Below are 48,090 nucleotides of genomic sequence, written 5' to 3'. Positions count from 1 at the left end.
GATAAATGGAGTTTTTGCATAAATATGAGAAGAATATCATCAACAAAAGTGAGACAATTGTCAATCTGTTTATTCTCTCTACTCTTAATAGTTTCCCATTACCTTTATCAACCAATATTTGCTCTGGCACAAATCCCGGCTGATACAACTGAAATGCCAACCAGACTTTTAGAAATACCAGGGATAGACAGGCAAGGAAATTCTACTTCAGTTAACGCCCTCTTGCCAGATTGGACACAAATTTCTTTTTCTCAAATGCCACCCATCAGTCAATCGGGAAGCCTTGAAGCAGGAGAGTACAAGCAGGCTATTGGTTATGATTTGAGTCGAAGTTGGACAGCAGGACAAACTCCAGATCAGTACATTATGTTGGGCGATATTAGCCAAGCTCTACAACCAGAACTACTATCCTTTGGTTTTGTCACGGAACAAGCTGGTTTGAATTTAGATAGCATAGCTTTAAGCGCATTTACTTTAGTTGCCAAGCAGTCGTTAAATCAGTTAATTCAGGCTATCCCTCTTCTCGGTCAATTTAAAGTCGCAGAAATTGCACCAGTGGCGGGACTGCTAACAACAAAAGCTGCTGGCATTGATGTAGGCGATCGCACTTTAGATCGGGTTCTCAGTTCCCATCCACAATTAGGTAATTTGAAACTGGCAGAAATTGACCTGTCTCAGTATTCACTATCTTCAATTCCCAACTTAAGCAGTGCTCAACTTGGCGCATTTTCAGATTGGCAAACAACCTTAATTAAAGACGTACCAGGGCTGAATGTTTTACCTCTATCGAGTTTTCCCAATCCAATTGCAGAAATTGGCAATTTAGTAATGAGAATTGATGCAATTTATGGTCCAGCCGAACGGCGGCGAACTAAGACGATATCAGGCTCCGACGTTCAGGGATTCTCAGTTAACTGCCAAGAAAATGATTGTGCTTACATCGAACTAGACGATCTGGAAAATTCAGGTCGGAACGCTCGCGGTGTTCTGGAAGGCAAGCAATGGATTAGCGGTAAGTACCAGGAAGTCGAGGGCGGCTCGGGCTGTCTTAAAGGTGTCAATGGTGGCAAAGAACCGACAGGAAGATTGCCTTTTGGCAGTGCTTTTAAGGTAGTGGTCATGGAACCTGACGAGCAAACCGATACCGTTGATACGGCTCTATTCTTCCGATTTTGTTCCCCTTGCGGTTGCTCTCCTTATTTTATTGGGCCACTACCCTTTTTCACCTATCGGGTTAATTCTCCCATTTTTGTTGGAGCCTTGGAACCATCCTCTAGCAGCTCTTCCTCTGTAGCAACTGGGGCGGTTCGTGGCTCAGTATCTTCTCCTGTTACAAAAGGTGTAGGTACAGCAGCTAATATTAACGTTCCTTGCCCTCCTAGTGCCACTGCACCAGTGTCAATTGGCAATGTTCAAGGAGTAAATGTTGCCGCTTTGTCGGAGGCGATCGCCAATATCGAAAGCAGCAGTTCTTATGAAACTGTCGGCGTTCATGTTTGCGCTGATGGTGGCAAGAATTGCGGGGTTCCGTTGGGCAAGTACCAGTTTATGAGCTACAACGAGTACGCTGCTAGTTCAATTTCATCTAAACCAGAAGGCGAGCAATTTTTAGCCAAGTTGCAAGGGGGTTATCAACCCACTCAAGCAGAACTTTTTCAATTTTTTCCACCTGCCGATCAAGAAGCTGTTTTTGCTCAAACTATCGCTTCTAAGCTGAATGCTACCTCTCAAGAAAAAGACCCTACTACCGGGAGTTTTTTTAGTGGCGATCGCCTGATTGAGCGAGTAGCTCAAAAACATTTTGGAGGCGATTATTCCAAAGTTGATGGCGGAGCAACGGATACATTTAGTCGTTTAACTCTCTTAAGTTACGGACAGGATGTTTTGAAGCGTTATCGAGGGGGAAGTACAACAGTCGCGGGGTCGAATACTGCTGCTTGCGTTCCTACTTCTAGTGTGGCGCAATCTTCTAATTCTGCGAGTGTTACCCCCGGCGGTCAATCAACAGGTATCAAGCCTGCAAATGGGCTAGTAACCAGGCGCTTTGGGATGCGAACTCGTCCCGTTTCCGGCGTGCGGAAAACCTACAGCGGTATTGCCATTGCGGGCTCAATGGGAAGTCCAATAAAAGCAGTTGATGGTGGGGTTGTCAAGACAGTGGTTTCTAACTGCAAAGAAGGGGTACAAAACTGCGGCGGTGGCTACGGTAACTGGATTGAAATCGATCGCGGCAACGGTCGTACAACTCGGTACGCTTACTTGCGCGAGGGTTCAGTGAAACTCAAAGTTGGCGATCGCATTTCTCAAGGCCAAGTCATAGGCGAACTAGGCAGCACTGGGACAACGGCAGACCCTCGCTTGCACTTTGAAACCCGCATTAATGGAACGGCTGTTAACCCATATCAAGAAGGAATTTGAATTAAACGGAGATGTTCAGCACTATGATTTACTTGAAAAAACGGACAATTCTGTTGAAGTTTACCTGGGGCTTATTAACAGCTTTTTTGGTTTATTTGTTAAGCAGCTTATTCAGCTATTCTCCTGCTTTTAGCCAGCAGCCTCGTAACGCTGATTTCTCTTCAGCTTGCCTTCCAGTTGGTCTAGGCACTCTCAGGACAGAGTTTGTAACTGAAGTAACAGATGGCAACACTCAATATCGCTTGTTCGATGCGTATTTGCAGGGAGATGCCGTGCCATTTTCTGTATTAGTTTCTCTCCAAGAGAATCAGTGTAAATTACTTTATTCCAACCCAACCAACGATTTTTATCCTTACAGCCGTACGGTCAAGCTATCAGTAGCCAAGCAAATCGCTCTGGGAGAATTGCGTTACTCTATCAACAAGGCAGGGAGTATTGATAAGTTTCGCTCTACTTTGCAGCCCAATTTTGGAGATCCGGCTTGGCAATTTTCGGAAGAGGAACTTTGGGCATTTAATCAGATTGGTATTACTGTTCCTTCACTTAGTAAAACCAGTCCAAAGAAGTGATGCCAATACTAAATCAAATGAAGGTAATAGTCCTACAAGCAACAATCAAACTTTTGCTAAAAGCGGATTTAGTAAATCTGCATGGTGTCTTTCATAACCGGATTGGGTATGACATCTACATAGAAATAATTCACGGAGGTTAAAGCAATGTTTAGCAAAAACCAACAGCTAACTTTAGGTGCAGAACAAATAGATAAACCACACATTATAGCTGCAAAGAGAAATTTATTACTATTCTCTCCACCTGCTCATAATCAACTACCAAACCCCGCTTGTAATTCCCTAAATAGTTCCCCGCCTAGAGCCTCATCATTTTTATTTATTGGGCGGTGGTTCCGCTTTGGAGTCATCTTGTTCTTACTGTTATCAGTGCTGTTAGGAACTGCTGGTTGTACCGCCAGTGCTACAACGATTTCTTGGGCACCTGCTGCTAGATTCATCCCTGTTGAAACTGTTCAAGCCATAGTTGCTGAAAATTCTGAGCTTAACCGCCAGGATTCAGCATCAAATGTGTTAGCCTGGGCTGTAAATGGACAAGCAGGCAGGTTAGTTATTTTTAATTTTAACAGCCCTGGAGTTTGCGGTGCAGAAGGTTGCTTATACGCGGCGTATTTATTCAAGAACAATGCTCCTCCTCATCGTGTATTTGCTAGTTACTTAAATCCAAATTTGCCACCGAAAAGACCGCTAATTCAAGTAGTAAATGACCCATCAAAAGCCTCGGATTTGCCTTGTTTGCAAGTACAGCAGCAGTCAAAGAATGGTATGCGGCAGTTATTTTTTTGCTTCAACGGCCACCAGTACCAGTTAGCTAACAGTTCTTTGAGTGAGATTCCAAATCAAAAAAAATAGGCGATGTTAAAGTATTTGAGCTTGACTGTCCGTTAGATATCGCCTATTCTGCACAATAAAAAAATGCCTCGCTCCTTAACTGGATATGAGGCACTTCTTGAAAATAAACTAGCCGAGACGGTTAATCATCTTCTTCCGAATCCAATTCATCCTCCAACTCATCTTCTTCATCTAAGTCGTCCAAATCATCCTCTTCCTCTATTACTTCAGTAGCAATTTTCCGAAGAGTTTTATGATTCCCAGTCTGCTTTTTCCCATTTTCTATTTTCTTAACAATGGGTGGTAGCACTTGAATTTGTGGTTCTGCTGTACCCGGTAATGCAGGAGTTTCAGTGAATCCAGCAATGGTATCGTGCAATCCCCAAATCACATTTTTATGCTGCGGCCGTCCCAGATAGAGTAAGGGAAAATTATCAGCAGTCGGCTTGGTATAGTTAATAGTTTTGCAGCAGTAGCTCTTATTAGAGCCTTCGCCTTCTTTAACTCCTTTGAAGTGAACTTCTAAGATACCCAGGCTTCGCCATTTATCGCTTTTTCCGCTGAAAGGAATTTGGAAATAATCGGCGAATGCTTTTTCCAACAAACGGTAAAATTCGTCTCTAGCTGCTTTAAAGCTCCAAAGTGCGACATTCTTAAATCTGACGACAATAGGCGTGCTGTGTCTGGGACGATTGTTTTTATCTAAAAAGACAACGGCGTGTTCGCTGACAACATCCATTATCTTTTTATCGAGTTGAGCTTTATACTCTTCATACAGCCCGACAATCGCCCCGCCTAAATTAGCAACGTCATTCTTGTAACGAATGTATTCAGGGACGAATCCCAGGACGCATAAGTGGCATTTAGAAAGTAGCAGACCTGTAACATCTTCTGTTAGTCCAATTGTAGTCATTTCTTCTTCTGTTGGCATGACAAACCAATTGGCTTTTTCTAGCTGATCCTCTGGAATTAATATTCCTGCCACTTGTTCGTTAACAACAATGCCATAGGGCAAAATAGGTCGTCTTACTTGATTATGACCAGGTTCTAGGAGCTCGGGGTCAATTTCAAAATCAAAGTCTTCTGAGTCAAATTGAGTTGTGTCTTCTGTGATTTCTGGTTTGACTGGGGTTTTTGTTTTAGCTTTGGTATTAGTTTTAACCATTATAAAAGTTGCTGAAAAGAGCAACTCAGAAAGGCGGTAGCCTTAACTCCTGGAGGGGGAACCTGGCAATATTTGTATTTTTGAAGAGGTTTTATTTCGCCGATGCCAATCTCTGCTTCAACAGCCAGATTTGATTCAAGGGTTAACTGGTTTTTATTGGTGGACTAAAATTGGATCTTAATCGTAAGTTATTTACCGAACATGATATGACATCTGACAGGGGAGTAAGAAGTCATTGCTGACGCTTCTCTAACTGTGTTGTAGCCTCACCAACTAGGGTAAAAGCAGACCACTGATAAGGCTCAGAGTAAATCTTCTTTTTTGTATCTTTGTCTACATAGTTCTTTGTGTTCAACATTGCCTGACGTAAGGCTTCTGCTTTGTCCAATTTTCCAGATTTTGATTGCTCCTTCAATTGTCTATAAAACTCGGTCATTAAGAAGGCTGTTGAGTAGTCATCTACATTCCATAAGGAAACAATCGCGCTGGAAGCTCCAGCACTGATTGCAGACCGAGATAGACCAATTACTCCATCCGCAGTCAGTCGTCCTAGCGCAGTATCGCAAGCGCTTAGAACAATTAACTCAGCTTGTAGCTTCATTTGTGAAATTTCACTGGCAGTGAGCCAACCATCATCGTTTCCAGAAGCATTCAAAGCGATCGCTCCTGGAACTTCTGCCTCTTCCTCACAATTATCTAGTAAGCCGTGTGTTGCCAGATGAATTATGCGAGCCTGAAGCATCTTCTGTCTAACCGCAGTTTCTGTTTTATCCTCCATTGCTTTTCCTTGGAATAACACAGAAGCAATATCTTTTGCTTCTTGCTCTGCTCCTGGTAGTTTATTTAACGTTACATCTTGCGAACAGAATTTGTTTGGTTTTGCATCTTCTATACCCAAAATTAACCAATCTTCGTCTCGTAAAAACTTGGTACTAAATTCACGCTGTTGTTGCCGTTCGCGTAGCATATCCAATGCCTGAATTGAAGGGGCAGTTAAAATGCTGTATTTTTCAATTAGGTATTGTTTTTCCGTCGTATCATAGAGGGCAGCAAAAGGAATTTCAAATAAAGTTCCTTGAGGAATAAAGATAACTTTCTTATCTTCTTTTGATAAAAGCTTATGACCTTTCTTCGGTTCAATTAAAACTTTATAATATTCGGATAAAATTTTTTCTATATCTTCTTGAGAAATTTGTTTGTTTGAGTCTATTTCATTTATATCTTTTTTAGTGCCACGAACTATATAACGTATAAGTGAATTTCCTATAATACCAACTGGTCTATCACCTATTGGTAAATTTTTCCTAACTGTATTAAGTGTTTTTTCCCAACTATTCAGAGGCACTTTTTCAAAGCTTACTTTTTCTTGGTTAGGTCTAACTATCCAAATATAAATTTGACTGTCGTGACCACTTATGTTATTTTCTTTTGCTATATATGAGTAAACTACTAAGGTAGCTTGCTGCTCTTGAGCAATTCTTTTAATGTCTTTAAAGTTCAAAGTAGTAGATACTTCTCTATTAATCTTTAACTGCTTTGCCAAAACATCTACGAAAGCTCTTGCCCTTCCTCTTTCTGCAACTTCTAACGCTAGCTCATACTCACCTTCACCTTCACTTTTACCCTTACTTTCACCTTTACTAATGTAAACTTGTTGGAGATTGAGGTAGGCAGTCTGTTGAGTATCAAATATGAAAACTTTCTCTGTTTCAGTTAACCCCTCTCGGAGTGATTCCCTTACACTTATCGCAGTTTTCAAATTTTGTATGGCTTTATCCAGATTTTCTTGAGCTTCAGCAAATTTTTGTTCTTTTTTAAGAAGATTGCTAATCTGAAAATAAGACACTCCTAATAAATTTAGAGCATTTCCTTCACCAGGTTTATCTTGAATAGATTTTGAAGTATTTAAATGTTCACCAGTAGACGTAATAGTTTTATCATAAAATTCTAGGGAAGAGTTACGACTAGCTATGGAATAGTAAATATAGCCTAAACCGCCATGGCTCGATGCTATTAAACGGCTGTCAGCGATTCCTTTAGCAATTCTCAAACGGTCTTCATAAAGTTTTATTGCTTTTTCCAAATCACCATTATTTTTAAAATTACTACGCTTCCAATAACCGTGGTAAGCACTTCCTAATTCCCCTAGAGCGATCGCCTCTTCTCGTTTATCTTGACCATCTACAGCAGTTTTAAAATGCTCTTCATAGTACACCATGGCTCTTTCGTATTTTTTTTGCATGTGGTGAGCATTACCCAAACTACCTAAAGCAGCTCCTTTTAATTTAAGAAACTCTTTTCGATCTTCTTCAGTTAATTGTCGCTGGTTCTTTAGAACTTCTTTAATAATATTCAAACGTTTCTCATGATGTTTAATTGCTTGTCCATAGTTACCTACGCTATGGTAAACACTTCCCAGTCCCCCTAAAGCTATCGCCTCCGAGTGCTTATCAATGATACCCAGAGAAATTTTTAAGCTTCTTTTGTAGTAAATACGAGCTTTTGAATAGTTCCCCATTGCATAGTAAGCATTTCCCAAGCTACTTAAAGCATCGGTCTCTTCTTTTTTGTTGATTTTTTTAGAAGCAGCAATTATGCGACGTTTATTATGACAATTAATCGCTTGTTTGTAATTTGCTGTTTCATAGTAAACGCTCCCTATATTACCGAGAGTAATTGCTTGTTTCTCAAAATTTTTCTCTGTTTGGTAAACTTTCAGTGCTATATCAAAGCTTTTTAAAGCATCATCATATTGATACTTTTTAGTATATTGTATTCCCTTTAGCAAATAATTTTCTGCTTCTTTAAGAGTATATTTTTGACTGGTAATTGGACTAGAAGTTTTCTTTTGTTCAGTATTTTCGATACAACCCTCTGAGATTTGAGTAGGAATTAGCACAGGAATTTTACTAGGATGTGGGCTAGGAGTTTGCTCGGATTTTTTTTGATGAGGAATTTGCTGATTGTGAAAATCATAAAACAGCAATCCAGTCAAGCCAGCTATGAATAACAAAACCAAAAGAACAGTTCGTGAACGCATAAAATATTACCTTATTATTGTCAAATTATCTTAGCTGCATCCTCAATTCAGATAAATTCTGATTAACTCTTACTGTAAGTGGATGCTCTTTACCGAGTTTTTTTTCAAGGCTTGCTAAGGCTTGCAAATAGAGCGGTTCAGCTTGGGCATATTTTTTCAAAGAAGTGTAGAATTTAGCTAAATCGTTCATACTAACTGACACATCAGGATGCTCATTTCCCAGGAACTTTTGACGCATATTTAATGCTTGAATGTACGTTATTTCTGCCTTTACTAGATCACCCTGCTGGGCATAGATAAATGCTAGGTTGTTAAGGCAGTTTGCTACATCGGGGTGTTCTTCTCCTAATAGGTGTTTAAAAAGTTCCAGTGCTTGTACGCACAAAAGTTCAGCTTCGGCGTAGCGTCCTTGGTCATCGTAAAGCCGTGCCAAGTTATTCAAACTCGTAGCGAGATAAATTTCCTTTTTTGTTCGTTTATAAATGATAATTGCTTGTTCAAACAGAGGTTCAGCTTCGGCGTAGCGTCTCTGAGAGAGATAAAGGTATGCTAGGTTATTAAAACAGTCTGCTACATCCGGATGTTCAGAGCCTAAAAAGCGTTGCTTCATCTCCAATGCTTGGTTGTATAAAGCCTCTGCATCATCGTATTTTCCTTGAAGATTATAAAGAATTGCTAGTTGATTGAGACTGTCAGCTACTTCAGGAACTTCTGCACCTAGCAAACGTTGTCTCATTTCCAACACTTGTTTACACAGCAGTTCGGCTTCTGAATAACGACCTTGTAGCCTGTAAATATATGCTAAATGGTTGATGCTAGTTGCAACATTAAGATGTTCGCTACCGAAGCGTTGCTTGCTCAGGCTAAGACATCTGTCGTACCAGTCAGAGGCTTGTTGGTAAAAAGTCTGTCCTTCGTAAAATCGACCTAGACCCTCAAAAGGTTTGAGTAAATCTGTATCAGTTAAGTAGCAATTTAAGGTTGTGGCAGCTTCCGCCATATGAGGAATAGTAAGTGCCAGTTCTAGAAGCAGGTCGCGAGTTGGAGTTTCTGGAATTTTCTGAGCAACAGCTACCATTGCTTTACAGAACTGCCATTTGAGTTCGTCAGAGTTGGTTATGCTGACTTGTTTTGCTTGGAAGAATTCCCGAATCAGCTGATGCAATTGATAAATGCCTGCTCCCTTGCGCTGTAGCAGGTTCAGGTTGAGCAGGTTATCATCCCGCAGCTCTTCCAGGTCGTCCAAATCTAGCTCTGACAGACACTGCTCTACTAACGACCAAGGGATGGGAGTTAGGGCAAACAAGCTCAGTAAACAACCTAACTGTTTTGTTGGCTCATCTAGTATATCCCAACTTAGTTCAAAGGCAGCGGCAACTCCCAAAGATGCAGTCATGTCTGCGTCAGGTTTAGAGAGCGATCGCTCATCCAATCTCTTTTTCTCCAACCGTTGCTGCATTTCAGCCAGAGAAAGGTCAGGTTTACGGTCAAAATAGCGCCCCACTAGCTCCAATCCCAAGGGTAAGTATCCCAACCAAGCACAAAGTTTTTGGGCATTATCCCGTTGTTGCTGAATGCGCTCTGCTCCTACTAACGATTCTAGTAGTGCTAATGCTGCTGACTCATCTAGCACGTCAATTTCCAACTGTTTGACGGATTTACCCAACCGTAGGCGGGTGGTCATTAGTACTTTGAACCGAGATTCAGCAGGGGGCAAGTAAGGTTTGATGACTTCGTAGTCTGTAACATCATCCAATATCACCAGCACCTTACCCGCAGCCCAATGCGTCCAGCAGAATCCTACCTGACCCGTTAAGTCTAGGTCTTCAGGGGGCTGAAGTTGGAGGCGCGATCGCCCAAACTGGACAATTTGAGTGCCTACATTTAATCCTTTCGCCCGTAACCAGCAGATGCCACCTTGATAGGTTTGCTTGCAAATTAGCGCATATTGCAGTGCCAGTTCCGTTTTACCAATGCCTCCCATGCCTGCGATCGCAGATACCGCTACCCGTTCATTCTCTTGAAGTTGCTGGTGCAGAGTTTCCAGCTCTCGCTCCCGACCGACAAACTGCACCACTCCACTGCGAGGTAAGTTCTCAGGAATTCCCGTCAGTGAAGAATCCGGCTGTTGGTTAGACTGACTGGACGCACTCTGGCGCTTAAACAGATAACCATCCCGCACGCGCATGAAGATGACAGGGGTTGCGAAATCGCGTTTACGATATTGGGTTGGCCCAAGAGCGATCGCACGTCTTGCATATTGAACCGCAATATCAACCGGATCTTCTGCTGCCAACTGTTGATAGAAGCGCAGTGCAAAGCGACTAGCAGTGCTGTTCGTCACTTCATATTGCATGGCTACAACTACAGGTACATTCTGTTGCACAACCTTAGATGCAACTCCCACAAATGCTTGTGATGAAGACAGCATTCCGCCTTCACAAGCTTGTAACATGACTACGCCTGGGCGGTGTTGATTAAACAATTCGCTGAAGTAATCTGCATCCACCCACATTGCCTCATTAAAGTCAGGATCGACTAAAGCTATCTCACCGACTTCTTGTTTACCCTCATTCTTCATCCGTCCATGACCAATGAACTGAAAAATATGAGGGTCTTTTGACAGAATAGTATCAATAGTTTCAGGGTTAGCGGAACTGATAATTGGCAATAATTCCACCCGTTTTGCTTGCTCAACTGCTAGTTTTTCTAATGCTGCTTGGACTGGTTCGTAGGCAACGGGCGGTAAATTAGAAGGAGCAGAGATAATTAAAGCAATTCTCAGCTTTTCATCAGATTCTAGTTGAATTGGTTGTGCGGCAATCCACTGCGATCGCCTGCGAGAGAAAACCAGATCCGGTACTGTTCCCATCCAAATTGTACCTAGATTAGCTCTTGCAGGCACGCACATAAATTCCCAAGGCAGGGCAGCTATTTCAGGCATTCCCTGTTCGTCGATATCCAGTTCAACTCGTAGTAGTTGTTTTTCCTGTTGCACTACCTGATAGTAAAAGTTGACGAAATCTTGGCGCAGCACGTCATCAAACAAGACATCAAATAAGGCTTCTCCGAGCGATCGCACTAAACTAGAATCGTTCAACTCATTATTCTTGGCAGCTTGCAGCAGTGGTGCAATCTCTGGTAGCTTCTCTTGATATCGAAGTGCGCCGCTAGGTTGTCCTTTGTCTTGATGTTGAGCATCCCACTTTTCCACCTGGACGCGATCGCGGTTGGCAACACGAAGGCGATAGGTGTAGTATGTTTTCGCCATAAATTTCCGCCTCTGCCTTTGAGCCTACTTTAACACTAAAATTTCTTAGTATCACCCTTTCGGCAGGTTTAGCTCCCATTTTTCAGCATCGCCACGAGAAAAATGGCTAGCTGCTTCATTTTTCTGCTTCAGTAGTTGTTTCAAATTTTCGGACAAATTGGCAAAAACATCTCGAATATCAGCCGTCAGCCAATTAAGATCGGGTTCAGCCCATACTGTACCCTGCAAACTAATTGATTCAGTTCCTTTGGGTACTTTAAAAACAATTCCGAATTTCGCTGTGCCAATTTTCTGTAGTTCTTGATCCTGAATTCGCCAGTAGCAAGTAGAATTTCCTTCACCGTTTGTCAGAATTTCGGAATGACCGAGATTATATTGATAGGCAGGCATAGCTGAAAATGCCTTAAAGTTACTCTTGCTGGTGACATTGGCCTTGATATCTTCTGGTATCAAGTCCAATAGTTCTGCTAACTTGGAGGAATCCACGCCTACATCCCAGTTTAAGTTACCATTTAATCCCACATCCATGCCCACTCCAAAGTTCATTACTGAGCGCCACTTTTGAGCAGGAAACAAGCTGGTAATAATTGGCTCGCTGCTACCTTTGGGACTAAAATTTAATTCACAGGTTAACCGCCAGAATCGAGCGCCACGTTCAGGAATTAGAGCTACTGTTAGGGTCATATAATAGAAGTCAAACTGTTGTTGCATCTGTTGTTTATAAATGCTATCTAGTTCAGTACCGCTATCTGTAAAGATATTCTCGGTCAGCCGAATTAGTCGATCTCTAGGATTGCCAAAGTTGACTTTAGTTTGAAATAAGCTATCAACTTTGTCTGCATTTATCCCTAGTTTTGTCCCGCCAGCTAAAGTTCCCTCCCATTTCTGAACTTCTTTGAGCAAGTCAGATAACAGGGCATCATTTTCATCGAAGTTTGGTTTGGACATTTCATCAGTCATACATATATCGCTTTTATAACACCAAGTTTTATTGTATTCCATTAGATTAAGGATCGCAGATCAGGTTTAGAAGGAGTTCAAAGTGAGATCGCATCCGCGATCTCACTAAAATGTGGTGTGGCTTTTGGGGTTTACTCCCCTCGCTCGCAATAATGGCAGTCCTTCTACCAAGTTGATAGCTGCTTTCAAACCCGCGATCGCGTACAAAGAAGCTGCATCTGCTCGTTCAGATGTGCTAGCATTAGCTTCTTCTAACAACTTTATTACGCAGTGCTTTCTACCAAAAGTTAGAACTGTTGCCTATAATTGTTCGTTCTTAAGACTGAGCTAATAGTAATTAGTTTTGATTTAAGCTAACTTGTTTGCTAACAATAATTTGTAACTACAAGTCAGATGAATTTTGAGATTAAATTTTTGATCGCGCAGGCTAACTCTACTCCAGTTATCGCTCAAACCCAAAGAAAGATAACCGAGCAACCGATCGACTTTAGTAATTGGAGCACCGGGATCTGGTAAAACTTTTTCGACAATTGATCGGGCGCTAGAAAGTGCAATGGTGCAAGGATTTCCGATTATCCTCTACGATAAAAAAGGCGATCAGCTTAAACTCCACGCACCGATGGCAGCGCGGTATGGCTATCAAGTGTGGGTATTTGCACCGGGAGAAGCCTATTCAGGTATTATTAATCCCCTCGACTTTATGAAATCGCCTCAAGATTCGGTCATGGCTGGAGAAATTGGTCAAGTTATTAATAGGAATGCGAGTTCAGGTAATGGAAAAAGTGACGAATTTTTCTCAAAAGCTGGAGATTTATTAGCTAAAGCACTCCTTCAATTAGTCAAGGGTTCTAAATATCCAGATATGGCGATGCTCTATGCAATTTTGAGGTTGCCAAATTTAGTGAAACGAATTGATTATGCTATCCAATCTCGTCAAATCGATGAGTGGGTAGCCACCAGTTTCAACCAGTTTTTGAGTGCTAAAGAAGCAGAAAAAACTATTTCTGGAATTCTAACGACGGCGGCGGGAACCTTTAGCAGTTTTATCCAAGCTGACCTGTTGCGAGCATTTTTGGGAAAGTCGGACATCCCGACGAAAATAGAAGGTCGACAGATAATTGTTTTTAAATTAGATGATGAACGGCGCTCCGTTGTGGGGCCTCTACTAGCAGCAGCAATTCACCTGCTGGTTGTGTCCAACTTAAGCCATCCTCGGAAAGATCCTCTAATTATTTCACTTGATGAATTTCCCTCCATTCGATTGGATCGGATGCCGCAGTGGATTAATGAATATCGCTCGAATGGAGCTTGTTTTATTCTAGGAATTCAGAGTTTAGAGCAACTATACGAAGGGTATGGAGAGAAAATGGGGGCAGCGATCGCCTCTGCTTGTAGCACTCACATTTTGTTCAATCCTGGTAATACTGACACTGCTAAAAAATACTCCGAACGCTACGGAGAAAAAGAAGTTTTGCTCAAAAGTAAGTCTACCAGCCGTTCTATGGGTGGTCAATCTCAAAGCAATCAATCTATTAGTTGGAACGAGTCGCTTCAAAAAATGCCATTGTTTTCAGTGGATGAGATTTTGCGGTTTCCCCAGGGACGGTGTGTAATTACGAATCCCGGCTACAGTTCCGGCGGCGAGGGGTCAATTCCTTACGCGCTAACCATTCCTATTCCTAAAGCTGATTTGCAGCGGCAAAGTGAGAGTGAGGCCCTCTGGGATGCTCTTGTTAGGCTACGGCTGGAGAGTCGCATCAAACAGGCCAGTCTTGACCAACTAACTGCTGCTTTGTACGATCGCATTGAGGAAGCAGAACGGATGTTACCGCTGCCAGATGCCGGGGGTAACGTTCCATCCCCATCACCAGTGCCACCAGGTTCAGGCAAGAAATTGAGCTACAACCCGTTAGACTCAGTTGTTAGTAAAACTGGGCGTTCCAGGCGGGTTTTTGCCACTGGCGGTATTGGCAAGCGTTAATCTGATGTGGTAGTTTTCTCTTGCGAATGACTGATTTGTTAGTAAGTTTGGCTTAAGCCTTTTGAGGAAAAAGCTTTTACCGTAGATTAACAAGCGATCTCTCTAAAGGATGACACTTGTAGGCTATCTAAATTTCTACCTCGCTAGCTGAAAGTGTTGTTGTTCGGTATCAATGGGTACAGCCAATTGGCTGGGATTGATTAGGAAGTTTAAATCGGTAATTGTAATTACTTGCATAGACAGGTAAGACAGTTATTGCTTACCCGCCAGTGCGACGCTAGTCGCTTGTATGTGCTGGGTTGCCGAAACACTTAGAAAGCATTAGATAGCAATGTCAGTAGACCGAAAAGTTTTGCGATCGCTACTCTCGGTGGCGTTTAGGTCTCAAGGAGCGCGCTCAGAGGAAGCGGCCGCGATTAGCTGCTGTAGCATCTCCAAGTGCTCAGGGGTATCATCCTGCGCACCGCCGCTACCACCTACCCGATCGGCTTCAATGGCCACACCATCGCGGAAGCGAATCTCCAGCCCATGCTCGCAATCCCAATCGCACTCGGCATAGATTAGAAAGTAGGCTCAGCCTTTGACGGTTAACTAGCTTTCTGTAGGTCAGGAAATTCTGTATCATCAGCTACATTTTATTAACCTTTAGGCGCGAGCGCAAAACTTTTCGGTCTACTGAATGTCTTTGGATAAAAATTTCCCCCGTTTAACTTCTTGCATTCGTTAAACGAGGGAAATGAGATCGCTCCTACTTTGTTAGCTTTACTTTCTTAGAAGAAAACAGTTGGGCGATCGCCAAAATTACAGGCAACATAAAATCCCCTTTGCGCCCAAGCTTCAGGGAAGCCTCTAAATCAAGCAGCAGCGACATCGCAGCCGCAAGAGATGTTACGGAAGCACCAGCGACTTCTTTTCTCAGAAAATAGACCCGCTTTGGGTTGCTAATTTGACAAATCCGGGCTATTTCAGCATCTTGCTTAACTCCTCCAACTATCGCTGCTTTCACCCATAACCAAGTTCTAAATTGAGTAATCAGCGTTGCACAAATCGCCAGTGGAAAAGTTCCTATTGCCAAAAGTTCTTGCAGTAAGTAAACTGCTTTTTTAGAGCTATTTTCCTTCATCGCTTCGGCAAGCTGGAGACTATTTTGAGTAGTTGAAGGAATCAGCGCTTGCACTTGCTTTAAAGTGAGGTGTGCGCCGTTGCTATAAGTAGCCAGCTTGTGCAATTCTGATTCGGCGCGAGCCGGATTACTGCCGATCGCAACCGCCAAGTAATCAATGAGATTTGAGTTCAGCGACAGCCCTATTGCCAACGCTTGATTTCGGATAGAATGGGCAATGAGATCCGTTCGCCAAGGAGGGATAAGGTCGAACTCGAACAATTTAGCTTGAGAAAGCAGGGATTTTGCTACCTTCAGGCGTTTGTCAATGGAAGGCGCTACAAAAACCAGGTGCGTCTTTTCCGGCACCTGCGGGAGCAAATTGAGAACCTCCAGCGCCTCTTCAGTAAACTGTTTGAAATTACACCCTTCTACCACTACTAACTTTGCTTTTTCCGTTCCCAAGGCGGGAGTCAGGGCACAGTCAACCGCTTCATTCAATGCCGAAGCATCAAAGCGGTGATAATTGAAGCCAATCCAGGCAGGGTCGAGGTTCTTTTTAAAGGCAGAAAGCTTTTTGTGAATCGCGTGGAGGTCATCCCCTATTAGCAAGCTAATCATGAAGTTTTCTCCTCAAACGACACTTGATAGTGGATACCCGTTGCAGCCAGAAATATTTTCTGCACCTTAGCCGCATTCCGGTTAAACTTGTCAAGGTATGGGGTGGGAACTGCCAGCACCGCTTTCTTTTCCGTCAGTGCTACCAGGGAAGCAGCAGACAGTAAAGCGCGGTTGTTCTCAGAAGTGGCTAAGAGTACCTTTTCCCAAATGGTTTGCTCTTTGGAACGAGGCGATCGCAATTTGGAAGTACGTTCAGATTGACAAGGGTTAGCGATCGCACTATCTGTAGCGTAGGATTTTAATTGTGGGATCTTCGCCAATCCCAGCAAGCAGAGTTCCAACCACAGCGTAGGGTGAGCGCTTTTGCTGAGTTGCCATTCAGAAGTCCGCAACTGTTCGAGGCCATTCGCGATCGCGTTATAGTCCCAAGCATCAGCAATTTCCAGCAGCGCCGAGTGCGAAATGCCGCTAACTAGCATCAGCGAACAGTCTGGGACACTCTTCACCAGCAACAAATCTCGGTAGCAGGCGAGTAGCGACCCCAACAGCATTTTAGGATTCTTCCCGCTGTCAATAAGTTCGCGGGACAGTTGTAGCAGCTTCAGCGCGTCGCCAGTGCCGGCCGATTGTAAAATTGCGACTAAATCGGACTCCGGTATCCGCCCCGACAGTTCCAATACGCGATCGCTAGTAATTTCCTCTCCTAATAAGCTTAACTGGTCGAGTAACTGTAAAGCATCCCTCATTCCACCATTCGCGGCGCGGGCGATCGCAATTTTAGCTGCTTCGGTAATTGCAATTGACTCTTTCTGGGCGATCGTTGTTAACTGCTGGACAATAGATAAAATTGGCAGCGATCGAAATAGAAACGTTTGGCATCGACTGTTAATTGTTGGTAGCACTTTGTGTTGCTCTGTCGTACACAAAATGAACACTACATGATGCGGCGGTTCTTCCAAACATTTTAGAAGAGCGTTGAAAGCCTGGGAACTTAGGCAGTGACATTCATCTAAAATAAACACTCTGTAGCGGCTGATAGCTGGTGCAAAGTGCGATCGCTCAATCAGGCCGCGAGCGTCATCAACACCGTTATGGGAAGCCGCGTCAATTTCAGAAACGTCTAAGCTGTTGCCTTTTTCAATTGAGCGACAGGACTGGCAATTACCACATGGTTTTACAGTAGGTTTGTCTGTATTCGTGCAGTTGAGAGATTTAGCTAAAATGCGAGCCGTTGAAGTTTTGCCCGTTCCTCGTTCGCCAGCAAACAAGTAAGCTGGAGCAATTTTATTAGTTTTGACCGCATTAGAAAGCGTTCTTTGAATGTACTCCTGTCCGGCCAGTTCAGACAAGGTATGAGGGCGGTATTTTTGAGGTAATGCTGCGTACATGATTGAATAGTTAGGTGTAATTTAGACTGAAAAGAGGGGGAAGGGGAAGGGGAGGGGGAAGGTAAAGAAAGGAGAAACTTTTACTTTTATTTCTTCAATAAAAGCTAACGATTATTTCTTCAATAAAAGCTAACAATAACTGAATTTTTTATTCTCCTTCCCCTTCCCCTTCCCCTTCCCCTTCATTCTTTGAAAATTGGCATTAGCAAGTATTTCGTATCCATAAGGATGTTGGGCTTGTCGCGGTTGCCAAAAGGAACTAAAATGGCGGGGCCGTCGTGCTGAGTGAGGTGCATTTGAACTTGAGAGCTAGAAATCGCTTTTGCACCTTCTAAGAGATATTTAATGTTGAAGGAAATTGAAAAATTGTCGTCTGAATTGACGTGCGCTGCCATCTGTTCCAAGCCGTTTCCAAATTCTCTGAACAGCGATAGTGACACTTGCTGTGCTTCGCTATTAATACGAATGCTAAGAGTTTTTTCTTTCTTGTCTGCCAGCACAGCAATTCTCTCTAGTGCTTTGATGAAAGGTGCTTTTTCCAGCGTCACCTGATATTTGAAATCCTGCTGCTGTACTTGGTTTCATCGGTAGCGGTGGCAAACAGTGACCCTTTCAGCCCTTCTTTCAATGTTTCAGGGGGAATGCGAATTGTTTGTGCTGTTTTTACTTCAGGAATGGCAGGGAATTCTTCACTCGAAATTCCTCGAACTTGATAGCGACCGCAAGCAGCTATTAGGGTAGCAACTGGACTGTTATTAACAGCCTCTGGTAAGGTGGTGCTATTCTGGCTATCTTCACCTTCCTGCTTCAAGGCTTCACGGCTAACTAAAGTGATATCTCCGGGCGAGAATTTCCCGACAATATCGCTGAGAAGTCCGACTGGAATAGTCATGTCGCCGGGAGATTGAACGTTGGCCTCAAAAGAGGTTTGAATAGCCAATCTCATGTCGAAGACGGTGAGTTGGACTCGCTGTGTTTTTTTGCAAGCGACTAAGAGGACATTTCCTAATACTGGATGGGTGGGTTTTGCTGGGACAGCTTTGCTAACAAGTTCGAGATGGTTGGCTAAGTTGTCTTGGGTGCAGATTAGCTTAATTTCTGGTGATAAAAGCTGGGGAGAATCGCTATTGGGGGATTGGTGTTCGGATTCTTGTTCAAGTTTAGGCTCATCTTTGACTAAAGGTTTGGTTCGTTCTAAGGTAACACTTGCCTTGGGGTTTATTTTGGAGGAACCGTTTTCTTTGTTTCGTCTTTTAGCTGTATCGCTGCGAGATTTGGTCTGCATCTTTGTGCGTTAAAATAGCTGCTAAACGGGGGCAGCGTTAGCTGCGTAGAGAATAGCTTGTATTAGCAGCTTGTCACTCAACTTTAGATATAGAATTACTCAAAAAAAGCTAATTCAGATAAATCAGCATTCATAGTAGGAATTAACAAAGTGCGATCGAGATATTTATTTCCCCGTTCGCAGGATGTTTCAGGACTAAACAAACAAGCATGACAAGCCGCCCAATGCAAAGAAGTTGTATTTTGTAAGGGGCTATGTTCCGCACATAAAGGGTCAGAAGCACATAAACCAATTTGTTCTAAAGCTTGGTCGATATGACGGCCAAAAGTACCTGGTTCCCCTAAACTGACTAATCCCCCTAGTGTACCTTCGCTATCGGGTGCGGCTGTATAAATCAAGATACCAGCCATTGGGCCATTATCTTCCTTCGGATCTTTTGAGTAAATGCGTTCCCGCAAACTAGCAGCATTGTAACCACATTCTATTACTAATTGTCGCATCAAAGCATGAGCGAAGGAATGAAGTAAAATATAACGAATACCGGGGAAATTAGTATCAGGATCTAAGGAACGCGCCCTGCGCCAACGACGATGGGCTTCTAAGCTTTGTTGTTCGTAAGTTTTTAATCCAGGTGTACTGGATAACCAGTTTTGTAGTTTTTCTTCTTGAAACTGCATAAAAATACCTTCGCCGCGCACTTCTGAAGCTGGAACCCATGTAGGTTCAGAACGACTCAAAGGAGCCCAGTATTCTTCGGGTAATTCTCCTGTTTCAGCATAATCACCAGGAGATTCGATGCGTGTAAAACCAACTAAAGCACGAACTTCTCGCAAGCGTTCTACTAAGACAACTTTTTCAAAATAAGCTTCGTAACCATCAGGGGCGGTGACGGGTGTTAACCAAAAGTCAGCGCTATTCAAACTGGTATCGGCATTAGAAAAAACTTGCCATTCTGGGGTTTTGATATCTTTCACGTCAAGGCATTCGGTTTCACCTGTTTCTTGACGTTTTTGTAAAATTTCTTTCCAGATTTCGGCATCTGAATATTTAGCAAATTCTTTGAGTTGACCGATTTGGCGGAAAGCAGCTAAAATGTCAATTGTAATAGCTTTTTCTAACACCGACCAATGTTTATCAATCAGTTGCCCCAGTTGATTAATAGTAGTGGGAATTGAGAGTACGGAAAGGGTGATAGGAAACCAGCTATTGGATGCACCGAGTAAGATACTTTTCATTTGTTTGGTACATCCATCTTCTGCAAAGTTGCGTAAATGGGGATGGCGACCGCGACATTGAGGCATATTCATTTTACCAAGTTCGCCAAAGGCATCGGACAGTCGGCGAGATTTACCGCAACTATCGCATTTTACTTCAATATCAGTAGCAGAACCAGAAATGCCATATTCATAGAGACGCAGAGAACCTTTGCAATTACTACTACCTCTATGAACGAAGTAGTGCCAGGGAAAATCATCTAAGTGTCCGTGTTGACAAGCTACTAAAAATCTGGCAGGGATAACTGTTGGAGAAAATGTGCGACAATTACTATGAATATAGCGATTTTGGTCGGGTCGATGGCGATCGCGTTTTAACTCAAATAGTCCCGATTTTAAAGGGGCGAGTAATCGACATTGGGGACAAACTACCCAGGTGGGGAAAGGTGAGACGGGAATTCCTACTTTGGCGCTTTCATCAAATAAGTTAGGGATGGTATTGTTTGATTCCGATATAGGCGGCGTTAGCAATTTTTTGACTTGATTACCGATTTCTTTTTGCACTGCTGCTAGTAACCGGGCTTCTCCTAATTCTGAGGCGTGAGTGAGTTCCCAATCATCTAATCCCATTACCATAGTTGATAAGTTGGGTAAATCTACAATAGAACCAATGCCTGAAGAGAATAAAATTTGGCTGGGTCGGAGTTCACCAACTTTGTTTTTAGAAGGGAATTGATTGGTGGTCATTGTATTAACTAATATATGGCGAACCTAAATGATTTGTGCAAATATCTAGCGGTGGTGTCGGTGGCGCGTCCGCCCATCTGACAAGTCAATCGTGGGGGATTGCCCCTACAAGTCTAAATCTATTGGGGTAGTTTCACTCATTGATTGGGTGGGGCGATCGTCATCATCGGGGATGCGATCGTCTAAAATTAATCCAATATTCGGTTCAACATTTCGCAAGGAATTTAAACAAGTAAATGATTGCCAATTGCTTTGTCCTGGTTGTTCTAATAATCCCATTGTCACCCCATCTTTTTTGGTCTGATATCCTAATACTTTTCCTCCCGTCGTATTCGCTGCTTCTGCTAACCAATAGTCTAATTTAGTTTCTAATTCCTGTTTTACTAAATCGCGGGTTTTAGTATCGCCTAATGCCAAAGCGCGATCGCAAATCGCATTCATAGCAGCTTCCACATAAGGATGATGGCGAGAAATCCTACCAGCTTTATCATTCGCGTTTAATTCGCTACCTGCCAAACGCACTAAGGAAACGAATAAAGCAGCTAATCCTCGGTCAAGGGCGCGGGGGGCAAAAGGAGTAATTGAGAGGGCTTCAACGTGCTGATAGAAGGTAGCATGATAATGTTCAAATTGCTCGTAATGGGATAAATCTCTCGGTCGCGCCCAGTTATAAACAGTAAATACTAAACCGGGGAAACTTCGCCCTACCCGCGAGGTCGCTTGAATGTATTCAGCAGTGTTTTTGGGTTGACCTGTCACTACCATTACGCCTAAACGTTTTACGTCTACGCCCACAGAAATCATATTAGTAGCTAGTAAAACATCTAAGGGTTTGCGCTTGTTACTTTTATTGGACTTCTCTGAAGAAAAAGGAGTTTCTAACCAATTTAATACAATGGGAATATCGGTAGAATTTTTGCGCGAGGTCAATTCTTCTACTTCCAGCCTCAGACGTTTTGCTAACCCTCGGCGGTCGGTTTTTCCTAAGCGAGATTGAATGTCATCATCCACTAAACGCCTGGTTCCTCCTAATTCCCGCATGGAGTTAAAATAACCCACTAAGGTCATCCAAGGGTCAACAGAATCGCCATATTTTTCAAACAAATATTGAGAGGCTGCCAATACTGCCGTATAAACGCGAATTAATGCTGCTTTTAATCGCCTTCCTGTGGCACAAATCCCCAAATAGCGCCGACCTGGATAATCCTCTGAAGGCGGACGCTGACAGGAAAAGAAGTTATCTTGAATATCTAAACCTTGGGGGGGAAAAACTTGCACTTGGCGCAAAAATAGGTTATGTACTTGGTCACGCGCCTGTCTAATTGTCGCAGTGGAAGCGATTACTTTTGGGCGAACTATTTTACCGTTAACTTCCCAGGATGCAAGTCGATCTACGGCGGTTTCATAGAGTCCGACTAGGGTTCCCAAAGGGCCACTAATTAAGTGTAATTCATCTTGAATAATTAAATCTGGCGGGCGCAAGGGATTGCTAGGAATTGTTTTAGCAGTGGGGAGTCCGTATTTACTGGGGTGAGAGTTTGTATCTTCGATTTCAGGAGAACGAAAACCGTGACGGGTGCAATATCCGTCTACTTGTCCGAATAGCATTTGTACAGCACCATTCCAAGGCATTTGGGCAAATTTGTCAACAGTTGCTATCACTAATGTTGGCAAACGACGATAGATTTCTTCATCTACAACTACGATGGGTAAACCTTCGGTGGGAGATTGTTTTTGGGTAAATAAACATTTCCCTAAACTATCACCACAGTAAATTAAAGTGCGTCCTTGTCCTTTGGCAAAGGATTCTACTTTAATATGTTGTTTGCCGGGGTCAATTTGAGAACCACACCAAGGACAGTTAGTTAATTGATGGGGGGAACCGCTGCTAGTGGGTTGGTATTGTCCGAGTTTTTGTTTGAGAAATTCATTGCTTTGTTCGGTTCGGTTTGGTGTGGTTTTCATCCCTACCCATAACCCAATTCTAAACGGTTCTTTTCCCCATTTATTTTCATCTTGACGGCGGATTTCTTCACAGGCACAAATTAAGGTTGTGGCGCGTTGAAATTGTTGTAATGTTAAGAGGCGGAGGGTGTAGCGCATGAGGACAGCAACGCCTGCTGCGCCGGAACGTCCGGCAATATCTCCTTGCAATCTTCTCAGTCCAATGGTGTAGGCTGTTAATCCTAGATAGGCTTCGGTTTTACCGCCGCCAGTGGGGAACCAAAGTAAATCTGCGATCGCATCTGTGGGATGACATCGATCTGGGTGGTCTAATTCGGTGATACTGGGAAGATTTAGCAGGATAAAAGCTAACTGAAACGGTCTCCAGGTGCGATTCTTGGGAATATCAATATTATCCCATTCGCTGGCTTCGCCGCGCCGTTTATTTTCTGCATAAATTGAGTGAATCCGCTGTTGCCACATTGCCAAATTCATAAATCGGAAGGCTTCAGTGGCGTTAGAATCTGTTTGTAATAAGTCAATTCCTGCGTGAATACGATCGCAAGTTATTTGACAATTTGCCAATGCCGATTTTGCCGCATCCTGATAATCGCCTAAATCGGCGGCGGGGTCGGCAATTTTCGCATTTTGTTGGGTAATCCATTCACTATAAGCAATAGTTAAAGAACTTAAAGCAGTTGATAAATCGGGAATTTCTGCTAGTTCTTTCATATCTAAAATTAATCCCGCCAGTCCCGGTATTTCCTCAATAGTTGGCGGCGTAGTTTGGGGAACTTCGTAGGCGGGGACGACTTTAGTAGCAAGGCGGATAGCCCGATGCCTTTGGCTGGCTTCGCGATCGCACTTTCCGCCTAAAAGTTCTGCGTGTACGCCTGTCCCGTGTCCAACGGCAAATTCTATGCAGTCGCGGTACTGCATCGCCATTGCTTGTTCTTCGGCAAATAAGACGGGGTTGAGTTTACCGAGTTGGCGTTTCAGTCGCCGTTTAATGAAAATATCGGGATAATTGGGGTCGGCAGATTCAACGCTTAGTTCTGGTTGAAATAACCAAGCGCTATCGCGTCTAATTTCCGGTTCTTTTTGTCCATTAACTAAGAAGAGAGTCACGATCCAATCTTGATGCTGTTGACGAATTTGACCTTGAACAAATACTGCTTTTTCTGGATCGATTTGCCAAGGATTAATCGTACCTACTTTTAAGATAATATCCGGTGAGGTTCCTCGAATCGGGTAGCGTCGCCACAAGGTTTTTGCTTCGCCAGTCGAAGTTTGGGCGCTTTCGCTTTTCTCTCTTTCGTATTGTCCCCACCCTGCTTTTACTTTAATTATTTTGGCATTTCCATCAACACAAAAAGTCATGCCAATTGCGGAGGGAAACATTTTCTCGGCGGGGAGAATGTTACTTTCGGTTGTGCCTTCTTCTAAAGTACCGCTACCGGAAATGGCTAATTCATCCATTTGTTCGGGCGTTTCTTCCAGTTCTTCGGGTACAATATGCCGATCGCTAGGTGCGATTAATCCGACGAGGTAGCGATCGCTAACTCGCATTTCGTCTATCTCTTCATAGTCTCCTCCCGCTGGGCCGAGTAAATCATTTAATATTGCTTTTTCTAATTTTGCCCGAATTTGATAATAACTTATGGTTGGTAAAATAGAAGGAGAATTGTTTTCAATATTTGGATGGGTATTGTCTTCAATATTTGGATGGGTATTGTCTTCAATATTTGGATGGGTATTGAAATAATGTACAACTTTTTGAGCAATGTTATCGGACATGGTAGGATTTTCTAAGTCGATGACATCGCTATCATCTAAGCTAAGATCCTTTAATAAAACTGCTAAATGTTGTTCGTTGGCAGAAATGACGCTACTCCAATCTAGTTGGGCGGCGCGATTTTTTAACTGTTCGTTAATCGCTGCGAGGTCTAAGTTGCCAGGTAGTATAGCAGGGAGTTGGATAATATTCATAACATTGCAATATTTCGTAATATTTATAAATTAGCAATTTAGCCTTTTAGCATAATACCACATTTAAATACGTAGGGTGCGTCACGGCTACGCTTAACGCACAATCTTTCACTAAATGTGATAGTTTTAAATTGCACCTTTATATTAAATCGTCTATTGTGGCTAAGGATCGTTTTCATCAAGTTGTTAAGACGGCTCTTACTAAGGATGGGTGGAATGTTACTCACGATCCACTTAAAATTAAAGTGGGCGGTGTAGATATGGAAATTGACTTGGGGGCAGAACGATTACTGGCAGCAGAGCGAGGAAATGAGAAAATTGCGGTGGAAGTCAAAAGTTTTTTAGCTAGTGCATCGGCAATTTCTGAGTTTCATACAGCACTGGGGCAGTTTATTAACTATCGGGCTGCATTGCGTCGTGAAGAACCCGATCGCATTCTCTATTTAGCCATACCCGATTTAATCTATAACAGCTTCTTTCAACTTGATTTTCCAGCATCAATGCTGCAAGAAAATTCCGTAAAATTGATTATTTACGACATTGAACTGGAGCAAATTTCACAATGGAAAAACTAACGGATCAATTAACCAACTATCAGCAAATTGTACAGCAATTATTGATGGGTTACGCAGAAATTAAGCCAGCTTATGGTGATATTGAAGTTGAAACTATCTTTGATACACAGCGAAATCACTATCAAATTGTGCATCTGGGTTGGCAGCATAAACGCTGGGTGCATGATTGTATAATACATCTTGATATTCGCAATGAGAAAATCTGGATTTTTTACAATTCAACAGAACATGATATTGCAGCAGATTTAGTCAATTTTGGTGTACCAAAACAAGATATTGTGTTAGGTTTTTATCCTCCTTTCATGCGGGAATTGAGTGATTATGCAGTGGGCTAAAAGTAGAATAAATTTCGTAGTAAGCACTTTAGTGCTAGAGGGACTAAAGTCCCTACTACGAACATTTTACGTTTGTAGTAAGCACTTTAGTGCGATAAGGACTGAAGTCCCTACTACGAACGTTTGTTTCATCTGCTAATCAAAATAAGCTTAACTGTCCCTCAGATGATACCTGTTTTTTAGCAGTTTTCCCCCCACTTTTCCCCTTTTTCTTCCCTTTATCGTGCAACCCTTGGGCTTTTTCTTCGTCGTAGCGTTCGTGATTCAGCAGCAAGAGTCTATCTAGCACTTCCCGCCGTGCGGTTTCGCTGATGGTGTAGCGCAATCCTTGTTTGGTTTCGTGGAAGTCATGCCCTAAGTCTATGTCTTGCCAACCGTAGGCGGCGGCGACGGCGTTATCCATTTCTACGTGCAATTCTTGCAGTTGTTGAATATCGGCGGCGGTTTCGTCGGGGTTGTGGAAGCGGTTGTAGGTTTTGGTTAATCCTTCTTGGCGATAAAGCATGATGGATTGGCGGTGGGTGTAATATTTTTCGCCAATGCCTTCTAGGTTTGAAGTTGATGAGGGGAAAGGGAAGGTTTCAAAAGATTCCTGTGGGAAGTAAGTATTCCGAGTTTCATGAGTAGTTGTGCCTGGTCTATGCGCCCATAAATCATGCAACGAAGATGAAAGGATTGCAAAGTCAGAAAAGCTTTGTGATGCAATAACAACTAAGCGATCAGAAAATACCTGATTTTTTCGTACAGGTACGAGAAAATGATGGGCGCTGACACGGGCAGTTACCATTACCCGATCCAAATCTGAAATCGCATCATAGAGTTCTGCACGAATTCGCCAAAATTGCCACCATGCGGCGGCGGCGACATCAGCAGCTTTCATCTCTCTCTCAGGCTTAACCTTCTCTTCTAAAATTGCCAAACAATCAGGATAATCAACCGCATAAGGTTTGCCCTTTGGCTTTTTCGGATCGTCATGTTCAGCATCCAACGGCCAATCCTTAAAATTAATCACCCAACGACTAGGAGATTGATTTGGGCGAGAATTCAAATCCTCACCATTCAAATAAGGAAATAAAACATTTTTGTTACAAGGGTCTTTTTCAATTAATGCTTGGGCTTCTTCTAGAGTCAAGACAAAACCCATACCCAGCACTAACGAACCAATAAAAGATTTATCCTGATTAGCTACTAACCGATGAGGATTACCTACAGCTTTACCCAGAGTTGTCAAAAGAGCTGTAATTCCATCAACAGGCTTTTCATCTAAAATAAACTTCCCCTGCCAATTACCTTTTCGTAACCAGACATAAGCGACTTCTAAACTAGCAGTTCCTTCCCATTTCCGACTAGGAACAGTACGGATGATTACACAACCATTAGCAACTAATTGGTCTAAACCTACTTCACGGGTATCCCCTTGAGCAATCGTATTTGTTGCAACTAAACCAAACCCTCCATTAAAACTAAGTAACTGTTGCGCCTTTAAGAAGAAGTAAGCACATAAATCAGCATTTCCTCTCTTTCCATTGGCAATTCTTTCTACCAGAAAATCTCGATAATCCGTGCCGAGTACACCCGTAATCTTTTTCCCTCCCTGAAACGGAGGATTCCCCACTAAAGCCGCAAACCCCTTGGGTGCTGAATCATCCAAAAACACCTCTGGAAACTCCAGATGCCAGTGAAACGGACGCAACTTCTCCAAATCAGGCAGCACCTGACGCATCCGTTCGGAAACACTTGCACCATCCCGAAACACCGTTAACAGCGTTTGCCTTAACCCTTCTCGCTCCGTCTCAGACAAGTCATTAAAATAACTAGCAACCAGCAAATCGCAGCCATCGCGCAAATCATTGGCGATCGCATTTGCTTTCGCCAACAAATAAGCCTTCTCCGTTTGGTCTTGCGCCGTCATCCCAGGTTTCGCTGCAATTTGCCGCCGCAACTCAATTACCTGTTCAACCTCCCGGCGAATCTTATCGGCAAACAAAGCAGGCGTACCAGTCGTGTCCAAATTCCAGTAGCGCAACTGTTCCAAATTCACCCCAACCAGCGAATCCCCCCACTTGAAGGCATGATCTAAAAACGTAAACGGACGCCCTTTCGCTAACGTAATCAGCCACAGCGATAACTTCGCCATCTCCACCGCTAGTGGATTTTTATCCACCCCGTAGAGACAGCGTTCCGCCACAATCCGCCGCGCCACCGCCAACCGTTCGTCACTATCTTTCGGAATCGGACACTCATCAGGACGAAACTTAGATAAAGTCCCCTCCGGCGCAATCACTACCTGACCCGGATTTTCCCGTTCCAACCCTTCCCACGCCTCCACCAAACGTTCCGCCAAATAGCGACAAGTCTGCACCAAAAACGCCCCACTCCCCATCGCCATATCGCAGACTTTGAGTTGCAGTAACTCCTTCGCTGACTTGAGCCGCCACTGTTCCTTCGGCTTTCCCTCAGCCACCCCTTCATAAACCAACGGTTCCAGGGTATATTGCACGATCGGCTCAGTTAAACTGCGCGGTGTATAATGCGTCCCCGTTTCCCGACGATTTGAACCTTGGGTGACGTAGACACTGCCCTCTGGAATCACCATTGGGTACTCCAGCGTGTCCAGGCGAATCAATCCGGCAAACGGCAAAACGCGCTGATACAATTCCCCATCATTATTGCAAGCCGCCCGCAACCGCTCCTGCACCCTTGGCAAAATCCCCACTGAGAGAGCCTTACGCAGGGCAGCAGGGGACTTATTCGACTGCTCTTTGACAAATTTGACCAAATCCTCCTCCCCCTTGGCTTGCAGCCGCTCCAACTCCAAAAGCGCCACCTCTGGTTCCCGTTCCCGCGTCCCAATCAATCCTAAAACCGGAGACGTTGCCCTGACTGCGGTATGGTCGAGCAAGCCTTCATAGACATGACCGATTTGCTCAATATCCAGCGCCCGAAACGAAAGTCGGCGCGGTTCCAGCGTCCCACCCACTCTGATTTGCAAAATTTGCAACGCTTCCAACAAATGCAACACAATCCGATTGTTCACCGGGATAGGTTCAGCAGAAATCTCCTGCCAGCGAGTTCCCCGCACTCGCCCCTCCAAAAACGGGAATCTGTCCGGGTCAAACAAACTCCCCCCATAAGCAGGAACATCCAGCAAATCGTGGCGAATTCCCCCATGCACAGCGCGAAACGTCGCCAACAAGCGACACCAGGCATCGCTGCGGCGTTCCAACACTTCCTCGCCAAACTTATCCGCATCGCTGCGTAACTTGGCCGCGATCGTAGAAACGGCATAATATTCGTTATAAAGCGCTTCTCCCCCCGCCGAAGGAATCAACTTCCGTTCCTCGGCTGAAAACAGAAACACCAAACGCATCATCACCGTCAGCGCCGCTTCATAAAGCTGAGTTTCCGAGATATTTTGTAAAAGACTGCGATTTCTATCCTGGTCGATGCGGTCTAACGCCTGTACCAGCACCTCCACCGCCTGACGCACCTGATACCCCAGTTGGTCTGTAACCTCCTGCTGGTCTGTGACACTTTGAGTTAGCAAGGTTTCCAGCGTCTCCGAGTCATCCACCCCAAAAAACCGCCTCACCCCCAACAAACTGCGAAACGCCCGCAGCGTCAAATGTTCTTCCAACCACAGCGTCCCGTACCAAGAAATAAAACCCGTCGTTTCCCCTCTAGGCGCATTAACTAACATCCAATGTTCGCCATTTGTCACCAATCCCAACCGCACATTAGCAGCGTGCAATAATTCCATCATCCGAGTCGCCGGACTCGCTTTCCAGCGTTGTCCTGCCAAAGGTTTCTCCAAATCCTGTTCGGCAGGTACAATCTGAACTAATAGCCGGGGTGTCCCTGTATTGGGTGTTTCTTGAGGATTAACAATTACCCAATCTGGCCGGAGAGTTTCGCCCTGTTCTGCAACAGTGGTTTGCAACCCAGGCGGAATGCGCTGCCCTTCTAACAATACCTCTTCCGGCAATTCCAAAGTCTGCCGCAAAACAAATTCCACCCAAGCGCGATGAATCGCTTTTTCAGGACGCGCCCCCAGTTGATTATCCTGCCATTCTTCATAGGCTAACCGTAACAGCTTAAAATGTTCCGAGTCATGGGCATCTAACCCACTGGGAAACACTTTCAGCAATACGGGTAAACTTAAAAAAGGCCCGGAAGCTTCAACCAGAGATAACCATTCGGCGTGGTGACGTGCGGTAGACATGATGGGTAATGGGGAGTGGGGAGTGGGGAGTAGGGAGTGGTGCAAGAGTTAGGATTTTTGCTCCCTCAATCCCTACACAGATAGGGTTATATGGAGTTTCATCATTACTTATGCAGGACTACCGGGAGTCGGGAGTCGGGAGTGGGGAGTCGGGAGTGGGGTTTTTATTGCTGTTGAATGGCGCTGACTAAGATACCTAAAATTTTCTTGATATCCTTAATATAATATTCGCTTAAATCGATCGAAATTACTTTATCCTGTAACTTTAAAAATTGCCAAATCGTGCCGATGGTGATGACTCCATAAATACTTTTAATTTGATTTCCTTGTAGTTCGTTAAATAACTGTGCTGCTACCATTTCCGCAATACACTGCGCCAACCCCGATTTTAAGTTTTCATTCTTCGTCTCCACCAGCGTAATTACCGGGGCGCGAACAAATAACTGTTCTTTCGATGAACTAATGATAAAATCACAAAACCCATTTAAACCTTGTTGGACATCAACCGTAAAGTCCACCCCCGAAAATAAGCTAATTTGACCCTTAAATTTGCGCCTTATCTCTAACAAAACTGGAGTAATAATCATTTCTGAACGGGCTTTTTCCGTATTAATCGCCACCGCCAAATCAACATTTTCACCTAGAATTGTCACCAGTAAATCGCTACATTCTGCTTCCGGTACATCCGCAAACATTCCCGACGCTTCATTCACCGTCAATCCAAACCGTTGACTTACTTCATTTAACTTAAAATCGCTGTACGCCATTTGTTTTATCTCCATTTGCACTAAAGTGCTTACTACGAACTTGTTTGTAGTAGGCACTTCAGTGCCTTTATTGATATTAATTTACCTCACAAGTTTCTGCGGAACTAAATATGTCACCGCCAAAGGAAACAATCGCGGCGTTGGATTAGCAAATCTCGCCCTAATCAGATCCGTTTCCTGTTCAATCTCGCGAGGAATTTGCTCAATCCTCAACTTTAAACTATTGACATTTCGCTCAAATTGTGCTTTTTCCTCCGTATTAAATAACTCCAATTGCTTAAACTCCGGTTCAACAAACTCTTTTTCAATACTAAGCTTTAACTCAGTTAAAATAGCCGTAATATCCGCCACCTCTTTATCAGCCCGGTTCTGCAAATCCCGTTGTAAACTAGCAGTTCTATCACTCATCCGCGCCTGCAAAGTTTTCAGCAATTCATCGGCATAATTCGGCCAAATTTCGGCTAATTTTTGTTGAACGCTATCTGGCGCTGCGTCTGGTAAAACTGCATTTAACGCCCCTTGCAATTGCATCACTTTTAACCGGGTAAATTTCCCATCCTTCAACATTCCCCCCGCCGTAATCACCTCTTCATGTAACCGTTGTTGGTCGGTTCCTAAAATCACCAATCTACCATAAGCAACCACCGCCGGAGTTTCCAACCCCGAACTAGCAGAAACTAACCTCGCCGTCACGCGATGCAAGCATTTTCTTTCCTCCCCAGACCACACCTCAGCCCGCAACAAGCGCAAACACATTTGTACTAACCGATGATTCAAATGTGCTAACACCACATTATCTTTACCCTGGGCTAATTCCGGGTCAAAAACAATGGGGCGAATCTCCTTGGTATGGGGATGGGCTAACCCTTCGCTACACATCGCCCAACTGCTTTTTAGGGCTGGTAAATAAAAAGCTTTTCCCTTTAAACCTACTATCTGAGTTTCTATCAGTGGCGGTTGTTCTGCTAACTCTAACCCAATTTTTACTACTGATTCTATATTATCAGGAGTCAACCGTAAATTCTGGCGAGTTTCGTTTAATTGTTCGCGCAATTTATCAATCTGTTCTCTCACTTTGCGCTCAAACTTTAACATCCGTCGCACAGGTTCCGATTCCCGTTCAGATTTGCTAGTATCTAAAGTAGTCCGATATCCTAACATTGCTTCTTCTACTTGCTGGGCAATCACCATACCCACTTTACCCAAATCTTCTCTGATATTATTAACTTTTAATGCCGCCCGCATTAAAAATTCTAAATCACCTTCTAAATCACCCGGTTTAGTTCCCGTTACCGAATTTTGTTTATAATCTTTGCCGACAAAATGATAAACTAAAACCTCCTGAGCTTTTTGTCCGTGACGGTCAATTCTGCCATTCCGCTGTTCCATCCGATTCGGATTCCAAGGAATTTCATAATGAATCAACTTAGAACAATAATTCTGTAAATCTAACCCTTCCGAAGCTGCATCAGTTGCCAGTAAAATCCTCACAGGCGAAATATCAGGGTCGGTTTGAAAAGCGGCTTTGACTTTTTCCCTATCTTCCGAAACCATGCCGCCATAAAGAGTCATCAATCTGTCTCCTTCGATTAATCTTTCGGCTGCTAATAAATTATACAACCATTTTTGAGTGGCGCGATATTCGGTGAAAATAATAACCCGTTCTTTCGACCATTTTCCATTAGGTTTAATCTGAGTATGAATCCACTTCAATAACTCTTGAGCTTTGGCATCCGGTCGTTTGGCGGCATCTTCTGCCCAGTCTCGCATTTCTTGTAATAATTGTTGTTCTGCTGGCGAAAGTGGGCGAAACAATCTGCTAGTATTAGTAATTGCTTCATCGGTTGCTTCTTCGTAAACCGCATCATCGGCAAATTCTTCTTCAACTTGCTCTAATTGACGGCGTAAAATTCCCTCAGTTGGTCGTGATAAAGTGGTAGCAGTCCGGCGACGGGCTGAAGTTAAAGATTTTTCGTGCTGGGCTAAGGTAATCGCAAAAGCTTCGGGTGAAGAAAACAAGCGTTTCTTTAACAGTTTTAAAACAAATTCAGTAGCATACTTTTCTGTATTATCTGCCACACCTTTACCGCGTAATTCGGTGTAATGTTTTAAAGCTGCGTGCGCCCTCCGTTCTCCGGCGGGATAATCTACTAAAATAGGTGCTAAATTCCGTACTGGAAATAGAGGCGAACCATCCCAGTTTTGCATCTCCTGTTTCAGTCGCCGCACCATGACAACTTGCAGTTGGTTTTTGTCAGGAGAAACACCCCTAGCAAATCTTTGGGAGTCTAACAATTCTAATAAAGCGGTGAAACTTTCGGGATAACCGTTATGGGGAGTTGCGGTTAAAAATAATTTGTGTTCAAAATGAGGAACTAATAATCTAATTGTAGTGGTTCGGAGCGAGTCAACTGCATATTTTCCGCCGCCGGATGGTGCGACGTTGTGTGCTTCATCGACAATCAGCAAGTCAAAACGGCGGGGATAGAGGGGTTCGCCTTCGGCGGGGAGGAGTTCGCGAAAAAGACGCAGGGGGCGATCGCGCTTGATAAAATCGATCGAGGTAATCAATCTGGGAAAATGCTGCCAAGGATTAACATGAATCCCGCGAGAACGCCGTAACTCCTTCATCAAGTTACTATCCACAATCCGAAAATCTAAACCAAATTTATCCCGCATTTGGTCACGCCATTGAATTTGTAGCGCTGAAGGGCAGATAATCAAAATACGGCGGCAACGATGGCGAATTGTCAACTCCTGCGCGACTAATCCCGCCTCAATGGTTTTCCCTAATCCTACATCATCAGCAATTAGTAAGTTAACGCGGGGCATTTGAATGGCACGCACAACGGGGTCAAGCTGATAATCTTCAATATCAATACCGCTGCGAAAGGGAGATTGTATAGTACGAATATCAGCAGTTGAAGCGCCCCCCCAGCGTACCGCATCCAAAAAAGCGTCTAATTTAGCGGGTTCATCAAAACCTGTAGGTGGCGGTAGTTCCATCCGTTCGCGAATAAAAGCCCCCGGTTCTAATTCCCAGATTACCTGTAATTCTTCTCCCAAAGCATCATCTTCCACAGAGGAAAGCATCACCAGGTTTTGCAACTGCTGTAACCCTGGTAGCATGGGATTAACAGGTATGGCAGTGGGCCGGATTTCGGTGACGACGTATTGGCGCGATCGCACTTTGACTAGCTGACCCAGTTCTGGAATTGCTCTAGTTAAACTCATACCCTCCTCTGGGAAACTTTGACACTAATTCCGTCTGTGTGGCACTCTTTTAAGTTGTGCAACTTTTTTGGTGAGATAAAGAGTGCGATCGCAACCTAACAATTTTCTCAGCTTTTAGTTCTGTATTGGTATGTACTCCCTGCTTTGTTTTAATCGCTCTTGAGTACGATTAAAAAATAGCACATTCCAAGGGCGATCGTCTTGTCAGACTGCAAGCAAGTAGGAGTAGCCAGCGTTCGACGGCTCGCGCTCAGCCGGAACCGTCGAAGTCCCCAGGCATCGCCCTTAAACTCTAAAAGTGCCATTCAGCCAATATAAACTAGGCTTACTTAGTAACAAAAACCCGCTGCTTCGCACGACTACAACTCACGTACATAAGCTGATTGTGCGCTCGAATACTGTCGCGGTATTCTTTAATAAATTGAGATTTTTGACAAGGAAAAACTTGAGCAAGATACAGCAATTTAGTAGCAACTTTCCTGCCGATATCACTGCTGTCAATTCCCACCTCCGTGAAGGTAGATCCTTGAGAATTATGCACAGTAATTGCCCAACAATTTCTCATGTCTGCAAAGATTTCACAATGGTTATACCATGCAAAGGATGCGAAAGCAGTCGGGGTCTTGAGGGAAAGTAGAAGAGAACTTTTTTAAGGCATATTTCAACAGCGTTTCTTCTCTGACTAGGAAAGCTCCGTTTTTTTTATCAAAGCTGAATTTGGAGAAGGGTTGGAATGCTTTTTTGCTCTTGACAGCCGTGCGGCAAGCTGTTATAAATTCTAGCAGAGGGCTACCCGCACCTTGCCTAACAACCTCTGTTAAAATGGCTTTTTCAGGGATGTTGAAAGCTTGAGATTTTTTCTCTTCTATTTCGCCATTAACAGGAGGCAATTGTGCGGGGTCGCCCATGACAATAAGTTGCCGATTACTGCCCAGGAGCAAAGTATTAGCAATTCTTTCTTGAATGATATTCCACAGTTCTGTTGTCACCATACTACACTCATCAAGAAAGATGGTGTCGTATAGGTGAAGGAAAGAAGGAGAAACTTGTTTGAGGATTTTATTTTGCCCCTGTTTGACTGGAGCTAATCCTAGTAGTTGGTGGATGGTCATAAAGTCTACTCCTATGAGTCCTTTTTCATTAGCCATCCGTCGCAATACGCCTACTGCTTTATTGGTAGGAGCGGTGAAAGCGACTCTTTTTCCAGCGCTGATTAATTGTTCTGCGACGAGGTTGACAAGGGTGGATTTTCCCGTACCTGCATATCCAAATAGCCCGAATACCCGTTTAGAACTTGTGAGAAATTGTTCGATGAGTTGGAGGGCATTGTTTTGTTGAGAAGTTAATTGAAAATTCTTTGGTTTTACCAGTGTTTGAATCATAGAGTAGGTTTGTTCTACTATTTTTCAAACACTCATCAGCGGTAGCTGAAATTTATACAAAAGTTAATAAATGAAATAACACTAATTTATTAGGTGTATTTTAGTTGTATTCAAGTTTGACATACTAAGACGTTAGGTTAGAAAGGGCTTGAGTATTGCATTAGGGGATAATTTAGGGTATGCTTGATTTCAATATCTTTCAGCCTCATAAGTATGGGGAGATAATTATTATTATTTGCACGTACCCAACTTCTTTTATGAATTCTCCAACTGCAAAAATGCCCACTTCCGAAGAAATTGCTGCTGCTATAGAGACAATTGACCACTTGACTGCTTGGCTACAAGATACCGGATTAAGTGCCTCCGCGATCGCCCAGTTCAAGTTTAACTCACTGGCATCAATGTATCCAGAATTGCGAGGGATAGCAGAGACTGCAAAACAACTGATTGGCGCAGCTTCTCCTCTGACAGAAGTTGGGATGACAGTGACGGAACTAGATACTCGTCCGATTTCATTAGAGTAGCAATTCTCCAAGTTTGATCGGGATCTTCGGGAAAATTTGAACCCACTTCTCTATTTTCCAGCCAAGCTTGTTTGTCAAAATAATCAATTTTGGCAAAGTAGGTTTCGCCACCAAGTTTAATGGTAAGGAAATCTCGTTCTCCGTAGGGATCGTTGCCTGCCTCAAAACTGTTAAAATCTTTTACCAATTGCAGTAACTTTTGTTGCTGTTCGTGAGGAAGAGCTTTTACAGTTCGAGTGATCCGAATTTCACCAATTTTTGTATCTCCTTGACGCAATTGATCGTTGAGACGGGCGATTTTTTCGGCTGTTGTTATAGTTTCCATAGTTAATTAAAACTTCATTCCCAAAAAAGGCCGCGATCGCGGCCTTGCTTAAAAAATTAGTGGAGGTTTAAATAGCCTGTAGCTGGTTCTTGACATTTGGTTAGCGGAGGTAGTATAGTTAAATTACCTAAATAAATTTGTCTCCGCTAACCAGTCTATGAACCCCATCCAGCAAAGAATCCAGCACATCCGCTCTCAGATCCAACTCCTACAAACAGAAGGAGAAGTAGCGCCGGAGCGCGTGTGGATTTCCCGGTTTAGTGCTCGCAATCGACCAGGGGGTAAGGTTTATCACTATTACAAGCTGATGCAGGAACAGGATAAGAAGGTCAAACAACGGTGCTACTTGGGTAAGCCTTCTAATCCAAAGTACAAGCGGTGGTTAGCGGCGATCGAGCGGCGTAACCAGATTCAGGAATTAGAAGCGATCGCCAAACGGTTGCAGCGCCAGTTAGTTAACGAAGATTCTGCGCCGTTAGAGGGCGCGAGCCACAGTCAATCAAAAGTTACTCCGCTAACCAATCTCACTGCCAAACTTCAACGTCTTTTAGCCAGGAGGCTGCCTGGGAAAATTAGCATGACTAGCAGCGAAGTGGAATTATTGTTGTCACTTATAAAACAACATTCTCATGAGTTGGCACCAATAATCTTCAGGGGGCGACAAGCGCCCCCAAACCATTGCAGGGAGGATGTTGTCGGGTCTGAAGCCGCCGCCCAGATTGCGGCGATCGCCTAAATTAAAATTAATTAAACTCAATTAAACTGTAGCCCTTATGCTGCACCCCTGATAGGATAAGGGGTTAATTTGCTACTTTGCGGTTGGCGACAGCGGGGCTATTTCTAGGTTTACCTGATGTTTTTTGAGGGCGATCCGGTTCTTTAACAGCATATTTGGAGAGAAAATCATCAGGCTTTACTAACGCCGAGTCTGCAATGTTCAGGCGACGGAATTGTGACCAATGTTCATTTAATAGCTTCAAAGCTTGGTGGCGATTTAACGTTGCGATCGCACCTATCAATTGACGCAAATTCGACCGCAATAACTCAATATTAGAGTCATCCACTGAAAATTGACTCACCATTGAAACCGCTGTTGCCAAATAAGCTGAATCCGGCGATATCTTTTTCGATCTTAACCCCTGACGAACCACATTTAGCCACACTGGATAAAGTTCTAACCAATTAGCAAGTTGCAATTCGCTTAATGCCATTTCCTCCATTCCCAACGCTCCCCAAGTGCAAAGCGATGTTTCAGCTAAATTAGTATCGCGATTTTTCACCGCTGACTCCCATAATTCTCTAGCATAATCCTTAAACCGAACCGCCAGAAATTCATAAGCTGCCTCAACTTTATCAGTAGCTGTAACCTGATAAACCGTCTCACCACGCGGTAACTTATCGCCTCGATAAGATAGCCAATTGTGGGAACCGCATAAATGAATGTTCCGATCTACTACAACTTCCTTCGCATGGGAATTTCCCAGCCAAAATACCTGCACTGCGGATAAACCTTCCCGCGTTTTAATTTCTCTCAGCTTTTGCTCAACTTGTGGCGGAATTGGTCGAGTTTCATCCTGTTGTCGCCGGGAAATACCGTGACCAATTAAAATCCACACTCCTCTATTAGCTAAGTTTTGAAGTAATTGAATAAACTCATTATCTACCACTTCCTTGCTCACCCAAGGAGAATAAATTAAGATTTGATGCTTCCCTCCTCTCAAAGTTTCTAAGAAAGACTGCCGAATTTGACTATCTCGTAGCAAAACCACCTGGTCTTTTTCCTCGCTTCCCTTCGGCGAAACTTGCTCCCCAGTTTCCCTCAATTCTTTAACAGTTTCAATCGCCTGCTGTTCAATCTTCTTAATTCTGTCTTCAACTTCTTTATTTCGTTGATTGAGGAGCTGCTCACGCTCCGCAGCAATTGTTTCATCACTCAGATACAACAAAGTTTGTAAAGAAACTTTGCCTTCAGTTTGCAAAATATCGAGTAAATCTGAGGCATAGTGTAAAATTTCTTTTCCTCGTCTTACTTGCAACTTAACTGCATCTTCCAGTGCATCAAAAATCACAAAAATTGAAACAGATTGCCAGATAGCTTGACTCTCAGAGGTGAAAGAAGCAGCAGTAATAATTTTGCCATCTTCAGGAACGTGCAATCCTAAACTAGAAGCTTGAATAATGCGCTGAAGTTCTTCAATATATAACTCATTAAAATCTTGATAATGATTTTCTATTGCGATAAAATCTTCAAGAATTGGCAGATCAATTTGTACTCCTTCTAAAGGGGAAGATAGAAAAAATAGATTTTCCTGCAAGGGGTCAGCAATCGCATAAATCTGCTTTTTTTGTGGCGGTTGTGGTACAGAACCTTCCTCGTAAAATTGCCTACCTTGAGGAGTTAGAATAATTTTGGCATCCGGTGTCCAGGCTAAAGTTTCTAAACTTCGCAGAGTATTAGCAGTATTTTCCACGAATACAGGATCGAGACCTAAAGCTACTGCTAATTCATTTTCGGTGGGTGTCCATTCACTCTCTATGCCAGCACGGAGGATAAACTCTTCAAGGATGTTAAATTTGCGGGGTTCGCTAATAGTAACTTCTACTGATATTTGCTTTAAACAGTAGCGGAATTGGCGACCAGCCAGCACTGATATGCCAGCCGGACTTTGCTTTTCTATTTGTTGGACTAATTCCTGTAATTGGGGATCAATTGGTTTAGGAGAGGATACTAGAAACATCAATCAGACCTCCATTTCGGCGTACAATATTTGCTACTTCTGAATACATACTTCCCACTTTACCTTTGTGCTTTGTAAAAAGTGAATGACATCCCACAATTACCAGCAATTCCTGAGCTCGGGAAAAGGCAACGTTTACCCGTTCTGGCTTTTTAGCAAAGCCAATATCTCCCTCAGAATTATTCCTGACCATGCTGACAATAATAATCGGCCGTTCCATACCCTGAAATCTGTCAACAGTACCCGTTCTAATGGAAAGTGAGGGGAATTTGCGATTGCTAAGCATTTCCTCAATTCGCCTCAATTGAGCACCATAAAAGGTAATGATACCGATTTCTTTTTTCGGTTGTCCTTCCGCAACTTTCAGACTCCAAACATCCTCCATTTGCTCACACAGAATGTCAATCGCATCGACTTCCTTAAGATTATACCTAGAAGTTCCCTCTAACTGCTCTTCAAAACTCTGTTCTTGAGGCATTTTTACCCAGATTAGGTGTTGTTCTGCTCGGATGATGTCGCCTGCTAAATTGTGCGATCGCACCTTCTCAGGCTCAATAATTCCACAACGCAGGCTATGGTCGTAAAATTGATTAATCGCTCCCATAATGTGGGGGTGCATCCGATACTGAATAGTCAGCCGTCGCTTGATGCTTTCTGGTGCAGTTTCAAATTGTTTCTTAAATAAAGATTCTTCCAGAAAGTTGATATCATCCGGTTCGCTTCCCATTTCTGTCGCGATTTCTTCTAAGCTCTTTTCATGTAGCATTGGCGGTAATTGGCGATAGTCACCAATCAATACTAATTTTTTGCCTTTGAGTGCAGGAATCAGAATTTCTGGAGGCGTACATTTGCTCACTTCGTCAATGATGACTACATCAAAATTGCTGAATTCTTTGAAACCGTAGCCAGCTACTTGGCTACAAGTAATGCCGATGACGTTAGCATTGTCGATATAAATTCGCCTCAATTCGCTCTGATCTTGTTCGGAAGGGTTACGAAGTTTGGCTATCCAATCTTGAATCAGGTTTTGATAGCGTTTGAGATGGTATTCTTCTTGAGTGAGTTGTTGATGCCAAGCATCGAATTGTGCTTTTACTGTGCGTAAGAAGTTGAGATCGAATAAGCCGTTGGCGGGGATTGGCGGTTTAAGGCGATCGGGGATAGTTTGCCATGCTGACTCCCACCATTTTCGTTCAGAAATTAAAGTGGGTGATAGTTGCAGTTGTTGTTGGAGTTGTTGCAGTTCAACTTCCATTTGCTGAAGCTGATTTTGACATTCTCGAAGTTGATTTAAGGCTTTATCAACCCCCTTTTGTAAGATTCCTTGAATGGTTGTAAGAGCATTTTTTATTACTCGCAGTTCCAATAATGGATCGAGTGAGGAGATTAATTTTTCAAACTGATTTATCTGATTTTCCCACCACTTCGCTCGTTGGGGAAATTCTGATACAGGTATGTTAGCGATCGCTTGTGAAAGAGAAGGAAAAGATTGATACCGCATAGCGAAACTGCGTAAGTTTGCGGGAATACCTGACTCCTTGCTCAATTCTGCTAAGGCTTGCATCGCTCTTTGTGACTTGGCTTCAGCTTCACGCTGAAGAACCTCTAATTCCTTTTTAGCATTTGCTATTGCCTGCTGTTGCTGCTGTTGCCTGGTTATCGCTTGCTGCTGTTCTTTAAGCTGTTGTTTTAGCTGCTGGAGTTGTTTTTCTGCTTCCGGTTGCTTCTGCTCTAGCCATTGAGATATACTGGCAGCAATACCATCAATCGCTTCGGCTGCAATGGGAGTTAATTCCGCATCAAAGTTGGGGATTTGCACTTCACTTTGTTTGGCAATTAAATTAGCAATTTTCGAGCGACACCTATCGAGGTTAGAACGCCAAGGCTGAGGTTTTACAGGAACACTTGCCAGCAAATCAGGTGGCAATTTAATCATGTTATCTGTAAATCTTCGCCTCTCTTCTACACATTTTTTTAACTCCTCATATACGCTCTCATAAGCTGTGGATTCCCAGTTTTTTAGGGATTTCAAAACAGAGGTTTTCTGGTTTTGCTCTAATTCCTGTTGTTGGCTCAGCCAGTTTCGCGTAGTAGTAGCAATACTACTGATAACTTCCTTGGCTACCCCGTTCAGTTGCCGCTCAACAAGAGCAATTTTATTGGCTTCACTTTTTCTAGTAATTAAAATAGCAATTTTTAACTTACACTTGTCGAGATGAGCTCCCCAAGGGGCGGGATTAGCTTTTACAAATGACACCACATCCAGCGGTAGTTGAATCAGCTCATCTGTAAAGGCTCGATTAGTTTCTACACATTGCTTCATTGCTACATAAATCCTCTGATAAGCGGTTGATTTCCACTGGTTTATTTCACTTCTGACTGCAACAATTCTTAATTTTTTGTTTTCACAACTTTTGATGGTTTCCTGTAAATTTTTCTGGGCGGTAAGAGTAATAAATCGCTGATAGTTTGTTTCCAAACTTTGAACGGCGGCGGACTTCTCACGGAGTGTTCGTGCAGCTTCTGCCGCTTCTCTGATGGATGATATCGCATTTATACAATGAGACAATGACATCTGAATTTGTGGAAGACCTTGCTCCTTTAACCAAGCCGCTAAACTAAAAGGATTCAGCCGTAAATCGTGAGGAGGTTGAAGACCTAGCTCGGCAGCCATTCTAGCTGCTTTTTCAACATTTACCTTGAAGTTTCCTTCAGAAATATACCCCAATCTAAGGTCTTTGGTACTGTCGCAGAGTTTGATAGCTGCTGTCAATAAATTAATTACTGCTACATCTTCCCAATCAACTGAAGATTTAGACATTAGCGATTCCAAACTAGGAAGGAAATATTCAACAACTTCGCGCTGTTTAGCTTCCGCTTCTTCATAGACACTTTCTTGCGCTTTACAGGTTTCCTCTAACTCTACCTTATACCATCGCAACTCCTCTTGACTTTCTTGTAAATTTTCCTCGTCTCGCAAATACGCATAAAACCGCTCCGATCCTACTAACAATTCCCTAAAAAAATCTATATTTTCCCGCTGTTTTACCAATCGCTTCTCGCAGTCATCAGCCGTATTTCTCAGCCAATTGCCAATTACTTTATCTTCCAAAAATGGCAAACCTTCCTCTTCAACTCGTTCCGCACGGCCCTTTCGCAAAGCGCGGATAACGGGACTATGAATTAAGCGACTCAACGCATTATCAACAGCTAAATTTGCTTGAGAAGCAATTAAAGTCCTCCCACCCCGTAGCGCAACTTGATAGGAAATTTCAGCGATTACAGTCGTTTTCCCCGTTCCTGGTGGCCCTTGAATTAGCACTAAATCGGGTGCAGATAAGACAGCTTCTACTGCTGCAACTTGATCCTCATTTGCCCCAGATAGCAGCAAATCCTCTGGCTTCAGTTTAACAGTTGTTTGTAAGGGTCTTGCCTGAGAAGCATCAAAGAAAAATTCTCCTACATAGGGATTCTGAGCAATTCCCATTTGCAGATCGTCTAAAGCTTTTTTCTGTCGCTTAATTTGAGTTAAATCTCCCGCAGCCTCGAAAGACAAAAAGCCTATTTTCGGCAACTGATAGTGTCCTTCTCCTATTTTTTCTACTAACTCAGAATCGAGTCTCACGCGGACAAATCCCTTTTCTCTGTCAATCTCTTCAATCGATCCTAATAAAATTGCATTCCACTTTGCAGGCTGCTTTACAGATTCTTTACCAGATGTGCTATCATCTTCCTCACGGCTTTCTTCAACTCGCACTACAAGTTTTATATCCTCATTTCTCGCCTTAGCTGCTCTTGTCCAGAAGTCATCCTGTTTGAGAGAAATTCCTGATGATTTGTCAAGTTTTGCCTCAGATACAGTAATCTCAAAAGTAATTTTGCGGGTAGCAGAGCCGTAGTTATGACCATAAAAAGGCACGAAAAATTCTCGCGTCTTAGCAATTCGCTCTTCAATCTTTAAAAAGGCTTTCCAACCTTTTAACTGTTCTTCTGTCGGCACACAATCCCCACAAAAGGGAACAGTTTTCATGCGATTTAAAGCTGAAATTGGCACTCCCATTCGAGACTGGTGATTGAGGTGCAGACTTAGGAAGAAGAGAACGGAAAAACCATCACTACGTCCCCGTTCTGGGGAAACTAAACGAGCAGAAAGTAAGCGCAAGCCATCGGATCTGCCTTCGGTGACAAGAGCCACCAAACTTAATGTTTTTTGCCGTTTTTCAAGGATTTCTGGTAATTTTGCTGCTTCGATATCTGTGGCGATCGCGAGTTCCCATTTTTCTTCGCCCGCTTCTTCTCCCGGCCCTTTGCGGCGGACATAGAAAGGTCTGGGTTCGTCTCCTAAAATGTCAGATAGCAACTCTTGGGCGCGATCGCGGCGATCGCTAAATTCTGGATACTTTAAGAGAGCATTTTTACCCTCTATTTCACGAATTAGGTAATCGATCGCCTGGTTCCCTAAAAACCGATATCCCCAATTTTCCTCATTGAGAGTTGCTGTTGCGATTTGTGATGAGAGAGGCGATTGATGATGACTGGTTTGAGGTGCTGTAACAATCGCAGAAATTTCTATCGAGAAGTTTTGGCTAGATGCTTGCAAAAAAATAAAGCCAGATAGGTTAGTTCCGGCTGGAATATCTTGGGAATTGAGGGCAATATCTAGTTTCTGCAACCCGCAAGACAGGCAAGGTTGCTGTACTTGTAACCAAGGCTGAGACCAGGAAACTGTGCAGTCGCCACCGAGTTGCAGTTGCTCGGTTCGCTGCAAATATCGGTTGGTTTGGATTTCCCCGAAGTGGACTGCTGTAGGGATGTCCCAGCTTACCCCTAGCCACTGGACGTTGGGAGCGGTTCCCAGACATCTTACTCTGTCTAAGACTGGCGCGGTATTCGGTGCGGCCGCGATCGCAACTTCTCCCGTATTCCCACCGACAGTCCGCTGAACGCTCAAATTTTCCAGTTTCACTCCCGGAACTGCGATTTTTAAGGCAGGTTCGTCACTGGCAAATATGACGGTGTTTTCTCCTTCTCCCCGCAGCGCGATCGCTCGTTCAATGGTAAATGGCCCCTTATATTCCCCTGCTGTCAAAGCGATCTCGTGTCCATCTTTAACCATTTGCAGCAATTCGCCAAAGTTGTCGGGGTTAGCGGAGAAAGTAGGCATAGATGCTTATTGATGGGGGGCGATCGGAGAAAGTGTTAATTTTTGGGCTTCTGAAGTAAACTACAGTTTAACGCTGTTTAGTTACGGATAAGCTGTTCCATACTTCAATACGCTTCACTTACGAGTTACAGTCTGACTGATGATGCGAAAATTTGAGCCTTAACTCAATAGTATTGAGGCAGAGCGCTTCACTCCATTCATACTGACGATCGCGGAGCCTCTAATAGATAAAAAACTGGAGCTTGTTACGGAGTATAGCTTTAACCATATCCCCGCGTGCAAACCAAAGTAATTTTTATGTCGCGGAGCACCCAAGAAAACTACATTAGTTATCAAGTTGCGAGAAACCCGAACAGGTCTTATTAATAACGTAGACTGGAACTTGATTCGCTATCTTGAAGGCTTAGACACTTGCAAAGTAGCTCCAAATCTTGTAGCGATTGCTAACCTTATCTAGTTTGATGAACCTGCCACAAGCCCTTATAGTTCTGTGATAATGCGTAACTGCTGCGGGGTTTTGTCAGAGGCGATTGCACAAGCTGAGAACATCCACCTCAACATCACTAAGCACTTTAGGTTCCATCCCATACAAATCATTCAGCACGGCTTTGACATCAGGGAACTGAAAATACTCAGTCAGCGTGCCAATGCGAAAGTTAAAAGCTTTGTACCGATGCTTGAAGTACAGCTCCACATTCCCCCGGTGTTCCCACAGTCCCAGCAAGTTGATAACAACATCCGATGAGAAACGGGCTTGCAAGTTTCCCCAGTGTGAGCGAAATGATGTTCTTTCACCGCGCCCTTTTTTGCTGTAAGTTCGCCGCCGCAGTACAGGCAGGCGAGGTTAGTTTTTCCGCGCGCGACTTCATCAATGCTCGCCAGTTCGCCGCTGGGAGCAACACCAAATTTTAGCCACATTGTTAAAATTCTCCTTAAAGCAGGTTTGAAGATGCACCCGCTTTCTAGATTTTAACAATTTTGTCGGGGGGGACAGTCGAGAAGTGATTATTCTGGAGATCGCTAATAAATTATAGGAATTATTTACGGCGCGATCGCTTTGATTTCCTGTATTGTTCGTCTCTGATACGGCTCAATTCCTTAATTGCTTCAACTATCTCCGATTTACTCATTGTTTGACAGCCCTTAACCTTGTATTGAGCGGCAAAAAATCTAAGTTGCTCCAGATCCAATTGGTAAAGAACGTCATAATTACGTGGATCTGATGTGTCTTCTTCTTTTTTGACCATTACTTTATGCAGTTGTGGTAAAAAGTTGGGCTTTCCCGTTTTTTCGCCGGGAATAGGAGGACAGTTAAAAGTGGATTGTCAGCCGCGATCGCTACCCTAAATTTAATCAAACAATTTTACCTTTCATCGCGGAGCGGAGCGTTTTTGCTGTGGGGGGCAATAGCGGTCAAAGTATTTTGATCGATCGTTGAATAGAGGATGTGCCAGCTGCTCGGAATTTTAACAACCTTACAATCACCAAATAAGCAAACTCTAGTTTCTACAGCGTTAATAGCACCTACTAACGCAGAGATTAACAGGTTGATAATGATGGGATTGAGTACGATCGCATGAATCCCCCTATCCGTAAGCCCATACCCATTCGCTATCGACCACTCTTACCTCCTACCAGTCCCACACCAGAAGGGTGGTAGTTAGTGCATATTGCCCTGCCCGAGCGAGTCTCCATCACCCACCATTTCTGAGAGAAATTTCAGAGGATTGCTCAGATCAGCAGCGAAACCAAGGATGGCGCGATCGCGATGCTCGTAAATTAAATCTCCCTGACCATTAAACAAGAAAGTTGCGCCTCGTTGAGTGAGATAAGCAGCATTTGGAACATAGGTTTTCCAATGACTCAGCACTTCTCCCATATTCCGCAGCCGTAAAGTTGCCAATTCAAATGGACGCTGGAAACCCTTGCCACCTGCCCACCGGAAAGTGGAGCCTCTCAGGGGTGGAAGAGGGGGAGCCTGAATAATTTCATCATCACCAATTAATTGAGGTGCTCTTGCGTCGCCTCGATATCCTCTCCATACTTCTGCCAGAGTGCCAGGGCTACCAATCCCCGCACACATGAACAATAGATTGAGGTAAGCATTCATAGCAGCAGATAAACCGGGTAGTTTTAACGATAAACCTCGATACAGGTCAAGTTTTTGGTGCAGTTGGGCACTGGGATCTACAAACAAACAGTCGCTTGGAAATCCTGTATAACCGCAGAATCGCTGACCCGATGAGCGTGAGCCAATTCCCACAGCACGGATTGCTATCCCTTGTGCTTCCAGCCGTTGAGCGTCCCGCTGCAACCACCAAGCATATTCAAGGCTGTCGAAATCTCCCAATTGTGGCAAAAGCAGTACCAATTGCCTCATAGAGGATTCGCAACCGTTCAAGATGGGTAAAACGGCTCCATCACTCACCCGTTGGCGTTCGGTTTGGCTCAAGAGGCTATGAATATTCATCGGCTAATTATATCTATTTAGGAATTGGGAAAGTAGAAAATCATCAGTTATTAAACAGATACTTTACTCACATCAAATCGGGCTGCTACTTTCCGAATTGATGATATCACTTGGTTGAGACGCTTTAACTATCGCGCTTGAGCTACCAGGGTCTGTCTACCTGTGCTACTTTAGCTCATATGAGCCTCGGATGGGATGCGATCGCCAATGCTCTCTCCGCGAGAGCAGATTCAATAAAATTAGTGCCGGCAAGCGTGAAATATTTTTGCAGACTAACTGGAATCAGCGTCAGTTCACGGCATCTGTAGGTAACTTTTCGCTCGGTTTCTCCAAATAAAGAATACCGAGAGCAATGGTCGCTCCCGGTATCAACTTTTCCAGTTCCGTTGTTGTTAAGTAAATCCCATTAGGCACAATGAAAGGAAAATTTGCCTCACTCCATTAAGCACAGCCACTCCTTAGTTAGAATGCCATCTTTGTATTCAGCTTGCACAGAGTCGTTTTGAATGCGTGCGGGCAAGGGAAGCACCCGGTGGAATTTGCCGTAGCGGAATTCAGAGCGGACATAGCCAGATTTTGCCTCTATGTTTTCGTAGCGGCGTTCGCCAGAGATAGAAATTGCTTCGCGAGTGACTTGAACGTCAACGTCTTTGGGGTCAATTCCAGGCAGTTGCGCTTTTAATACGAAGTTGTCCCCAGCATCAGCCAATTCCAGAGCTGGCATCCAAGCGACTTCTGAGTTATCTCTCGTTGTTGCCAGTTGGTCAAAAGCTTTATCGAGTTGCTGGCGGATGGTTTCAATTTCTGCGAATGGTTGCCAAGAGCGCATCAACATAATCTGTCACCTCAAAGATTGCTAAAGCTTTATAAGGAAAGTTTGGGTTGAAGCTCGTTGCTTACAGTTATTATGATGCCGCTTTTTAAGTGGGAGGAACAGTCAGGAGAACCCTACTGGGTTGGTCGTATTTGCCACAATCAGTGTGAAAGAATCTGAATTAATTGGCATAGAAGAAAACCGTACAAAGCTATTCCTAGAAACCGAAAATGCTGTGGCAACACCATGATGAGCCAGCCTCAGAACTCTGCACGGCACGAGCGTCGAGGGAAGGCTCGCCGGTGTTGCCAACCGTACCAAAAACAGGGTGCGGGTGATGTGTAGCACCGTAAGGACGTGATTTGTCGGCTATCGCTGCTTTCCCATAGCCATCGCTCCCGTATGAGTGCGATCGCATAATCCCGGTTTTAAAAGCGCGATCGCCCAATAGGTTATGTGTTGCTACTTCAACAATGTAGTAAGAGTTCAAAGTGCTTCTCTAAACAGTGTAAGAGTCAATAGTTGTACTTGGGAGCGATCGCTATATTTTCTACGCACTTATCTAATCCGTTGACATCTCTATTTTGACTCGCATCATCTTCTATCCCCATCGCCGAGCGCATCCACCTCAACCTCACTCAGCATTTTGGGTTCCATATTACAAATTATAGAGATAAAAATTTATAAATGGTGGGGAGAAGTAGGCGAATCGATTCGGTGAAAGGAGAACTGTCCTTGTGTCAGCTTAGCCCCGGTTAAGTTAGCTCCAGTCAGGTTAGCGTCATCCAAACTCGCCCCTCTTAAATCGGCAAAGCTCAAATTCGCGCCTGTCAAATCTGCCTTATCAAGGCAAGCGTCATTTAAGGAAGCCTTGAAAAAATTAGCCCCTCTTAGGTTAGCTTGGCTGAGATTAGCCCGACTCAGGCGAGTTCTATGTAGAGAACTCAGACTCAGATTGGCTTCATTCAAAGAGGCATCGCTCAAGTCAGCCGACCTTAAGTCCACTTCACTAAAA

General features: G+C 43.6%; 34 protein-coding genes and 1 pseudogene. 8 read left to right on the top strand and 27 right to left on the bottom strand.

Features of this window, described 5'->3' with window-relative positions; translation table 11 throughout:
- Nucleotides 1-153 precede the first annotated feature (153 nt).
- Genes OSCI_RS07455 through OSCI_RS07445 form a run of 4 tightly spaced genes read left to right on the top strand, consistent with a single transcriptional unit; the run spans nucleotide 154 to nucleotide 3,839 of the window.
- Complete coding sequence (locus tag OSCI_RS07455) at nucleotides 154-2,418, top strand: M23 family metallopeptidase (RefSeq protein WP_007354287.1); 2,265 nt, start codon at nucleotides 154-156, stop codon at nucleotides 2,416-2,418.
- An 11-nt stretch (nucleotides 2,419-2,429) separates the two neighbouring features.
- Nucleotides 2,430-2,987, top strand: a complete 558-nt coding sequence (locus OSCI_RS07450) for a hypothetical protein (RefSeq protein ID WP_234708719.1) — start codon at nucleotides 2,430-2,432, stop codon at nucleotides 2,985-2,987.
- Nucleotides 2,987-3,130 carry a hypothetical protein gene (locus OSCI_RS30605; protein WP_019488135.1) on the top strand — a complete coding sequence of 48 codons (144 nt, stop codon included), beginning with the start codon at nucleotides 2,987-2,989 and terminating at the stop codon, nucleotides 3,128-3,130. Before OSCI_RS07450 ends, OSCI_RS30605 begins: the two co-directional genes overlap by 1 nt.
- Before the next feature lie 4 nt (nucleotides 3,131-3,134).
- Entirely contained in the window at nucleotides 3,135-3,839 is a 705-nt protein-coding gene (locus OSCI_RS07445; protein WP_007354283.1) for a hypothetical protein, read from the top strand.
- 121 nt (nucleotides 3,840-3,960) lie between these two features.
- On the opposite strand, the gene OSCI_RS07440 is transcribed toward OSCI_RS07445, so the two are convergent.
- From OSCI_RS07440 to OSCI_RS29730, 5 genes are all read right to left on the bottom strand, one after another.
- A complete protein-coding gene (locus OSCI_RS07440; RefSeq protein ID WP_007354282.1) occupies nucleotides 3,961-4,983 on the bottom strand; it encodes a DUF5895 domain-containing protein in 1,023 nt (340 codons plus the stop codon).
- Between the two features lie 232 nt (nucleotides 4,984-5,215).
- On the bottom strand, nucleotides 5,216-8,023 hold the full coding sequence (locus OSCI_RS07435; RefSeq protein WP_007354281.1) for a CHAT domain-containing tetratricopeptide repeat protein: 2,808 nt from the start codon (nucleotides 8,021-8,023) through the stop codon (nucleotides 5,216-5,218).
- Between the two features lie 25 nt (nucleotides 8,024-8,048).
- Nucleotides 8,049-11,294, bottom strand: coding sequence for a tetratricopeptide repeat protein (locus tag OSCI_RS07430; RefSeq protein ID WP_007354280.1), 3,246 nt, complete (start codon nucleotides 11,292-11,294; stop codon nucleotides 8,049-8,051).
- 51 nt (nucleotides 11,295-11,345) lie between these two features.
- Nucleotides 11,346-12,254, bottom strand: a complete 909-nt coding sequence (locus OSCI_RS07425) for a hypothetical protein (protein WP_007354279.1) — start codon at nucleotides 12,252-12,254, stop codon at nucleotides 11,346-11,348.
- A 105-nt stretch (nucleotides 12,255-12,359) separates the two neighbouring features.
- Nucleotides 12,360-12,512 (bottom strand): hypothetical protein, encoded by a 153-nt coding sequence (locus OSCI_RS29730; protein ID WP_007354278.1) that lies wholly within the window; start codon nucleotides 12,510-12,512, stop codon nucleotides 12,360-12,362.
- A gap of 232 nt (nucleotides 12,513-12,744) precedes the next feature.
- Here OSCI_RS29730 and OSCI_RS07420 point away from each other — a divergent pair.
- A pseudogene (locus OSCI_RS07420) lies at nucleotides 12,745-14,235 on the top strand (type IV secretory system conjugative DNA transfer family protein); the annotation flags it as partial.
- A 384-nt stretch (nucleotides 14,236-14,619) separates the two neighbouring features.
- Here the strand turns inward: OSCI_RS07420 and OSCI_RS32370 are convergent.
- From OSCI_RS32370 to drmA, 7 genes are all read right to left on the bottom strand, one after another.
- On the bottom strand, nucleotides 14,620-14,796 hold the full coding sequence (locus OSCI_RS32370; protein WP_420705283.1) for a DUF6985 domain-containing protein: 177 nt from the start codon (nucleotides 14,794-14,796) through the stop codon (nucleotides 14,620-14,622).
- A 187-nt stretch (nucleotides 14,797-14,983) separates the two neighbouring features.
- On the bottom strand, nucleotides 14,984-15,958 hold the full coding sequence (gene holA, locus OSCI_RS07415) for a DNA polymerase III subunit delta (protein WP_007354274.1): 975 nt from the start codon (nucleotides 15,956-15,958) through the stop codon (nucleotides 14,984-14,986).
- Nucleotides 15,955-17,346, bottom strand: a complete 1,392-nt coding sequence (gene dnaX / locus OSCI_RS07410) for a DNA polymerase III subunit gamma/tau (protein WP_007354273.1) — start codon at nucleotides 17,344-17,346, stop codon at nucleotides 15,955-15,957. Before dnaX ends, holA begins: the two co-directional genes overlap by 4 nt.
- Nucleotides 17,347-17,528: 182 nt before the next feature.
- Entirely contained in the window at nucleotides 17,529-17,894 is a 366-nt protein-coding gene (locus OSCI_RS31345; protein ID WP_007354272.1) for a hypothetical protein, read from the bottom strand.
- Nucleotides 17,891-18,631 (bottom strand): hypothetical protein, encoded by a 741-nt coding sequence (locus OSCI_RS07405; RefSeq protein WP_007354271.1) that lies wholly within the window; start codon nucleotides 18,629-18,631, stop codon nucleotides 17,891-17,893. Before OSCI_RS07405 ends, OSCI_RS31345 begins: the two co-directional genes overlap by 4 nt.
- A 95-nt stretch (nucleotides 18,632-18,726) precedes the next feature.
- A complete protein-coding gene (gene drmB / locus OSCI_RS07400; RefSeq protein WP_007354270.1) occupies nucleotides 18,727-20,592 on the bottom strand; it encodes a DUF1998 domain-containing protein in 1,866 nt (621 codons plus the stop codon).
- A gap of 105 nt (nucleotides 20,593-20,697) precedes the next feature.
- The gene (drmA, locus tag OSCI_RS07395; protein WP_007354269.1) at nucleotides 20,698-24,525 is read right to left on the bottom strand and encodes a DISARM system helicase DrmA; all 3,828 of its coding nucleotides are present in this window, start codon (nucleotides 24,523-24,525) and stop codon (nucleotides 20,698-20,700) included.
- Nucleotides 24,526-24,683: 158 nt separating this feature from the next.
- Between drmA and OSCI_RS07390 the strand changes: the two genes are divergently transcribed.
- Together OSCI_RS07390 and OSCI_RS07385 are read left to right on the top strand one after the other, a co-directional pair.
- On the top strand, nucleotides 24,684-25,100 hold the full coding sequence (locus tag OSCI_RS07390; protein WP_007354268.1) for an element excision factor XisH family protein: 417 nt from the start codon (nucleotides 24,684-24,686) through the stop codon (nucleotides 25,098-25,100).
- Nucleotides 25,088-25,435, top strand: coding sequence for a XisI protein (locus tag OSCI_RS07385; protein WP_007354267.1), 348 nt, complete (start codon nucleotides 25,088-25,090; stop codon nucleotides 25,433-25,435). Before OSCI_RS07390 ends, OSCI_RS07385 begins: the two co-directional genes overlap by 13 nt.
- Nucleotides 25,436-25,574: 139 nt before the next feature.
- Here the strand turns inward: OSCI_RS07385 and OSCI_RS07380 are convergent, their stop codons facing one another.
- The 7 genes from OSCI_RS07380 to OSCI_RS07360 form a co-directional block, all read right to left on the bottom strand.
- Nucleotides 25,575-29,657, bottom strand: a complete 4,083-nt coding sequence (locus OSCI_RS07380) for an Eco57I restriction-modification methylase domain-containing protein (RefSeq protein ID WP_007354266.1) — start codon at nucleotides 29,655-29,657, stop codon at nucleotides 25,575-25,577.
- Nucleotides 29,658-29,821: 164 nt separating this feature from the next.
- Nucleotides 29,822-30,424, bottom strand: a complete 603-nt coding sequence (locus OSCI_RS07375) for a hypothetical protein (protein WP_007354265.1) — start codon at nucleotides 30,422-30,424, stop codon at nucleotides 29,822-29,824.
- An 81-nt stretch (nucleotides 30,425-30,505) separates the two neighbouring features.
- Nucleotides 30,506-33,658 (bottom strand): DISARM system SNF2-like helicase DrmD, encoded by a 3,153-nt coding sequence (gene drmD, locus OSCI_RS07370; protein WP_007354264.1) that lies wholly within the window; start codon nucleotides 33,656-33,658, stop codon nucleotides 30,506-30,508.
- A 149-nt stretch (nucleotides 33,659-33,807) separates the two neighbouring features.
- Entirely contained in the window at nucleotides 33,808-33,963 is a 156-nt protein-coding gene (locus tag OSCI_RS29725; RefSeq protein WP_155523450.1) for a hypothetical protein, read from the bottom strand.
- Between the two features lie 20 nt (nucleotides 33,964-33,983).
- The gene (locus tag OSCI_RS31340; RefSeq protein ID WP_007354263.1) at nucleotides 33,984-34,223 is read right to left on the bottom strand and encodes a hypothetical protein; all 240 of its coding nucleotides are present in this window, start codon (nucleotides 34,221-34,223) and stop codon (nucleotides 33,984-33,986) included.
- Nucleotides 34,224-34,245: 22 nt separating this feature from the next.
- Nucleotides 34,246-35,040 carry an ATP-dependent DNA helicase gene (locus OSCI_RS07365; protein WP_007354262.1) on the bottom strand — a complete coding sequence of 265 codons (795 nt, stop codon included), beginning with the start codon at nucleotides 35,038-35,040 and terminating at the stop codon, nucleotides 34,246-34,248.
- Nucleotides 35,041-35,424: 384 nt separating this feature from the next.
- Nucleotides 35,425-35,889, bottom strand: coding sequence for a DUF3768 domain-containing protein (locus OSCI_RS07360; RefSeq protein WP_007354260.1), 465 nt, complete (start codon nucleotides 35,887-35,889; stop codon nucleotides 35,425-35,427).
- 157 nt (nucleotides 35,890-36,046) lie between these two features.
- Here OSCI_RS07360 and OSCI_RS07355 point away from each other — a divergent pair, with 157 nt between their 5' ends.
- Nucleotides 36,047-36,625: a hypothetical protein gene (locus tag OSCI_RS07355; protein WP_007354259.1), complete on the top strand. Its 579-nt coding sequence runs from the start codon at nucleotides 36,047-36,049 to the stop codon at nucleotides 36,623-36,625.
- Between the two features lie 64 nt (nucleotides 36,626-36,689).
- Here the strand turns inward: OSCI_RS07355 and OSCI_RS07350 are convergent, their stop codons facing one another.
- The 8 genes from OSCI_RS07350 to OSCI_RS07320 all read right to left on the bottom strand — a co-directional run.
- Entirely contained in the window at nucleotides 36,690-38,627 is a 1,938-nt protein-coding gene (locus OSCI_RS07350) for a hypothetical protein (RefSeq protein ID WP_007354258.1), read from the bottom strand.
- Entirely contained in the window at nucleotides 38,605-43,791 is a 5,187-nt protein-coding gene (locus OSCI_RS07345; RefSeq protein WP_007354257.1) for an AAA domain-containing protein, read from the bottom strand. The genes OSCI_RS07350 and OSCI_RS07345 overlap by 23 nt, the downstream gene beginning before the upstream one ends.
- A gap of 520 nt (nucleotides 43,792-44,311) precedes the next feature.
- Nucleotides 44,312-44,551, bottom strand: a complete 240-nt coding sequence (locus OSCI_RS31335; protein ID WP_007354255.1) for a hypothetical protein — start codon at nucleotides 44,549-44,551, stop codon at nucleotides 44,312-44,314.
- A 277-nt stretch (nucleotides 44,552-44,828) separates the two neighbouring features.
- A complete protein-coding gene (locus OSCI_RS07335) occupies nucleotides 44,829-45,038 on the bottom strand; it encodes a Rho termination factor N-terminal domain-containing protein (RefSeq protein WP_007354253.1) in 210 nt (69 codons plus the stop codon).
- A 413-nt stretch (nucleotides 45,039-45,451) separates the two neighbouring features.
- Nucleotides 45,452-46,261: a peroxiredoxin-like family protein gene (locus OSCI_RS07330; protein ID WP_007354252.1), complete on the bottom strand. Its 810-nt coding sequence runs from the start codon at nucleotides 46,259-46,261 to the stop codon at nucleotides 45,452-45,454.
- A gap of 433 nt (nucleotides 46,262-46,694) precedes the next feature.
- Entirely contained in the window at nucleotides 46,695-47,096 is a 402-nt protein-coding gene (locus OSCI_RS07325; protein ID WP_007354249.1) for an Hsp20/alpha crystallin family protein, read from the bottom strand.
- A 196-nt stretch (nucleotides 47,097-47,292) separates the two neighbouring features.
- Complete coding sequence (locus tag OSCI_RS29720; RefSeq protein ID WP_148288984.1) at nucleotides 47,293-47,565, bottom strand: hypothetical protein; 273 nt, start codon at nucleotides 47,563-47,565, stop codon at nucleotides 47,293-47,295.
- Between the two features lie 191 nt (nucleotides 47,566-47,756).
- A partial coding sequence (locus OSCI_RS07320; protein WP_168371087.1) for a pentapeptide repeat-containing protein occupies nucleotides 47,757-48,090 on the bottom strand: 334 nt, incomplete at its 5' end.

The organism is Kamptonema sp. PCC 6506, assembly GCF_000180455.1.
Taxonomy (GTDB): Bacteria; Cyanobacteriota; Cyanobacteriia; order Cyanobacteriales; family Microcoleaceae; genus Kamptonema; species Kamptonema formosum.
This window is presented reverse-complemented; position numbering and strand designations above follow the sequence as displayed.

What these genes read in the sequence shown, in the direction of transcription:
- OSCI_RS07455 (WP_007354287.1), top strand. Translation starts at nt 154, where the DNA reads ATGCCAACCAGACTTTTAGAAATACCAGGGATAGACAGGCAAGGAAAT.
- OSCI_RS07450 (WP_234708719.1), top strand. Translation starts at nt 2,430, where the DNA reads ATGTTCAGCACTATGATTTACTTGAAAAAACGGACAATTCTGTTGAAG.
- OSCI_RS30605 (WP_019488135.1), top strand. Translation starts at nt 2,987, where the DNA reads ATGCCAATACTAAATCAAATGAAGGTAATAGTCCTACAAGCAACAATC.
- OSCI_RS07445 (WP_007354283.1), top strand. Translation starts at nt 3,135, where the DNA reads ATGTTTAGCAAAAACCAACAGCTAACTTTAGGTGCAGAACAAATAGAT.
- OSCI_RS07440 (WP_007354282.1), bottom strand. Translation starts at nt 4,983, where the DNA reads ATGGTTAAAACTAATACCAAAGCTAAAACAAAAACCCCAGTCAAACCA.
- OSCI_RS07435 (WP_007354281.1), bottom strand. Translation starts at nt 8,023, where the DNA reads ATGCGTTCACGAACTGTTCTTTTGGTTTTGTTATTCATAGCTGGCTTG.
- OSCI_RS07430 (WP_007354280.1), bottom strand. Translation starts at nt 11,294, where the DNA reads ATGGCGAAAACATACTACACCTATCGCCTTCGTGTTGCCAACCGCGAT.
- OSCI_RS07425 (WP_007354279.1), bottom strand. Translation starts at nt 12,254, where the DNA reads ATGACTGATGAAATGTCCAAACCAAACTTCGATGAAAATGATGCCCTG.
- holA (WP_007354274.1), bottom strand. Translation starts at nt 15,958, where the DNA reads ATGATTAGCTTGCTAATAGGGGATGACCTCCACGCGATTCACAAAAAG.
- dnaX (WP_007354273.1), bottom strand. Translation starts at nt 17,346, where the DNA reads ATGTACGCAGCATTACCTCAAAAATACCGCCCTCATACCTTGTCTGAA.
- OSCI_RS07405 (WP_007354271.1), bottom strand. Translation starts at nt 18,631, where the DNA reads ATGCAGACCAAATCTCGCAGCGATACAGCTAAAAGACGAAACAAAGAA.
- drmB (WP_007354270.1), bottom strand. Translation starts at nt 20,592, where the DNA reads ATGACCACCAATCAATTCCCTTCTAAAAACAAAGTTGGTGAACTCCGA.
- drmA (WP_007354269.1), bottom strand. Translation starts at nt 24,525, where the DNA reads ATGAATATTATCCAACTCCCTGCTATACTACCTGGCAACTTAGACCTC.
- OSCI_RS07385 (WP_007354267.1), top strand. Translation starts at nt 25,088, where the DNA reads ATGGAAAAACTAACGGATCAATTAACCAACTATCAGCAAATTGTACAG.
- OSCI_RS07380 (WP_007354266.1), bottom strand. Translation starts at nt 29,657, where the DNA reads ATGTCTACCGCACGTCACCACGCCGAATGGTTATCTCTGGTTGAAGCT.
- OSCI_RS07375 (WP_007354265.1), bottom strand. Translation starts at nt 30,424, where the DNA reads ATGGCGTACAGCGATTTTAAGTTAAATGAAGTAAGTCAACGGTTTGGA.
- drmD (WP_007354264.1), bottom strand. Translation starts at nt 33,658, where the DNA reads ATGAGTTTAACTAGAGCAATTCCAGAACTGGGTCAGCTAGTCAAAGTG.
- OSCI_RS29725 (WP_155523450.1), bottom strand. Translation starts at nt 33,963, where the DNA reads ATGGCACTTTTAGAGTTTAAGGGCGATGCCTGGGGACTTCGACGGTTC.
- OSCI_RS31340 (WP_007354263.1), bottom strand. Translation starts at nt 34,223, where the DNA reads ATGAGAAATTGTTGGGCAATTACTGTGCATAATTCTCAAGGATCTACC.
- OSCI_RS07365 (WP_007354262.1), bottom strand. Translation starts at nt 35,040, where the DNA reads ATGATTCAAACACTGGTAAAACCAAAGAATTTTCAATTAACTTCTCAA.
- OSCI_RS07360 (WP_007354260.1), bottom strand. Translation starts at nt 35,889, where the DNA reads ATGGAAACTATAACAACAGCCGAAAAAATCGCCCGTCTCAACGATCAA.
- OSCI_RS07355 (WP_007354259.1), top strand. Translation starts at nt 36,047, where the DNA reads ATGAACCCCATCCAGCAAAGAATCCAGCACATCCGCTCTCAGATCCAA.
- OSCI_RS07350 (WP_007354258.1), bottom strand. Translation starts at nt 38,627, where the DNA reads ATGTTTCTAGTATCCTCTCCTAAACCAATTGATCCCCAATTACAGGAA.
- OSCI_RS07345 (WP_007354257.1), bottom strand. Translation starts at nt 43,791, where the DNA reads ATGCCTACTTTCTCCGCTAACCCCGACAACTTTGGCGAATTGCTGCAA.
- OSCI_RS07335 (WP_007354253.1), bottom strand. Translation starts at nt 45,038, where the DNA reads ATGGTCAAAAAAGAAGAAGACACATCAGATCCACGTAATTATGACGTT.
- OSCI_RS07330 (WP_007354252.1), bottom strand. Translation starts at nt 46,261, where the DNA reads ATGAATATTCATAGCCTCTTGAGCCAAACCGAACGCCAACGGGTGAGT.
- OSCI_RS07325 (WP_007354249.1), bottom strand. Translation starts at nt 47,096, where the DNA reads ATGTTGATGCGCTCTTGGCAACCATTCGCAGAAATTGAAACCATCCGC.